Annotated in this window: 58 protein-coding genes and 1 other RNA gene (2 of these 59 only partly in view); 31 read left to right on the top strand and 28 right to left on the bottom strand. The window is 71.3% G+C overall.

Features of this window, described 5'->3' with window-relative positions; all coding sequences use genetic code 11:
- Positions 1-1741, bottom strand: partial view of an acyltransferase family protein gene (locus M1P99_RS01475; protein ID WP_304450894.1) — the 5' portion only. Its footprint begins 299 nt before the window's first position; only the first 1741 of its 2040 coding nucleotides appear in the window; the start codon lies at positions 1739-1741; its stop codon lies off the left edge, out of view.
- A gap of 123 nt (positions 1742-1864) precedes the next feature.
- On the opposite strand from M1P99_RS01475, the gene M1P99_RS01470 reads away from it, so the two are divergent.
- From M1P99_RS01470 to clpX, 6 genes are all read left to right on the top strand, one after another.
- Entirely contained in the window at positions 1865-2740 is an 876-nt protein-coding gene (locus M1P99_RS01470; protein WP_304450893.1) for an LLM class flavin-dependent oxidoreductase, read from the top strand.
- A 161-nt stretch (positions 2741-2901) separates the two neighbouring features.
- Positions 2902-3687: an alpha/beta fold hydrolase gene (locus M1P99_RS01465; RefSeq protein WP_304450892.1), complete on the top strand. Its 786-nt coding sequence runs from the start codon at positions 2902-2904 to the stop codon at positions 3685-3687.
- The gene (locus M1P99_RS01460) at positions 3684-3875 is read left to right on the top strand and encodes a hypothetical protein (protein WP_304450891.1); all 192 of its coding nucleotides are present in this window, start codon (positions 3684-3686) and stop codon (positions 3873-3875) included. Before M1P99_RS01465 ends, M1P99_RS01460 begins: the two co-directional genes overlap by 4 nt.
- Positions 3876-3906: 31 nt before the next feature.
- Complete coding sequence (locus tag M1P99_RS01455) at positions 3907-4932, top strand: zinc-binding alcohol dehydrogenase family protein (protein WP_369696484.1); 1026 nt, start codon at positions 3907-3909, stop codon at positions 4930-4932.
- A 395-nt stretch (positions 4933-5327) separates the two neighbouring features.
- Positions 5328-6434 carry a TetR/AcrR family transcriptional regulator gene (locus M1P99_RS01450; protein WP_304450890.1) on the top strand — a complete coding sequence of 369 codons (1107 nt, stop codon included), beginning with the start codon at positions 5328-5330 and terminating at the stop codon, positions 6432-6434.
- A 172-nt stretch (positions 6435-6606) separates the two neighbouring features.
- A complete protein-coding gene (gene clpX, locus M1P99_RS01445; protein WP_304450889.1) occupies positions 6607-7887 on the top strand; it encodes an ATP-dependent Clp protease ATP-binding subunit ClpX in 1281 nt (426 codons plus the stop codon).
- A gap of 64 nt (positions 7888-7951) precedes the next feature.
- On the opposite strand, the gene M1P99_RS01440 is transcribed toward clpX, so the two are convergent.
- Positions 7952-8746 carry a cyclase family protein gene (locus M1P99_RS01440; RefSeq protein ID WP_304450888.1) on the bottom strand — a complete coding sequence of 265 codons (795 nt, stop codon included), beginning with the start codon at positions 8744-8746 and terminating at the stop codon, positions 7952-7954.
- Between the two features lie 259 nt (positions 8747-9005).
- Between M1P99_RS01440 and M1P99_RS01435 the strand changes: the two genes are divergently transcribed.
- The 4 genes from M1P99_RS01435 (at position 9006) to M1P99_RS01420 (ending at position 13031) form a co-directional block, all read left to right on the top strand.
- Positions 9006-10037 (top strand): iron-siderophore ABC transporter substrate-binding protein, encoded by a 1032-nt coding sequence (locus tag M1P99_RS01435; protein ID WP_304450887.1) that lies wholly within the window; start codon positions 9006-9008, stop codon positions 10035-10037.
- Positions 10038-10108: 71 nt separating this feature from the next.
- Complete coding sequence (locus tag M1P99_RS01430) at positions 10109-11074, top strand: iron ABC transporter permease (RefSeq protein ID WP_304455525.1); 966 nt, start codon at positions 10109-10111, stop codon at positions 11072-11074.
- 77 nt (positions 11075-11151) lie between these two features.
- Positions 11152-12171, top strand: a complete 1020-nt coding sequence (locus M1P99_RS01425) for an iron chelate uptake ABC transporter family permease subunit (RefSeq protein WP_304455524.1) — start codon at positions 11152-11154, stop codon at positions 12169-12171.
- Between the two features lie 71 nt (positions 12172-12242).
- Positions 12243-13031, top strand: a complete 789-nt coding sequence (locus tag M1P99_RS01420) for an ABC transporter ATP-binding protein (protein WP_304450886.1) — start codon at positions 12243-12245, stop codon at positions 13029-13031.
- A gap of 11 nt (positions 13032-13042) precedes the next feature.
- Here the strand turns inward: M1P99_RS01420 and M1P99_RS01415 are convergent, their stop codons facing one another.
- Positions 13043-13543: a GbsR/MarR family transcriptional regulator gene (locus M1P99_RS01415; protein ID WP_304450885.1), complete on the bottom strand. Its 501-nt coding sequence runs from the start codon at positions 13541-13543 to the stop codon at positions 13043-13045.
- Positions 13544-13689: 146 nt separating this feature from the next.
- Positions 13690-14832, bottom strand: a complete 1143-nt coding sequence (locus M1P99_RS01410; protein ID WP_304450884.1) for an epoxide hydrolase family protein — start codon at positions 14830-14832, stop codon at positions 13690-13692.
- A gap of 63 nt (positions 14833-14895) precedes the next feature.
- Here M1P99_RS01410 and M1P99_RS01405 point away from each other — a divergent pair, with 63 nt between their 5' ends.
- The 4 genes from M1P99_RS01405 to M1P99_RS01390 all read left to right on the top strand — a co-directional run bounded on the left by M1P99_RS01405 (position 14896) and on the right by M1P99_RS01390 (position 17552).
- The gene (locus tag M1P99_RS01405) at positions 14896-15858 is read left to right on the top strand and encodes a YafY family protein (RefSeq protein WP_304450883.1); all 963 of its coding nucleotides are present in this window, start codon (positions 14896-14898) and stop codon (positions 15856-15858) included.
- A 118-nt stretch (positions 15859-15976) separates the two neighbouring features.
- Positions 15977-16438: an HD domain-containing protein gene (locus M1P99_RS01400; RefSeq protein ID WP_304455523.1), complete on the top strand. Its 462-nt coding sequence runs from the start codon at positions 15977-15979 to the stop codon at positions 16436-16438.
- A 73-nt stretch (positions 16439-16511) separates the two neighbouring features.
- The gene (locus tag M1P99_RS01395) at positions 16512-16730 is read left to right on the top strand and encodes a hypothetical protein (RefSeq protein WP_304450882.1); all 219 of its coding nucleotides are present in this window, start codon (positions 16512-16514) and stop codon (positions 16728-16730) included.
- Between the two features lie 207 nt (positions 16731-16937).
- On the top strand, positions 16938-17552 hold the full coding sequence (locus M1P99_RS01390; RefSeq protein ID WP_304450881.1) for a TetR/AcrR family transcriptional regulator: 615 nt from the start codon (positions 16938-16940) through the stop codon (positions 17550-17552).
- Between the two features lie 50 nt (positions 17553-17602).
- On the opposite strand, the gene M1P99_RS01385 is transcribed toward M1P99_RS01390, so the two are convergent.
- From M1P99_RS01385 to M1P99_RS01370, 4 genes are read right to left on the bottom strand one after another with little or no spacing between them, the layout of a single operon-like run.
- A complete protein-coding gene (locus tag M1P99_RS01385; protein ID WP_304450880.1) occupies positions 17603-18814 on the bottom strand; it encodes an acyl-CoA dehydrogenase family protein in 1212 nt (403 codons plus the stop codon).
- On the bottom strand, positions 18814-19833 hold the full coding sequence (locus M1P99_RS01380) for a phosphotransferase family protein (RefSeq protein ID WP_304450879.1): 1020 nt from the start codon (positions 19831-19833) through the stop codon (positions 18814-18816). The genes M1P99_RS01385 and M1P99_RS01380 overlap by 1 nt, the downstream gene beginning before the upstream one ends.
- On the bottom strand, positions 19830-20612 hold the full coding sequence (locus M1P99_RS01375; RefSeq protein WP_304450878.1) for an SDR family oxidoreductase: 783 nt from the start codon (positions 20610-20612) through the stop codon (positions 19830-19832). The genes M1P99_RS01380 and M1P99_RS01375 overlap by 4 nt, the downstream gene beginning before the upstream one ends.
- Before the next feature lies 1 nt (position 20613).
- The gene (locus M1P99_RS01370; protein ID WP_304450877.1) at positions 20614-21369 is read right to left on the bottom strand and encodes an SDR family oxidoreductase; all 756 of its coding nucleotides are present in this window, start codon (positions 21367-21369) and stop codon (positions 20614-20616) included.
- Positions 21370-21595: 226 nt separating this feature from the next.
- On the opposite strand from M1P99_RS01370, the gene M1P99_RS01365 reads away from it, so the two are divergent.
- Positions 21596-21889, top strand: coding sequence for a GNAT family N-acetyltransferase (locus M1P99_RS01365; protein ID WP_304450876.1), 294 nt, complete (start codon positions 21596-21598; stop codon positions 21887-21889).
- 12 nt (positions 21890-21901) lie between these two features.
- A complete protein-coding gene (locus M1P99_RS01360) occupies positions 21902-22801 on the top strand; it encodes an LLM class flavin-dependent oxidoreductase (RefSeq protein WP_304450875.1) in 900 nt (299 codons plus the stop codon).
- Positions 22802-22865: 64 nt separating this feature from the next.
- Here the strand turns inward: M1P99_RS01360 and M1P99_RS01355 are convergent, their stop codons facing one another.
- Positions 22866-23822, bottom strand: a complete 957-nt coding sequence (locus M1P99_RS01355) for an NADPH:quinone oxidoreductase family protein (protein ID WP_304450874.1) — start codon at positions 23820-23822, stop codon at positions 22866-22868.
- A gap of 195 nt (positions 23823-24017) precedes the next feature.
- Between M1P99_RS01355 and M1P99_RS01350 the strand changes: the two genes are divergently transcribed.
- From M1P99_RS01350 to M1P99_RS01340, 3 genes are all read left to right on the top strand, one after another.
- Complete coding sequence (locus tag M1P99_RS01350; protein WP_304455522.1) at positions 24018-25517, top strand: carboxylesterase/lipase family protein; 1500 nt, start codon at positions 24018-24020, stop codon at positions 25515-25517.
- A gap of 199 nt (positions 25518-25716) precedes the next feature.
- A complete protein-coding gene (locus tag M1P99_RS01345; protein WP_304450873.1) occupies positions 25717-27006 on the top strand; it encodes an acetyl-CoA carboxylase biotin carboxylase subunit family protein in 1290 nt (429 codons plus the stop codon).
- Positions 27007-27022: 16 nt separating this feature from the next.
- Positions 27023-29050: a CocE/NonD family hydrolase gene (locus M1P99_RS01340; RefSeq protein ID WP_304450872.1), complete on the top strand. Its 2028-nt coding sequence runs from the start codon at positions 27023-27025 to the stop codon at positions 29048-29050.
- A gap of 78 nt (positions 29051-29128) precedes the next feature.
- Here the strand turns inward: M1P99_RS01340 and M1P99_RS01335 are convergent, their stop codons facing one another.
- Both M1P99_RS01335 and M1P99_RS01330 read right to left on the bottom strand, forming a co-directional pair.
- Positions 29129-31528, bottom strand: coding sequence for a Tex family protein (locus tag M1P99_RS01335; RefSeq protein WP_304450871.1), 2400 nt, complete (start codon positions 31526-31528; stop codon positions 29129-29131).
- A gap of 592 nt (positions 31529-32120) precedes the next feature.
- Positions 32121-32480 (bottom strand): hypothetical protein, encoded by a 360-nt coding sequence (locus tag M1P99_RS01330; protein WP_304450870.1) that lies wholly within the window; start codon positions 32478-32480, stop codon positions 32121-32123.
- Between the two features lie 221 nt (positions 32481-32701).
- Between M1P99_RS01330 and M1P99_RS01325 the strand changes: the two genes are divergently transcribed.
- Positions 32702-34009 carry an MFS transporter gene (locus tag M1P99_RS01325; RefSeq protein WP_304450869.1) on the top strand — a complete coding sequence of 436 codons (1308 nt, stop codon included), beginning with the start codon at positions 32702-32704 and terminating at the stop codon, positions 34007-34009.
- Positions 34010-34034: 25 nt separating this feature from the next.
- Complete coding sequence (locus tag M1P99_RS01320) at positions 34035-34820, top strand: winged helix-turn-helix domain-containing protein (protein WP_369696483.1); 786 nt, start codon at positions 34035-34037, stop codon at positions 34818-34820.
- A gap of 111 nt (positions 34821-34931) precedes the next feature.
- Here M1P99_RS01320 and M1P99_RS01315 read toward each other — a convergent pair whose 3' ends face one another.
- Positions 34932-35795 (bottom strand): deoxyribonuclease IV, encoded by an 864-nt coding sequence (locus M1P99_RS01315; protein ID WP_304450868.1) that lies wholly within the window; start codon positions 35793-35795, stop codon positions 34932-34934.
- A gap of 143 nt (positions 35796-35938) precedes the next feature.
- Complete coding sequence (locus M1P99_RS01310) at positions 35939-37315, bottom strand: FAD-binding oxidoreductase (protein ID WP_304450867.1); 1377 nt, start codon at positions 37313-37315, stop codon at positions 35939-35941.
- 61 nt (positions 37316-37376) lie between these two features.
- Here M1P99_RS01310 and M1P99_RS01305 point away from each other — a divergent pair, with 61 nt between their 5' ends.
- The 5 genes from M1P99_RS01305 (at position 37377) to rnpB (ending at position 41281) form a co-directional block, all read left to right on the top strand.
- On the top strand, positions 37377-38501 hold the full coding sequence (locus M1P99_RS01305; RefSeq protein ID WP_304450866.1) for a YafY family protein: 1125 nt from the start codon (positions 37377-37379) through the stop codon (positions 38499-38501).
- A 10-nt stretch (positions 38502-38511) separates the two neighbouring features.
- Positions 38512-39375, top strand: coding sequence for a Nif3-like dinuclear metal center hexameric protein (locus M1P99_RS01300; RefSeq protein WP_304450865.1), 864 nt, complete (start codon positions 38512-38514; stop codon positions 39373-39375).
- Between the two features lie 90 nt (positions 39376-39465).
- Positions 39466-40227 (top strand): zinc ribbon domain-containing protein, encoded by a 762-nt coding sequence (locus M1P99_RS01295; protein ID WP_304450864.1) that lies wholly within the window; start codon positions 39466-39468, stop codon positions 40225-40227.
- Positions 40224-40862 (top strand): histidine phosphatase family protein, encoded by a 639-nt coding sequence (locus tag M1P99_RS01290; RefSeq protein WP_304450863.1) that lies wholly within the window; start codon positions 40224-40226, stop codon positions 40860-40862. The genes M1P99_RS01295 and M1P99_RS01290 overlap by 4 nt, the downstream gene beginning before the upstream one ends.
- Before the next feature lie 35 nt (positions 40863-40897).
- Positions 40898-41281: RNase P RNA component class A (rnpB, locus tag M1P99_RS01285), an RNA gene on the top strand.
- Positions 41282-41352: 71 nt separating this feature from the next.
- Here rnpB and M1P99_RS01280 read toward each other — a convergent pair.
- The 12 genes from M1P99_RS01280 to M1P99_RS01225 form a co-directional block, all read right to left on the bottom strand.
- Positions 41353-42486: a site-specific integrase gene (locus M1P99_RS01280; protein ID WP_304450862.1), complete on the bottom strand. Its 1134-nt coding sequence runs from the start codon at positions 42484-42486 to the stop codon at positions 41353-41355.
- A 9-nt stretch (positions 42487-42495) separates the two neighbouring features.
- The gene (locus tag M1P99_RS01275) at positions 42496-42672 is read right to left on the bottom strand and encodes an AlpA family transcriptional regulator (protein ID WP_304450861.1); all 177 of its coding nucleotides are present in this window, start codon (positions 42670-42672) and stop codon (positions 42496-42498) included.
- On the bottom strand, positions 42669-44075 hold the full coding sequence (locus M1P99_RS01270; protein ID WP_304450860.1) for a replication initiator: 1407 nt from the start codon (positions 44073-44075) through the stop codon (positions 42669-42671). The genes M1P99_RS01275 and M1P99_RS01270 overlap by 4 nt, the downstream gene beginning before the upstream one ends.
- Positions 44076-44277: 202 nt before the next feature.
- Positions 44278-44445, bottom strand: a complete 168-nt coding sequence (locus M1P99_RS01265; RefSeq protein WP_304450859.1) for a hypothetical protein — start codon at positions 44443-44445, stop codon at positions 44278-44280.
- Complete coding sequence (locus M1P99_RS01260) at positions 44442-44849, bottom strand: DUF3307 domain-containing protein (RefSeq protein ID WP_304450858.1); 408 nt, start codon at positions 44847-44849, stop codon at positions 44442-44444. The genes M1P99_RS01265 and M1P99_RS01260 overlap by 4 nt, the downstream gene beginning before the upstream one ends.
- Positions 44850-45521: 672 nt before the next feature.
- On the bottom strand, positions 45522-45671 hold the full coding sequence (locus M1P99_RS01255; RefSeq protein ID WP_304450857.1) for a molecular chaperone DnaJ: 150 nt from the start codon (positions 45669-45671) through the stop codon (positions 45522-45524).
- 20 nt (positions 45672-45691) lie between these two features.
- Complete coding sequence (locus M1P99_RS01250; RefSeq protein WP_304450856.1) at positions 45692-45832, bottom strand: hypothetical protein; 141 nt, start codon at positions 45830-45832, stop codon at positions 45692-45694.
- Entirely contained in the window at positions 45829-45966 is a 138-nt protein-coding gene (locus M1P99_RS01245; RefSeq protein WP_304450855.1) for a molecular chaperone DnaJ, read from the bottom strand. The genes M1P99_RS01250 and M1P99_RS01245 overlap by 4 nt, the downstream gene beginning before the upstream one ends.
- Before the next feature lie 16 nt (positions 45967-45982).
- The gene (locus M1P99_RS01240) at positions 45983-46672 is read right to left on the bottom strand and encodes a DUF2637 domain-containing protein (protein WP_304450854.1); all 690 of its coding nucleotides are present in this window, start codon (positions 46670-46672) and stop codon (positions 45983-45985) included.
- 226 nt (positions 46673-46898) lie between these two features.
- Positions 46899-47039, bottom strand: coding sequence for a hypothetical protein (locus M1P99_RS01235; protein WP_304450853.1), 141 nt, complete (start codon positions 47037-47039; stop codon positions 46899-46901).
- Positions 47039-48376: an FtsK/SpoIIIE domain-containing protein gene (locus M1P99_RS01230; protein ID WP_304450852.1), complete on the bottom strand. Its 1338-nt coding sequence runs from the start codon at positions 48374-48376 to the stop codon at positions 47039-47041. The genes M1P99_RS01235 and M1P99_RS01230 overlap by 1 nt, the downstream gene beginning before the upstream one ends.
- A gap of 117 nt (positions 48377-48493) precedes the next feature.
- The gene (locus tag M1P99_RS01225; protein WP_304450851.1) at positions 48494-48826 is read right to left on the bottom strand and encodes a hypothetical protein; all 333 of its coding nucleotides are present in this window, start codon (positions 48824-48826) and stop codon (positions 48494-48496) included.
- Between the two features lie 126 nt (positions 48827-48952).
- Here M1P99_RS01225 and M1P99_RS01220 point away from each other — a divergent pair, with 126 nt between their 5' ends.
- Together M1P99_RS01220 and M1P99_RS01215 are read left to right on the top strand one after the other, a co-directional pair.
- Entirely contained in the window at positions 48953-49711 is a 759-nt protein-coding gene (locus tag M1P99_RS01220; RefSeq protein WP_304450850.1) for a GntR family transcriptional regulator, read from the top strand.
- 44 nt (positions 49712-49755) lie between these two features.
- A complete protein-coding gene (locus M1P99_RS01215) occupies positions 49756-50151 on the top strand; it encodes an NUDIX hydrolase (RefSeq protein ID WP_369696482.1) in 396 nt (131 codons plus the stop codon).
- Between the two features lie 1001 nt (positions 50152-51152).
- On the opposite strand, the gene M1P99_RS01210 is transcribed toward M1P99_RS01215, so the two are convergent.
- The 3 genes from M1P99_RS01210 to M1P99_RS01200 form a co-directional block, all read right to left on the bottom strand.
- Positions 51153-51617, bottom strand: a complete 465-nt coding sequence (locus M1P99_RS01210) for a hypothetical protein (protein WP_304450848.1) — start codon at positions 51615-51617, stop codon at positions 51153-51155.
- Between the two features lie 346 nt (positions 51618-51963).
- Positions 51964-53049: a site-specific integrase gene (locus M1P99_RS01205; protein WP_304450847.1), complete on the bottom strand. Its 1086-nt coding sequence runs from the start codon at positions 53047-53049 to the stop codon at positions 51964-51966.
- Position 53050: 1 nt separating this feature from the next.
- Positions 53051-53611 (bottom strand): helix-turn-helix domain-containing protein, encoded by a 561-nt coding sequence (locus M1P99_RS01200; protein WP_156366060.1) that lies wholly within the window; start codon positions 53609-53611, stop codon positions 53051-53053.
- Positions 53612-53748: 137 nt separating this feature from the next.
- On the opposite strand from M1P99_RS01200, the gene M1P99_RS01195 reads away from it, so the two are divergent.
- The 3 genes from M1P99_RS01195 to M1P99_RS01185 all read left to right on the top strand — a co-directional run.
- Positions 53749-53949, top strand: coding sequence for an AlpA family transcriptional regulator (locus M1P99_RS01195; RefSeq protein ID WP_304450846.1), 201 nt, complete (start codon positions 53749-53751; stop codon positions 53947-53949).
- A gap of 263 nt (positions 53950-54212) precedes the next feature.
- Positions 54213-54473 (top strand): hypothetical protein, encoded by a 261-nt coding sequence (locus tag M1P99_RS01190; RefSeq protein ID WP_304450845.1) that lies wholly within the window; start codon positions 54213-54215, stop codon positions 54471-54473.
- Positions 54470-54854, top strand: partial view of an AAA family ATPase gene (locus M1P99_RS01185; RefSeq protein ID WP_304450844.1) — the start only. The gene runs 884 nt beyond the window's last position; only the first 385 of its 1269 coding nucleotides appear in the window; the start codon lies at positions 54470-54472; its stop codon lies off the right edge, out of view. Before M1P99_RS01190 ends, M1P99_RS01185 begins: the two co-directional genes overlap by 4 nt.

Below are 54854 nucleotides of genomic sequence, written 5' to 3'. Positions count from 1 at the left end.
CGGCGACCACGTCGATCCCGAGGTCGTCGAGCTCGCGCCACCGGTCCACGTAGCCGTCCACGACCTGCTCCTCGCCGAACCCGGCCGACCGGTCCAGGCTGGAGGTGGTCCCGGTGGTGAACACCGTGTCCGGCCGCAGCTCCCGGAGCTCGGCCATGACCCCGCGGTTCCACTCCGCGCACGCCGTGTACGGCTCGCCCAGGTAGCTCTGCGGGGCGTCGGTGAACAGGCAGGCGCCCTTGACGATGTTGACCAGCCTCCAGCCGCGGGCGTCGGCGATCTCCTCCAGGGCGGGGAACCAGTGCGCCGCGTGCGAGCCGCCGACCAGCGCCACGGTGCGCACCGGGTCGTCGGACCCGTAGACGCACGTGATCACCTCCGTGCCGGCGGTCGTCTGGTTGCAGCCGTCGTCGTAGGTCACGGGGGCGTCCTCGGCCGCCCAGGCCAGGGGCGGATACACGGGCAGCTCCGGCACCCCGGGCCCGGCTGCCGCACCCGGGTAACTCGACCCGTCGGCGAGCAGGTCCGCCCACCGGGCGCGTTCGGCGGCCTGCTGCCCCGACCAGGCCGCGGCCGCCCCCAGGACCGGCAGCAGGCAGGCCAGGGCCGCGGCGACGCCGCGCACCGCGGCCCGCCGTCCCCCGCCGCGGCCCAGCCGGGCCACGCGGTCGGCCAGCGGGGTGGTCGCCGCCGCCGACAGGACCGACACCGCGAGCACGGCGGCCCCTCCCAGAGGGGTCGCCAGGTCGCGTTCGGTGACGGCCAGGTAGACCACCAGCACCGGCCAGTGCCACAGGTACAGCGCGTAGGAGATCGACCCCAGATAGCGCAGCGGCCGCAGGACGAGCCACCGGTCGGCGCCCAGGGCCGAACCGGAGGTCCCGGCGACGACGACGGCCACGGCGGCCAGGGTCGGCCACAGCGCGGCGTACCCCGGGAAGACGGACGAGACCCGCAGCAGCGCTCCGCACAGGACCAGGGCCGCCAACCCGGCCCATCCCAGCGCCACCCGGGTCGCCCGGGCGGGCCGCAGGACCGGCAGCAGCAGGGCCACCAGCCCGCCCAGCGCGAACTCCCACAACCGGGCACCGGTGTCGAAGTAGGCCCACGGCTGGTCGGCCCGGGTCATCAGCACCGAGTAGGCCAGCGAGAGCACCAGGACGGCCGACAGGGCACCGACGAGCACGGGCCGCGGGTCGCGGCCCGCCCGCCGGGCCGCCCACACGGCGGCCGCGACCAGCGCGGGCCACACCAGGTAGAACTGCCCCTGGACCGCCAGGGACCAGAAGTGCTGGAACGGACTGACGTCGCCGTCCCGCGCCAGGTAGTCCACCGAGTCCAGCGCCAGGCGCCAGTTCGTGTGGTACAGCAGCGCCGCGGCCGCGTCCCCCGGAGCCTGGCGCCACCGCGTCTCGGGCAGCAGCAGCCAGGTCGCGGCCAGGGTCGCCAGGGCCACGACGGCGGCGGTCGGTACCAGGCGTGCCGCCAGCCGCGCCAGGAACGCGCCGTAGCGGATCCTCCCGTCGGTGGCCGCCCGCGCCAGGGAACCGGTGATGAGGAAGCCGGTCAGGACCAGGAAGACGTCGACGCCGCCGGAGACCCGGCCCAGCCAGACGTGGTAGGCGGCCACCAGGAGCACGGCCACGGCGCGCAGGCCGTCGATCTCCGGCCGGTACCCGCCGGTGCCGGCGGCGGTGCGCGGCTGCCGCGCGGTCCCGGTGCGGACGGCGGTGGGGGACACGGGGGCACTCGCTCTCGGACGGGGGAAGCACGGGGGAGGGCGCCAGTGTGCCCGCCCCGGATGACCGCGCGGCGACCTCCGAGGGAATTGTGCGCGCCCGTTCCGGGGCGGTAGGAAGAGTCCATGACTTCCCTCGGCGCCGTCTTCCGCCCCCAACTCCCTCCGGAACGACTGCGCGGTGTGGTCCGCGCCGCCGACGGAGCCGGACTCGACGAACTCTGGCTCTGGGAGGACTGCTTCCTGGAGAGCGGTGTGGCCACCGCGGCCGCGGCGCTGGCCTGGTCCGAGCACCTGCGCGTGGGCATCGGCCTGCTCCCGGTCCCGCTGCGCAACGTGGCGCTGACCGCGATGGAGGTCGCCACCCTGCACCGGCTCTTCCCGGGGCGGGCCACCATCGCCGTCGGCCACGGCGTCCAGGACTGGATGGGCCAGGTCGGCGCCCGTGCGGAGTCGCCCCTGACCCTGCTGCGCGAGCACCTGGAGGCCCTGCGCGCGCTGCTGCGCGGCGAGCGCGTCGACACCGAGGGCCGCTACGTCCGCCTGAACGGCGTCGCGCTCGACTGGCCGCCCGCGACACCCGCGCCCGTGCTGGCCGGCGGGCAGGGGCCCAAGACCCTGCGCCTGACCGGAGAGGCCGCCGACGGCACCGTCCTGGACGCGGACACGACCCTGGACGGGCTCCGCGAGGCGCGCCGGCTGGTCGACGAGGGGCGACGCGCCGCCGGCCGCGCGGACCGCGCCGACGTCGTGGTCTACCTGCACGCGGCCACCGGACCGGACGCCGGGGACCGCCTGGCCGCCGAACTCGATGCCTGGGGCGGCGCCCGGGCCGCGGACCACGGAGTGGCCGGAGACGCCGAGACCGTCGCGGCGGCCGTCCGGCGGCTGGCGGAGGCGGGCGCCGACACCGTGATCCTGCAGCCCACCGCCGACGAGCCCGACCCCGAGGGCTTCGTGCGCTTCGTCGGACAGCGGGTGCGCCCCCTCGTCCCGCGCTGACCCCGGTCGCCGTCCGGGGCCCCGCCCGGATGCGGCGGGACGCGGCCGTCTTCGTCGACCACGCCCCGTCGTCCCTGCTCGCCCCGAGGTGACCTGCACGAATGCCCGTCCTACCGGTTTCGCGGTCGGGTCCTCCGTGCGAACATGGTGATGTGAGTCACGTGAACGTCGATGGACTCAGGATCGCGTTCGACACCGCCGGGGACGGGCCGCCCCTCGTCCTCCTGCACGGGATCCTGCAGGACGCCCGTGCCTGGCGGCCCCAGATGGAGGGGCTGCGCGACCGGTTCACGGTCATCGCGTGGGACGCCCCGGGCTGCGGCCGGTCGGACGATCCCCCCGAGCACTGGCGCCTGCCCGAGTACGCCGACTGCCTCGCCGCACTGCTCGCCGAACTCGGCGTCACCGGCCCGGTCGTGTGCGGGCTCTCCTGGGGCGGGACCCTCGCCCTGGAGTTCCAGCACCGCCACCCGGACCTGCCGTCCGCACTGGTCCTCGTCGGCGCCTACGCGGGATGGGCGGGGTCCCTCTCCGAGCGGGAGTGCCAGGAGCGCCTGTCGTCCTGCCTGGCCCAGTCCGAGCTGCGCCCGGAGGAGTTCGTGCCCGCCTGGATGCCGGGGCTGCTCACCCCGCGAGCGCCGAGCGCGGTCGTCGACGAGGTCACGGGCATCATGTCGGACTTCCATCCGTCGGGCTTCCGGACCATGGCCCACGCGGTCGCCGAGGCGGACCTGCGCCCCAGGCTCGCTCCGATCGACGTTCCCGTGCTGGTGGTGCACGGTCGCGACGACCGCCGGGCCCCGCCCGGGACCGTGGGCTCGGCCCTGGCCGAAGCCATCCCCGGCGCCCGCCTGGTCGTCCTGCCCGAGTCCGGCCACCTGTGCAACCTCGAACAGCCCGGCGCCTTCGACCGGACGGTGCGGGACTTCGCCGCGGCGGCGCGGTGAACCGTGCGATCACCGTCCGGGTTCGTCCGCGCGGCCGCTCGGCCCCCGGCGGCGGTGAGCCGCGCCTGACCCTCGAGGACCCCGGACTCCCCGGCGGCGACGGGCTCCGGCCGGTCGTCCACCTGCCCGCCGATCAGGGGACCGGCCACGCCCCGGCCGCACAGGACGCGGCGGTGCCCGCTCGTTGACCTCACGGGGCGGCCGTGCTGGAGTCGGGGTATGCCGATCCCGACCGAGATGGACGCCTGGGCCGTCGAGCGCCCGGGACCGATCAGTTCCGGCCCGCTGGTGCGCGTGCGCCGCGCGGTACCGGTGCCCCGGAACCGCGAGATCCTGGTCCGCGTGCGGACGTGCGCGGTCTGCCGCACCGACCTGCACCTGGCCGAGGGCGACCTGCCGCCCCGGCGGCCGGGCACCGTGCCCGGACACGAGGTGGTCGGCCACGTCGTGGGCGCGGGACCCGCGGCGGAGCGCTTCGCGATCGGAACCCGCGTGGGCGTGGCCTGGCTGCGCTCCACCTGCGGGGAGTGCCGGTACTGCCGGCGCGGCGACGAGAACCTGTGCCCGGCCTCGACCTACACCGGATGGGACGCCGACGGCGGCTACGCCGAGTACCTCACCGTGGACGAGCGCTACGCCCATCCGCTGCCCGAGGCGCTGCCGGACCGGACGGCCGCACCCCTGCTGTGCGCCGGGATCATCGGCTACCGCGCCCTCGCCCGGGCCGAACCGCCCGAACACGGTGTGCTCGGCATCTACGGCTTCGGTGCCTCGGCCCACCTCACGGCGCAGATCGCCCTCGCCCAAGGCGCGCGCGTGCACGTGATGACCCGCTCGGAGCGGGCCCGCGCGCTGGCGCTCGACCTCGGGTGCGCCTCGGCGCGCGGCGCCGCCGAGCCCCCGCCCGAGCCCCTGGACGCGGCGATCCTGTTCGCCCCTGTCGGCGACCTCGTCCTCCCTGCGCTCGAGGCGCTGGACCGGGGCGGCACACTCTCGATCGCGGGCATCCACCTGAGCGACGTCCCGTCGCTGGACTACCAGCGGCACCTGTTCCAGGAGCGGTCACTGCGCAGCGTCACCGCCAACACCCGCGCCGACGCCCGCGCCTACCTCGACCACGTCGCCGCGCACCCGCCGAGGGTGACCACCACGCCCTACCCCTTCGCCCGCGCCGACCGGGCGCTCGCCGACCTGGCCGCCGACCGGGTCGAGGGTGCCGCCGTCCTGGTCATGGACGATTCCTGAACCGCGCCGCGCCCGGGCACCGCACCGGTGCGCCGCGCGGGCCCCGGGCCCGCGCGGCCGGGCCGGGTGCCGCGGTCGGACTCCACCGCGGCGTAGACGATGCCCATGCCGCCGGCGCCCAAGCGCGCGAGCAACCGGTAGGGGGCGATACGGCCGGGTCCGGCCGGGGCCAGGCCCCGGGGCGAACGGCGGCCGGGACGGCGCTCCGACCCCGGTAGCCGACGGACAGCACAACGTCAGGAAACGCCAGGAGAACCGCCGACCTGGACGAAGGGCGGCACGTCGGTCAGCTGCGGCGTGTGGGCCGCGATGCCCCGGACACGGGGATACCGCGATCCCCCGGATGTTCGTCGTATCCCACCCTAGGATGGGACGACGCCGAACAAGGGAGGACGATGGTCCGGCTCAACAGGGTCGAGCAGCGGGCCCGCAACCGGGCCCGGGTGCTGGCCGCCGCCGGCGAGGAGTTCGCCGAGCGCGGGTTCCGGGACGCCAAGGTCGACCGCATCGCCGCCCGGGCCGACCTCACCCGGGGCGCCGTCTACTCCAACTTCCCCGGCAAGCGCGCCCTGTACTTCGCCGTCCTGGCGGAGGCCGCCGAACAGGCCGACCGCGAGGCCCGGTCCGAGGGCCTCACCGAGGCGGACGCGGTCCACACGGTCGCCGACGCCCTCGGCGCCCTGGCGCGCGCCTGGACCGAGCGCTTCCCGCTCGCCGACTTCGGCGGGCCGCCGGGACTGGGCTCGGTGCTGACCCACGAGGTCCTGGCCGACGAGCCCACGCGGCGCTCCTACACGCAGCTCAACCGGCTCGGCGCGGTCCTGCTCGGGCTCGCGCTGGAGGCCCTCGAAGGGCCGGGGGAGCCGGGCCGGCGCCGGGTCCGCCTGGCCGAGACCGTACTGACCACCCTCGTCGGGGCTGCGCAGACCGCGGTCGTGGCGCCCGGCCTCGTGGACCCCTTCAACGTGATCCGCGCCTGTGAGCGGCTGGCCGGACTCGACCTGGCCGACTCCTGGCCGCTGCCCCACCTCGACCACGCGGTCCCGGCGGAGCCCGCCGACGAGCCGTGGTCGCCGCCTCCCGCGCTGGACGTGCTCCGGGGGGCCGAGGCCGGACTCGACGGGGACGGGGTGGTGCTGGCCCTGGGCCTGTCCCGGCTGGCGGCGGTCGAGGACGCGTTGCGCTCGGCCCCCGCGCACGCGCGCGTGGCGGCCGTGGTGGTCACCGACGACCCTGCCGAGCGGATGCCGCTGGCCCGGCTGTGCGCGGCCGACCTCGGTGCGAGCCTGCGCCGGGCCTTCCCCGTGCACGCGCGCCCGCGCCTGCGCCTGGTCCTCGACGAGACCGGGGAGATCGCCGCGGCCGTGGGCGTGCGGGAAGCGGGCGACGCCGCCGAGGCGGCGGTCCGGGTGTGCTCGGGCCGGGTCGTGGCACGCGCGAGTGGGCACGGCGCGGGACACGCGGCGGCCACTTCGGCCGCGCGGCAGGATGTGAGATCGTGAGGAGTGAAGTGGGACACGTGTACGGGTCCGACCCTGCGGGCGCGGAGTGTGGCTTTGTCACCTGCCCTGACAGGAGATACCTTGAACATTCGGATGATGTGAACATCTGGCACGGGGGTTCCTTCCCGACGCCGATCGCCCCGGGCGCCGCCCGTGTGAGGAGAACGTTCGAGTGACACGCACCGGTGACAGCGGGCCACTTCTGCAGTGCTCGTTCTGCGGCAAGGACCAGCGCCAGGTCCGCAGGCTGATCGCGGGCCCCGGCCACATCTGCATCTGCGACGAGTGCGTCGGATTGTGCAACGAGATCGTGGACGAAGAGGACACGGTCGAGACCTCCGATCTGGCGTGGGACAGTCTGCCGAAGCCGCGTGAGATCTATGAGTTCCTGGACTCGTATGTGATCGGGCAGGACCAGGCGAAGAAGGCGCTGTCGGTGGCGGTGTACAACCACTACAAGCGTGTGCGTTCGGAGGGTGACCGTCCGGGCGACGAGGGTGTGGAGATCGCCAAGTCCAACATTTTGCTGTTGGGGCCGACGGGGTCGGGGAAGACGTTGTTGGCGCAGACGCTGGCGCGGATTCTGAATGTTCCGTTCGCGATCGCGGACGCGACGGCGCTGACCGAGGCGGGGTATGTCGGTGAGGATGTGGAGAACATCCTGTTGAAGTTGATCCAGGCGGCCGATTACGACGTGAAGAAGGCCGAGACGGGGATCATCTACATCGATGAGGTCGACAAGGTCGCGCGTAAGAGTGAGAATCCCTCGATCACGCGTGATGTGTCGGGTGAGGGTGTGCAGCAGGCGCTGTTGAAGATCCTGGAGGGGACGACGGCGAGTGTGCCGCCGCAGGGTGGTCGTAAGCATCCGCACCAGGAGTTCATCCAGATCGACACGACGAATGTGTTGTTCATCTGTGGTGGTGCGTTCGCGGGTCTGGAGGCGTTGATCGAGTCGCGGGCGGGTCGTCAGGGGATGGGGTTCAACGCGGTGTTGCGGCCCAAGTCCGAGGCGGCGGAGTCGGCGTTGTTCGGTGAGGTGATGCCGGAGGACCTGTTGAAGTTCGGGATGATTCCGGAGTTCATCGGTCGGTTGCCGGTGATCACGAGTGTGCATGATCTGGATCGTCGGGCTCTGGTGGAGATTCTGACGCGTCCGCGGAATGCTCTGGTGAAGCAGTATCAGCGGTTGTTCGAGTTGGACGGCGTGGAGTTGGAGTTCACGTCGGATGCGTTGGAGGCGATCGCTGAGCAGGGGATTATTCGTGGGACGGGTGCGCGTGGTCTGCGGGCGATCATCGAGGAGGTGTTGTTGTCGGTGATGTATGAGGTGCCTTCGCGTGAGGATGTGGGTCAGGTGATCATTACGCGGGAGACGGTGATCGACAACGTGAATCCCACGATCGTGCCGCGCACCCCGCCGGACGAGGAGTCGGACCGGCGTTCCGCGTAGGTCCGGGGCGCTTCAACGGTCCGCCTCGCACCTCCTGGACAGGGCTGCGTGAGTGGCCCTCTGGTCACCAGAGGGCGAGGACGCGGCTGGGGCCGCCTGAGGCGTCCTCGCCGGGGAAGACTCCCACCATCAGGGTCGCGCCGGTCGGCGGAATCCGGTCCAGGCCCGTCAGCGCCTCCAGTCCCCAGCGGTCCGCGCGACCGATGACCTCGTGGGCGGGGAAGTCCGACGAGGCGCCCGGGTCCGTGCTGAGCGTGTCCACCCCCACGCCGGTGACCGCCCGCCGGGAGACCAGGAACTCGCAGGCCTCCGGCCCGAAGCCCGGGAAGTGCCACGAGTCGTCCGCCGCGACGCCCCGCACGGCCTCGTCGCCCCGCTCCCAGTGCCGGCTCCACCCCGAGTGCATCAGCACGGCCGCCCCCGAGGGGATGGGTCCGTGCCGCTGTTCGTGGGCGAGGAGGTCGTCCACCGTCACCACCGTGTCCGGGTCCTGCCGTGCGCGGTCCCTGATGTCGATCACCGCGACGGGGACCACCAGCTCCTCCGGCCGGATGTCCGGGACCAGCCGTCCGCCGCCGACCACGTGGCCCGGCGCGTCCAGGTGGGTGCCGGTGTGCTCCAGGAGGGTCCAGCGCTGCTGGAAGAAGCCGAACGCCCCGTCGGCGAGCGGCGGGTCGACCGCCTCCCGCCGCGGCTTCTCCGGATCGAACGTGGGCATCGACGGTGACACCACGTGGCTGAGGTCGGCCACCCGCCGGTAGCCGACGGGCCGCTGCCCGGCCGGAGGGGCGGGCGGTGCGCTCGCCTCCGTCCCACTGGTCCGCGCTCGGACGGTCTCACCGGTCCCGTTCACACACATGGATTCCCCTTCGTCGCCGGCGTTCCCCTTCCGTATCCCCCGAAGGGGAGGCCCCGTAATCCCGCCGCGCCGTCCTGGTGACCAGGGCGGTCACGGTTCAGAATTTTTGAAATGAGCTGGAAGTGAGGTTAGACTAACCTTCGTTCGCCGGGCTTCTCCCGGTTCGTCCGTGCGTCCCCCGGGGCCACCCTCCCCCGCGCGGATCCGGCCCGCCGGGTACGACGCGGCCGCTCCTCATGACGAAGAAAGCAGCTCACCCATGGACTCCACCCTCCGCCGCGTCGGCGGCCTCGGACTGACCACCCTCCTGGCCCTGGGCCTGACCGCCTGCGGCGCGGACAGCGCGGAGGACACCGGGAGCGAGGGCGGCGGCACCGCCGACGGGGCCTTCCCGGTGAGCATCGACAGCGCCCTGGGCACCGCCGAGATCCCCGAGCGGCCCGAGCGCGTGGTCACCCTCGGCCAGGGCTCGGCCGAGACCTCGATCGCCCTCGGCGTGGTGCCCGTGGGCATCGAGAGCTACGAGTGGGGCAGCGACGACACCGGCTACCTTCCCTGGATCCACGAGGCGGTCACCGAGTCGGGCGAGGAGCTGCCCACGCAGTTCGCCGGAGCCGACGACATCGACTTCGAGGCGATCATCGAGCTCGAACCCGACGTCATCCTCGCCCCCTGGTCGGGTGTCACCCAGGAGCAGTACGACGTCCTGACCGATATCGCCCCCACGGTCGCCTACCCCGACCTGCCCTGGAGCACCGACTGGGACCAGCAGATCGAGATCATCGGCGAGGCGCTCGGCAAGCCCGAGGAGGCCACCGGGCTCATCGAGGGCATCGAGGACCGGTTCGCCGAGACCGCCGAGGCCAACCCGCACTTCGCCGACCTGACCTTCTCCTACGTCTACACCGACGGCCCCGGCACGCTCGGCGTGTTCCTGCCCGACGAACAGCGCGTGGCCATGGTGCGCGGGCTCGGCCTCACCGTCGACCCCGTCGTGGAGGACCTGCCCGAGACCGAGGGCACCGACTCGGCCGTCATCGGCCTGGAGAACGCCGACACCATCGCCGACAGCGACCTGGTCTTCACCTTCTACTCCGACCCCGAGACCCGCGCCGAGATCGAGTCGCAGGACCTGTACGCCGCCATCCCCGCCATCGAGCGCGGCTCCGTGGTCGCCAGTGACGACACCTCCTTCGTCACCGCCTCCTCCATCATCAACCCGCTGACCGTCCCGTGGGTGGTCGAGCGCTACGTCCCCCTCATCGACGAGGCCGCCGAGCAGCTCGACTGACACCGACCGACCGGGTGACCGTGAAGACCATCGCGACACCGCCCCGGACCCGCCCCGCCCGCACCCTCGTCATGATCGGCGCGGGTGCGGCGGCGCTGGCCGGGGCGGTCCTCCTCAGCCTCGTCCTGGGCAGCAGACCCACCACGCCCCTGGAGGTGTGGCGGGTCCTGACCGGCGACACCGGCGGCTTCACCGCCACAGTGGTGGAGAGCCGCTACCCCCGCACCGTCCTGGGCATCGTCGCCGGGGCGGCCCTGGCGCTGTCCGGCACCCTCATGCAGGGCGTGACCCGCAACCCCCTCGCCGATCCCGGGCTCCTGGGCGTCAACGCCGGCGCCGCCGCCGCGGTGGTGACCGCCACCGCCGTGCTCGGCCCCACCTCGGTCTCGGCGACCGTGTGGTGGGCGCTGCCCGGCGCGGTCCTGGCCGGACTGGCCGCCCACGCCGTGGGCAGCCGGGGCGGCGACGGCGGCATGGTCCGGCTGGTCCTGGCCGGAGCGGTGGTCTCCGCCGTGCTCACGGCCTACGTCCAGGCCCTCGGGCTGACCTTCCCCGAGGTCTTCGACGGCTACCGCCACTGGGTGGTCGGCTCGCTCGGCGGCCGCGACTTCGACGTGGTGGTCTCCGTCCTGCCGGTCGTGGTCGTGGGAGCAGCCCTGGGCCTGGCCGTCTCCGGCGGGCTCAACGCCCTGGCCCTGGGCGAGGAGGCGGCCGTGGCCACCGGTGCCAATCCCGCGTGGGTGCGTTCGGGCGGACTCATCGCCGCCACCGTGCTGGCCGCCGCCGCCACGGCCGCCGCCGGCCCCATCGCCTTCGTCGGCCTGGCCGTCCCGCACGTGGTGCGCGCCCTGGTGGGCGTGGACTTCCGCGTCCAGGTGCCCTTCGCGCTCCTGGCCGGCCCGACCCTGCTCCTGGCGGCCGACGTCGTGGCGCGCACGATCGTGCGCCCCACCGAGCTCATGGTCGGGGTCGTCACCGCCTTCGTGGGCGCCCCCGTCCTGTTGTACGCCGTCCGCCGCATGCGGGAGACCACATGAGACCGGCCCTGTCCACCCGCCGCGCGTCGGCGGCCGAAGCGGGCACCGCCCCGGAGCGCGCGGGCTCCGGGCAGCGCGTGCTGCGGCTGGGCCGCACGGTGGCGCTGCCCGTCCATCCGCGCTCCCTGCTGGTCACCGCGGTCCTGCTCGTGCTCCTGGTCGCCGCGGCGGCCGCCACGCTGAGCCTGGGCCGCCTGGGCATCCCGCTGACCCGGCTGCCCGTCGTGGCCGCGGGGGCCGGCGAGGCCACCGAGACCTTCGTCCTGGACCGGCTGCGCGGTCCACGCCTGACCGTGGCCGCCGGGACCGGCGCGGCCCTCGGCCTGGCCGGGGCGCTCTTCCAGTCCGTCACCCGCAACCCGCTGGGCAGTCCCGACGTGATCGGCCTGGGCGCCGGTGCCGGGGCGGGCGCGGCCGTCGCCGCGCTGGCGCTGCCCGGCATCGTGCCCGTACCCCTGGGCGCTCTGGGCGGGGCGGCTCTGGCGATGGTCATCGTGGCCACCGCCACCGGTACGGGACTGCGCCACCCCGGACGACTGATCGTCGCCGGGATCGGCGTCGCGGCGATGGCGCACGCGGTCAGTGAGTACGTGGTCGCGGTGATGGCACGTGACCAGGCCAGCGTCCTGCACGCCTACCTGTACGGGAGCCTGGGGGCCCGCTCGTGGGAGCACACCGCGGTCGTCTGGGGCGTGTTGGCCCTGGCGGTGCCGCTGGTCGTGGTGATCGCCGGCGCGGTCGCGGTGAACGAGATGGGCGACGAGCTCGCCGACGCCCTGGGCGGTCGCGCCAGGTCCACCCGCACGGTCGCGATCAGCCTGTCGGTGGTGCTCACGGCCGCTGCGGTCAGTGTCGCCGGACCGATCGCGTTCGTCGCCCTGACCGCGCCGCAGATCGCCCGCAGGACGACCGGCGCGCCCGGACCCAACCTGGCGGTGGCGGCCGTGGTCGGTGCCCTGCTGCTGGTCCTGGCCGACCTGGCCGTCCAGCAGTCACCGATCGGGGACGGGCTGCCGGTGGGTCTGTTCACCATGGCCCTCGGCGGCGTCTACCTCGGCTACCTGCTGATCAGGGAATGGCGAAGGGGAAACCTGTGACCGCGGCGGTGCCGTCATGACCGCACACCCAGAAGGAAGGTACGACACGTGAGAGTCCTCGGAGGAAGCCTGTGAGTGAGGGACCGGTCCTGGCCGCGGAGGGCCTCACACTCGGGTACGGAGGCGAGCCGGTCGTGCGCGACCTGGACCTGGCGGTGGCCGACGGCGAGTTCACGGTCATCGTCGGCCCCAACGGCTGCGGCAAGTCCACCCTGCTCAAGGCGCTCGGGCGGGTCACGGCGCCGACGGCGGGCCGGGTGCTGCTGCACGGCGCCGACATCCGCGCCCAACGCGCGAAGGCGGTCGCGCGCGGGCTCGCGCTGCTGCCGCAGAGCCCGATCGCCCCCGAGGGCATCACGGTGCGCGCGCTGGCGGCCCGCGGCCGCTTCCCGCACCGCACCCTGCTGCGGCAGTGGAGCCCCGAGGACGAGGAGGCGATCAGCCGGGCCCTGGAGCTCACCGGGCTGGCCGCGCTGGCGGACGTGCAGGTGGGCGCGCTCTCGGGCGGGCAGCGCCAGCGGGCGTGGGTGGCGATGGTCCTGGCCCAGGACACCGGTGTCCTGCTGCTCGACGAGCCCACCACCTTCCTGGACATCGCCCACCAGTACGACCTGCTGGAGCTCTTCGGCGCCCTGCACCGGGGCGGGCGGACCGTCGTCGCGGTCCTGCACGACCTGGCGCAGGCCGCCCGGTTCGCGACCCGGCTGGTGATGATGAGCGGCGGCCGCGTGGTCGCCGACGGTCCGCCCGGCACCGTGGTCACGGCGGAGCTGGTGGAGGAGGTGTTCGGGCTGCCCTGTGACGTCGTGCCCGACCCGCGCACGAGGACGCCGCTGGTCATCCCGCACGAGCGGACCTGAGGCCCGCCGGTTCAGCCGCGTCGCGCCTTGTACTCCTCCCAGTGGGCGAGGAGCGTGTCATGGTAGTCGTCGAGCCAGGCCATGTAGTCGTGCATGTTGCGCAGCCGGGTGCGGGCGGACGCGCCCAGGTCCGGTAGGCGCTCCAGCGCCGACCGGGCCAGGTCGCGCTGGTCGCGCAGGTACCCGCGCTCGTTGCGCAGGAAGCCGCCCCACACGTCCTCGTCCATGGTGATCAGCCGGGAGCGGCGGTCGGGCGCCTCCACCAGGGTCACGAATCCCAGGTCCCGCAGTCGGCGCACGGACTCCGAGACCGAACCCCGGCTGACCCCCGCGCCCTCGGCGGCCTCCTCGGCGCTGACCGCCTCCCGGTCGGCGACCAGGAGGAAGCCCACGATGCGGCCCTCGGCCCGGGGGCGGCCCTGGGACTGCCAGAACTCGGAGAAGCGGCGGATGAAGTCGGCCCGGAACTCCTGATCCGACTGCGGGGTCTCCGGCTGCGAGGTCTCCGACATGCCCGTCACGATAGCGTTCGGCGGGCGCGGACCGGTACTTCACGCGGCGCGCAGCGACTCCAGCATGGGCGAGAGCGCCGCCGGACGTCCTCCGGGTCGGGTGGGGGCGGAGGACCCGGCCGGCGCCGTGTGCTCCGGTTCGGCGGTCACCAGATGCCGTGGAAGAAGGCGCGGATGTCGTTCGCGAGCAGCTCCGCCTCCTCCATCGCGGGGAAGTGGCCGCCCTCGGTGAACTCGCTCCAGTGGCCGATCGCCTTCCACGGGTCCATCGCGCGGCGCATGAGCGGGTGGGTGTCGAACACGGCCCATCCGGACGGCACGTCGGAGGCCATGACCAAGCCGATCCCGGAGTGCTCGGACTCGTAGTAGAACTGTGCGCTCGACGCGCCGCTACGGGTGAACCAGTACAGGCTGACGTTCGTGAGGAGCTGGTCGCGGTCGACTGACTCGTCCGGCGTCCGGTAGGCGCCGTCGGTCCCGGTCCTGAACTTCTCGGCGATCCACGCGAGCTGACCGACCGGCGAGTCGGCGAGCGCCGCGCCGATCGTGTCGGGACGGTGGTCCTGCATCAGGAGATACCCGCGCTCGGCCTCGTACTCGGCGCGCACGGCCTCGATCTGTGCGTTCTCGTCATCGGACAGACCGTCGGGGTAGGGGAACTTGTCGCCGAGCAACCCGAGCAAGCGGCGGTCGCTGCCGATGTGCGTGCCGATGACGCGCTCGGGGTGGATCGCGGCGAGGCGGCCGGTGGTGCCCGAACCGATGTCGGTGCCGTGGGCCGCGAACCTCTCATAGCCCAGACGCGTCATGATCTCGGCGTAGGCATCCGTCGTCCGCGCCAGCTCCCAGCCGGTCCCCGACAGCGGGGTCGAGAACCCGAAGCCGGGCAGCGACGGGACGACCACGTGGAACTCGTCGGTCAGCAGCGGGATGAGCCGCTGGTACTCGACGAACGAGCCCGGCCAGCCGTGGTTCAGCATCAGCGGGACGGTCTCCGGGTTCGTCGACCGCGCGTGGACGACGTGGAAGGTCTGGCCGTCGACGACCGTCGTGCACTGTTCGTACTCGTTGAGCTTCTCCTCCTGCGCACGCCAGTCGAAGCCGTCGCGCCAGTACTCGGCGAGCTCCTTCAGATACACCAGCGGGATGCCGCGGCTGAAGTCGGTGCGGTCGTCCCGGCCCGGCACGGGGGTCGGCCAGCGCGTGTGCGCCAGCCGGTCGCGCAGGTCGTCGATGTCGGTCTGCGGGATGTCGACGCGGAAGGGTGTGAGTGCCTTGTTCTCGTTCATGGCACCGACGTTTCCAGGCAATGCGGCAGGTTGGCTTCCGCAATCGCTGACATGATGGAGAACATGTTGGAGACCTCGGCCCGCCTGCTCGAACTGCTGTCATTGCTCCAGCTCAAGCGCGACTGGACGAGTTCCGAGCTCGCCGGCCGGCTCGGCGTGAGCACCAGGACCGTGCGCGCCGACATCGGCAGGCTGCGGTCGCTCGGCTATCCCGTGGACGCGCGCCCCGGCGTCGCGGGCGGGTACCGGCTGGCCGCCGGGACGGCCATGCCCCCACTGCTGCTCGACGACGACGAGGCCGTCGCCGTGGCGGTCGGACTGGGTGCGGTCGCCACCCGGAGGCTCGGCGTCGAGGAGACATCGCTCACCGCGCTCGCGAAGTTGGAGCAGGTGCTGCCCTCGCGCCTGCGGCGGCGCGTCGAGGCGGTACGCGAGGCGACGAGCGTCGTTCCAGGGGCCGAACCGCCGCTCGATCTCTCGGTGCTCGGCGCGGTCGCCGCCGCGATCCGCGGCCACGAACGGCTCCGGTTCGGATACACGAAGCCCGGAGGCGGCGAAGGGGCCCGCCACACCGAACCGCAACGGCTGGTGGGCTGGGGGCCGCTCTGGTACCTGCTCGCGTGGGATCTCGACCGTGATGACTGGCGGGTCTTCCGTGTCGACCGCATGGTCCCGCACCCGGCGACGGGTGTGCGGTTCCGGCCGCGCGTGGTCCCGGGGGGCGATGCCGTCGAGTACGTCGTCGCACGCGTCAGCAAGGGGGCCTGGACGTACCGCGCCCGCGTCCTCGTCCGTGCTCCCGCCGCCAAGGTCGCCGCGAAGATCCCCATCCCGGTCGATATCGAGGTGGTCGACGAGTCCACGTGCCGTGTCGAGCTGGGTTCCGACGCCCCGGACCGGCTCGCGCTGTGGTTGACACAGCTCGACGTCGACGTCGAGGTGATCGACGGAGACGAGCTCGCGGCGGCGTTCGACCGCCTCGCGACGAGGCTGCGCCGCGCGGCGGGCGGCGCGTCCACGACGTGAGTCCCGACCGCCCGTGCTCCGCGGGTTCGGGGCGTTCGGCCTCTTACGCGACAGGCCCGGGCACCCGTCACCGGTACCCATCGCCGAGAAGCACTGACAGGAAGGAGCACCCGTGTCGATGACACTGGACGAGGCCACCGCGCTGGCCGAGCGTGCGCACGAGGGGCAGAGGGACAAAGCGGGCCGCCCCTACGTCGAACACGTCCTGGCCGTGCGCGACCGGTTGGCCGGACACGGCGAGCTCGCCCAGATGGCCGGGGTCCTGCACGACGTCCTGGAGGACACTCCGCTCACGGCCGAGGACCTGCGGGTGCGCGGCTGCCCTGCCGCGGTGGTCATCGCGGTGGAGGCGGTCACCCGCCGCTCGGGGGAGTCCTACGACGACCTGGTCCGCCGGGCCGCCGCCGACCCCCTGGGCCGGCTCGTCAAGCTCGCCGACAACGCGCACAACGCCGAGGAGGAACGCTTGGCGGTCCTGCCCCACTACCAGGCCGCGCGGCTGCGGGCCAAGTACGCCCGTGCACGCGCGACCCTGCTGGCAGCCGGCGGCCGGAGTTCGGACATCCTTCCGCCCCCATGACCCGGGGGAGGGATTGTGTTGGCCCCTCGGAGGGGAGGCGACTCCATGTCACTGCACCGAAACGAGGAGTTCTATGATCGCCAAGCTGTCCAACGCCGGAGTCACCTCCGAGATGGCCTACGCCGCGGGGGTCGCTTCCATCGGGCTCAGTGCCGTGGCCTGGCTAGTCTCCAAGAAGAAGGAGGACGCGGGCACCGACCGCGCCGACAGGTGGGGGCTGTTCATCGGGGAGTGGGCGCCCACGTTCTTCGCCCTGGGGGTGGCGCTCCGGCTGGAGGAGAACGCCAAGTAGCAGCGCCGCCGCGGGCCCCGCCGCCGCACACGCGGAGAGGGCGGGGCCCGCCCGTGTGCGGCAGGACCCGAGTCGAGGCCGCGTAGTCCCGGGGGTGAGGGGCTCGAGGCGAAGGACTTCCCGCGCCCTCGGGTACCAGCCGGTCGGTATGCTGTCCCGGTGACGAAGCCCACCAGGGGGCGCGACGGGGTACGAAGTGAGGGCGGCATGGCGCGAGGACAGAGAACGGCGGGCAACGGGGGCGACGGGGGATCGGTTCCCGAACGCCTGCTCGGAGCGGCCACCCGGCTGTTCGCCGAGCGCGGCTTCGAGAGCACGTCGGTCCAGGAGATCGTGGTCGCGGCCGGGGTGACCAAGGGTGCGATGTACCACTACTTCGGCTCCAAGGACGACCTGCTCTACGAGGTCTACGCCCGGGTCCTGCGCATGCAGACCGAACACCTGCTGCAGATCGCCGGCCGCGACGAGCCCGTCGCCGATCGCGTGCGGGCCGCGGCCGCCGACGTCATCGTCACCAGCCTCGCCAACCTGGACGACACCGTCATCTTCTTCCGCTCCATGCACCAGTTGGGCGAGGCCAAGCAGAAGACGGTGCGCGCCGAGCGGCGCCGGTACCACGAGCACTTCCGCGACCTCGTCCAGCAGGGCCAGAGCGAGGGCGTCTTCCGTGACGACGTGCCCGCCGACCTGGTCGTGGACTACTTCTTCGGGTCGGTGCACCACCTGGGCACCTGGTACCGCAAGGACGGCCCGCTCTCGGGGGAGGACGTCGCCCGCCACTTCTCCGACCTGCTCATGACGAGCCTGCGCCCCCGAGCCTGACACGGGAGGAGGCCGGGGTGGCGCCCCCGGCCTCCTCCCGTGCGTCCGGGTCAGGCGTACTTGCGCAGCTCGGCGCGGGCCAGCGAGCGCAGGTGCACCTCGTCGGGCCCGTCCGCCAGCCGCAGCGTCCGCACGGCCGCGCTCCAGGCGGCCAGCGGCACGTCCTGGCTCACCCCGGCCGCCCCGTGCGCCTGGATCGCCTTGTCCAGGATCCACTCCACGGTCCGCGGGGTGGCGATCTTGATCGCCTGGATCTCGGTGTGCGCCCCCTTGTTGCCCACCGTGTCCATCAGATAGGCCGTCTTGAGGACCAGCAGGCGCACCTGCTCGATGCGCACGCGCGCCTCGGCGATCCACTCGCGGACCACGCCCTGGTCGGCCAGCGGACGGCCGAAGGCCACCCGGTCCAGGACCCTGCGGCACGTGAGCTCCAGGGCCCGCTCGGCCATCCCGATCGCGCGCATGCAGTGGTGGATGCGCCCCGGCCCCAGCCGCGCCTGGGCGATCGCGAAGCCCTCGCCCTCGCCGCCGATGAGGTTCTCCGCCGGCACCCGCACGTCCTCGAACACGACCTCGGCGTGCCCGCCGTGGTCGCCGTCGTCGTAGCCGTACACGGTCATGCCGCGCTCGACCCGCACACCGGGGGTGTCGCGCGGGACCAGCACCATGCTCTGCTGCCGGTGGCGTTCGGCGTCCGGGTCGGTCTTGCCCATGACGATGAGGATCTCGCACGCGGGGTTGAGCGCGCCGGTGATGAACCACTTGCTCCCGTTGACGACGTAGGAGTCGCCGTCGCGGGTGATGGTGGTGCCGATGTTGGTGGCGTCGGAGGAGGCCACCGCCGGCTCGGTCATCGCGAACGCCGAGCGGATGCTCGCGTCCAGCAGCGGGTCCAGCCAGCGCTTCTTCTGCTCGGGGGTGCCGAACATCGTCAGCACCTCCATGTTCCCGGTGTCGGGCGCGGCGCAGTTGAGCGCGATCGGGCCCAGGCGCGGGCTGCGCCCGGTGATCTCGGCCAGGGGGGCGTAGCGGAGGTTGGGGATGCCCCCGTGCTCGGGGTGGCCGGCCAGGAACAGGTTCCACAGGCCCAGCTCGCGCGCCTTGGCCTGCAGTTCGAAGACGATCGGCGCCGTGGCCCAGGGGTCGGCGAGTTCGGCCCGCTGCTCCTCCAGGACCGGTTCGGCCGGGTAGACGTGGTCGTCCATGAAACCGAGGAGCTTCTCGCGCAGCTCCTCGGTCTCCTTGTCGAAGGCGAAGTCCATCAGTCCTCCTTGAGAGTGGCGTGGGCGCGTCGGACCAAGGGGGCGACCATGTCGCCGATGCGGTCGAAACCGGCCCCGACCGTCAGCCCCTTGCTGTGGCGCAGGTGGATGCCCTCGGCGATCACGGCCAGCTTGAAGCAGCCGAAGGCCACGTACCAGCCGAGCCGGGACACGTCGCGCCGCGTCGCGGCGGCGTAGAGGTCCACCAGTTCGGCGGAGGTGGGGAAACCCTCCGCCGATGTGGCGGGCGCCGAGGCCCCGCCGACGTTCGTGGGCTGGTCGCGGTAGACCAGCATCAGGCCGAGGTCGACCAGGGGGTCGCCCAGCGTGGCCATCTCCCAGTCCAGGACCGCGCTCAGCTTCCCGTCCGGGGTCACCAGCACGTTGTCCAGCCGGTAGTCGCCGTGCACGATGCCGGGGGCCGACTGCTCCGGCACCGTGGCCGCGAGCCGCTCGTGCAGGTCGTCGATCCCCGGGATGTCACGGCTGCGCGAGGCATCCAACTGCTTGCCCCACCGCCGCACCTGGCGTTCGAGGAAGCCCGCGGGGCGGCCGAAGTCGCCCAGTCCGACCTCCTCCGGCACCACTGCGTGCAGGGCGCCCAGGGTGGAGACCAGCTCCTCGGCCACCGACCGGACGCCGGCGGGGCCCATCGGCGCGATCTCCGCGCTCGTGCGGAAGGGGGTGCCCGCCACGTGCTCCATCACGTAGAAGGGCGCGCCGAGCACCTCGGTGTCCTCGCACAGGGTGTAGGTCCGCGGCACGGGGACGGCGGTGTCGCGCAGCGCGGTCATCACGCGGTACTCGCGCGGCATGTCGTGCGCGGTCGCCAGGACGTGGCCCAGCGGCGGGCGGCGCACCACCCACCGCCCGGTCCCGTCGGTGACGGTGTAGGTGAGGTTGGACTTGCCGCCCGCCATCACCTCGCCCGTCAGCGGCCCCGACACCAGGCCCGGGACGGCCCGTTCCAGGTGGGCGCGCAGCCGTTCCAGGTCCAGGCCGGGCAGGTCCTCGCTCATTCGTTGCCCTCCTCGGCGAACACCTTGGACCGCAGGTGCCGCATGCCCGACAGCCAGCGGTCGGTGTCGGTGGCCCGGGCCGTGTAGTAGTCGGCGACCTCGGGGTGCGGCAGGATGAGGAAGCGCCCGTCGGCCAGGCCCGCCATGACCGCGTCCGCGACCTCCTCGGGGGTGATGGCGGTCGCGTCCATCATCGCCTTGCCCACCTCGCCGGAGGCGTCCAGCATGTTCGTGCGCACGCCCAGCGGGCAGACGCACTGCACCGTGATCCCGCGGTCGCCGTAGGTGGCCGAGAGCCACTCGCCGAAGGCCAGGGCGGCGTGCTTGGTCACCGAGTAGGGCGCGCTGGCGAGCATGGTGAGCAGGCCCGCGGCCGAGACGGTCGAGACGAACCGCCCGTGACCGCGCTCCAGCCAGCCGGGCACCAGCGCCCGTGCGGCTCGCACGTGGCCCATGACGTTGACCTGCCATGACAGGTCCCAGTCGCTCTCGGGGGCGTCCTGGAAGCCGCCGGTGCCGACGCCGGCGTTGGCGACGTACAGGTCGATCGCGCCCAGATGGGCGCCGGCCTCGGCGATCAGCGCGGTGACGCCGTCCTCGCTCGCGGCGTCGCCGGGGACGGCGATCCCGCCGATCTCGGCGGCCACGGCCTCGGCCGCGCCCGCGTCCAGGTCGTTGACGACGACGCGGGCGCCCTCGCCGGCCAGCCGACGGGCGAGGGCGGCGCCGATGCCGTTGCCGGCCCCGGTGACGACGGCTCCGGTGTTGTTCAGGTCCATGTCACACGCCTCCGGTGAGAGTGGTCCCGCCGTCCAGGACGAGGGTGCGGCCGGTGACCCAGGCGGCGTCCTCGGAGAGCAGGAAGGCGACGGCGCCGGCGACGTCCTCGGGGACGCCTAGGCGGCCCATGGGGTAGCCGGCCGCGACCTGCTCCTCGCGGCCCTCGTAGAGCGCGGAGGCGAACTTGGTCTTGACCACGGCCGGGGCGACGCCGTTGACGCGCACGTCGGGTGCGAGCTCGAGGGCGAGCTCCGTGGTGATGTGGCTCAGCATCGCCTTGGTGGCGCCGTAGAAGCCGATGCCGGGGGCCGGCTTGGTCCCGGCGACCGACGACACGTTGACGATGGCGCCGCCGTGCTCGGCCATCCAGGCCTTGTGCGCCCGCTGGACCCATCCGATCGCGGACAGCGCGTTGACTTCGACCATCTTGCGGGCGGCGGACAGATCGAGGTCGACCATGCGCCCGTAGACGGGGTTGATGCCCGTGTTGTTCACCAGCAGGTCGACGCTGCCGAAGGCCTCCAGGGTCGCGGCGATCGCCTCGTCCTGGTGCTCGGGCTGGTCGGCGCCGCCCGCCACGCCGATCGCGTGCTCGGGCCCGCCGAGGGCCGCCACGGCCTCCGCCAGGGGCTCGGGCTTGCGTGCGGTGATGCAGACGCGGGCGCCCTCGTCGACGAGTCGCCGGGCGATGGCCAGGCCGATGCCCCGGCTCGCTCCGGTGACGATGGCGGTGCGGCCGCCGAACCGGGAAGTCATACGTTCTCCTTAGACCGACTGGTCGGTATGCAAGGGAGACTCTATGTCTCGGCGGGTGCGCGCCGCAAGGGGTGGGCCATGGGTAGGGAGGGTGGTGGCGGTGGCGTCCGGTCGGGGGTGGTGCCCCGGCTCCGCGCGCAGTGCCCTGCCGGGAGGTGGCGTGTGACGGGTAGGGATGGTGGTGCGGGCCGACCGGCCGCGACCGGGACCGAGAACGGGGGAACCTATGGCCAACGACGTCGTCGACGCACGCGACCGGCGCCGGTACGAGATCACGGCGGACGGGGAGGTGGCCGGTTTCGCCGAGTACATCGTCACCGACGCGCTGGTCACGTTCACCCACACCGAGATCGATCCGGCCTTCGAGGGCCGGGGGCTGGGCGGCACCCTGGTACGCGCGGCCCTGGACGACGTCCGCTCGCGCGGACTGAAGGTGCTGCCGCTGTGCCCCTTCGTCAAGGGCTGGATCCAGAGGCACAGCGACTACGCCGACCTCGTGTACGGGGCGGCGGACCAGTAGGAGGGAGCCGCAATGAGCGACTACGGGCGCGAGGTGGCGTTCGGGGTGTTCCCGTCCCCGAACGCCGACGCCGAGTCCCTGCGCGAGCTGTGGGGCGTGATCGCCGCCGCCGAGCACGGCGGACTGGAGTTCGCCGGAATCCAGGACCATCCCTACCAGCGCCGGCATCTGGACACGTGGAGCCTCATGGCCACCGTGCTGGCGCGCACGGAGCGGCTGCGGGTCTTCCCCGACGTGGCCAACCTGCCGCTGCGCTCGCCCGCGGTCATCGCCAAGTCCGCGGCCAGCCTGGACGTGCTCTCGGGAGGCCGCTTCGAGCTGGGCCTCGGCGCCGGGGCGTTCTGGGAGGCGGTGGTGGCCATGGGGGGCGACGAGCGCAGCCCGAAGGAGGCCGCCGACGCCCTGATCGAGGCGGTCGAGGTCGTCCGCCTCCTGTGGTCGGACGCGCGCTCGGTGCGCTACGAGGGCCGCCACTACCGGCTGGCCGGTGTCAAGCCGGGACCCCTGCCGGTGCACGACATGGGCGTCTGGCTGGGCGTGCTCGGACCACGGCTGCTCGGCGCGTTGGGGAGGATGGCCGACGGGTGGCTGCCCTCCAGCGGCTACGCCGCCCCGGACCGGCTGCCCGGCATGCAGGCGCGCATCGACGAGGGAGCGGCCCAGGTCGGCCGCGACCCCGCGGAGATCCGGCGCGCCTACAACGTGTGGGGCACCATCACCGGAGGGGCCTCCCGGGGGTTCCTGGCGGGTCCCGCCGAGCAGTGGGTGGAGCAGCTCACCGAACTGGTGCTGGTCCATGGCATGGACACCTTCGTCTTCGGGCCCGCCGAGGATCCCGTCCGGCAGGTGGAGCTCTTCGCGGCCGAGGTCGCTCCCGCCGTGCGTGCGGCGGTGGCGGCCGAGCGGTCCTGACGGGCGGCCCGGCCGCCACCGGCGCCGGAGGTCGAGGACGCGGGAGCGCCGGCCTGCGCCCGCCCTACGCCGAGGGGTCGAGCGTGAGCTTGCCGATGGTGCCGCGGGCGCGCAGGGCCTCGTGCGCCCGGTGCGCCTCGGACAGCGGGTAGCACTCGCCGAGCACGGGGCGCAGCCGCCCGTCGCTCACCATCGCCAGCAGCTCGCCCATCGCCTGGTCGACCACTTCGCCGGGCAGCAGCCAGGCGTGCGGGAGCCACATGCCCCCCACGGTCGTGGAGAAGCGCATGAGGTTGGGCAGCTGGACGGGCTTGGGAGCCTCGCGCGAGGCCATCCCGTAGAAGGCCAGCCGGCCGAACGGGGCCAGCGCGCGCACGCTCTCGTCGGTCACCCGGCCGCCGACCATGTCCAGGACGATGTCGACGCGCCGTCCCGCGTTGGCCTCGATGAGCGCGGCGGTCATGTCCGGGGCGGCGGAGTCGACGGCGGCGTCGGCGCCCAGGTCCAGCGCGTACTTGCGCTTGGCCTCGCTGCTGGCCACGGCGATGACCCGTCCGGCGCCGAAGGCCTTCGCGAGCTGGACGGCGAGCGTGCCCACACCGCCGGCCGCGGCGTGCACGACCACCGACTCGCCCGGGTCCATGCGGGCGGTGCGCCGGAGCAGGACCCACGCCGTGGCGCCCTGGACGATCAGCGCCAGCGCGGCCTCGTCGGAGACGTCGTCGGGGATGTCGAAGCACATGGCCGGATCGGCCACGGTCCGCTCGGCGTAGCCGCCCCCGGAGGTCAGGGCGACGACGCGGCGGCCGTCGGGGGCGCGGCCGGCGACCTCGGCGCCGGGCACCATGGGCAGGGACGAGGGGGCCAGGTAGCTGTTCTCCGCCTGGTGGGTGTCCGCGTAGTTGATGCCCGCGCGCGTGACGTCGACCAGGATCTGGCCGGGGCCCGGTTCGGGGTCGGGGAGTTCGGTGGGGACGAGGACCTCGGGTCCGCCGAACTCGGTGATCTGGATGGCGCGCATGGGGGAGCCCCTTCGTTGTTCGTCTGGTCATACCGACCGGGTGGTATGTTACCGGATGGTACGGCACGGAGGCCGGGGTCACCAGGGGTGGAAGCACAAGGTCCGGGCACCCCGGCGCGGGAGGTTCGCCTCCGGGTCTTGCGCAGGGTTACCTAACGTTGTTAGGTGGGTGCACGGATCTCCTGGGAGGAACTCGTGGACGCAGAACAGACCGTGACGACGACCGGCGGGAGCATTCGGGGGGTGGCCTCGTCTCGCTCGGACAGCGGAGCCGTCACCGCCTTCCGGGGCATCCCCTACGCCGCCGCGCCCTTCGGCCCCCACCGCTTCGCCGCGCCGGCCCCCGCACAGGCCTGGACGGGCGTGCGCGAGTGCGTGGACTTCGGGCCGCCCGCGCCCCAGGGCGACCAGATGGTCGGCGCCGCCGCGTGGAGCCCCGAGACCTCGCTGGACTGCCTGGTGCTCAACGTGTGGACCGCCGCCCGTGAGGGCGACCGCGCGCCCGTGCTCGTGTGGATCCACGGCGGCGCCTACATCGTGGGGGCCGCCTCCGAGGCCACCTACGACGGCACCCGGCTCGCCGAGAGCGGCCTGGTGGTGGTCAGTGTCAACTACCGCCTGGGTTTCGAGGGGTTCGGCCACGTGCCCGGACGGCCCGACAACCGGGGCCTGCTCGACCAGGCGGCCGCGCTGCGCTGGGTCCAGGACAACATCGCCGCCTTCGGGGGCGACCCCGGCAACGTGACCGTGGCCGGGGAATCGGCCGGGGCGGGATCGGTGGTGTGCCTGATGGCCTCCCCGGGTGCCGAGGGGCTCTTCCGCCGCGCCATCGCCCACAGCGTGCCCGGCGACCACCTGACCCCGGAGACCGCGCGCCGCGTGTCGGAGCGCGTCGCCGAGGCCGCGGGCGTCCCCCTGGACGCGGACGCGCTGGCGGCGCTGCCGCCCGAACGCCTGCTGGAGGCCACCGCCGCCGTCCTGGCCGGTCCCTCGCACGGGCCGGGCGTGAAGGTCAGACCGTTCACCTGCTACGCCCCGGTGGTCGGCGGCCCGGAGCTGCCCGAACCGCCGCTGGAGGCGGTGGCCAAGGGCCGTGTCCACGCCGTCGACGTGCTGCTCGGGCACAACGCCGACGAGTACCGGCTGTTCACCGAGCTCGGCCAGAGCGTGGAGATCGACGGCGACGCCGCGCTTGAGGCCACGGCCGCGCGGGTGGGCCTGCCGGAAGGCGCGTTGGCCCGGTACCGCCGGGTCCGGCCCGGCGCCGATCTCCGTGACCTCTACTGCGCCATCATGGGAGACGCGCTGTTCGCGCAGTACACGGTGGTCCTGGCCGAGGCGCACGCGGCGGCGGGCGGCCGGGCGCACTTCTTCCGGCTCGGGTTCCGCAGTCCGGCGATGGGCGGGCGCCTGGGCGCCTGCCACGGCCTGGACCTGCCGTTCGCGTTCGGGAACCTGGACACCGACTTCGGCCGGTTCCTGCTCGACGGCCCGCCCCGGCCCGAACACCGGGGGCTCTCGGACCGGATGGTCGCCGCCTGGCGGGACTTCGCCGCCTCGGGCGACCCGGGCTGGCCCGCGGTCACACCCGAGGCCACCGCCGTCAAGGTCTGGGACACCGTGGACGAACTGCACGCCACCGACGAGTCCCCGCTGCGGGACCTGTGGGCGAAGGTGCCCTTCTCACCTCGGTGACCGGTCGCCGTGACGGCCCCGGGCGGCGCGGTCCGGGGCGGGTCACCGCGCGGTAAAACCTGCGGAAGTCCCCGCGGGAGTGAGGTGCGGGCCGACTCACCGGGCACCGTCTGAGGTAGGGGCCGGTTCGGTCGGTGCCCGATGGCCGACGCGGAGTCCGGGCACGGCCACCGACGACGGTCCTCGTCGGAGGTGCGCGATGACCGTGAACGTGTTCGTCCTGGGACTGGACGAACAGAATCGCCGAGTGCTGGAGGACCTGCCCGGAGCCGACCGCCACCGCATCCTCCCGCTGCTCCGCTGGGAGGAGATCGGCCAGGCCCACGAGGTGGACATGCCCGCCCTGCTCGCGCTGGCGGAGCGGCGCCTGGACACCTTCGAGGGGACCGTCGACGCCGTCATCGGCTACTGGGACTTCCCGGTGAGCTCACTGGTCCCGCTGCTGTGCGAGCCCCGCGGCCTGCCCTGTACGCCCCTGGAATCGGTCGTGCGGTGCGAGCACAAGTACTGGAGCCGCCTCGAACAGCGCGCGGTCGTCCCCGAGGCCGTGCCCCGGTTCGGTGAGGTCGATCTGGATGACGACGTCAAACCGGAGGGCCTGTCCTACCCGCTGTGGGTGAAGCCGGTGAAGTCCTTCTCCTCCGAGCTGGCCTTCCGCGTCACCGACGACGACGGCTTCCGCGAGGCGATGGAGGAGATCCGGGCGGGCGCCGGCCGGATCGGCGATGCCTTCCAGTGGGTGATGGAGCGCGTCACCCTGCCGCCGGAGGTCGAGAAGGCGGGCGGCACCGCCGGTCTGGCGGAGGAGGAGGCCGTCGGCGAGCAGCTCACCGTGGAGGGCTACGTCCGCGACGGGGTCCCCCGGGTGTACGGGATCATCGACTCCCCGCACTACCCGGGCACGTCGAGCTTCCTGCGCTACGAATACCCCTCACGCGTGCCGGAGGAGGCCCAGGAGCGGCTGACCGACCTGACCGAGCGCGTCATCTCCCGGATGGGGCTCAACGACACGACCTTCAACGTCGAGTACTTCCACGAGCCGGACAGCGGCGCCATCACCCTGGTGGAGATCAATCCGCGGCACTCCCAGTCGCACGCGCGGATGCTCGAACTCGTGCGGGGGGTGTCCAACCACGAGATCTGCCTGCGCCTCGCCCTGGGGCAGGAACCACCTCTGGATCGCGACGGGCGGTACGCGGTGGCCGCCAAGTGGTTCGTGCGCCGATTCGGCGACGGGTTCGTGGCGCGTGCGCCCACTCCGGAGGACGTGGCCCGCGCCTGCGGACGGGTGCCCGACGCGTGGGCGGAGGTGGTGGCGCACGAGGGGGAGTGGCTCTCCGACCTGCCCATCCAGGACAGCTACAGCTACGAGCTGGCCCACGTGATCGTGGGCGCCCGGGACACCGACGAGTGCGAGCGCAGGTACCGGGAGTGCGCGGGGGAGCTGCCCTTCACGATCCTGGACACCGACGACCGGTCGCGAGAGTGAGGAGGGACCGGACGCGATGCGAACCGTCAGCGACCTGCCCAACGAGGTCCGTGAGGACGAGTACGTCCAGGTCCCGGTCAGCGACGGGGTCCGGCTCGCCGCGCGGATCTGGCGGCCCGTGGACAGCGGGGACCGGCCCGTGCCCGCCGTCCTGGAGTTCATTCCCTACCGCAGGCGGGACCTGACCGCCCAGCGCGACTCGATTCACCACCCCTACATGGCCGGGCACGGGTACGCGTGCGCGCGCGTGGACCTGCGGGGCAGCGGCGACTCCGAAGGGGTGCTCACCGACGAGTACCTGGAGCGCGAGCTGCTGGACGCCGAGGAGGTGCTGGCCTGGCTGGCGGACCGGCCCTGGTGCGACGGGCGCACCGGGATGATGGGGATCTCCTGGGGCGGGTTCAACGCCCTGCAGGTGGCCGCGCGGCGGCCCGCGAGCCTGCGCGCCATCGTCACGGCCTGCTCGACGGACGACCGCTACAGCGACGACGTCCACTACATGGGCGGATGCCTGCTCGGGGACAACCTGTCCTGGGCCTCGACGATGTTCGCCTACAACTCGTGCCCGCCCGACCCCGAGCTCGTCGGCGACACATGGCGCGAGATGTGGCACGAGCGGTTGGAGAACAGCGGTCTGTGGCTCGACACCTGGCTGCGCCACCAGTACCGGGACGAGTACTGGAAGCACGGGTCGGTCGCTGAGGACCTGGACGCGATCGAGGTGCCGGTGATGGCGGTCAGCGGCTGGGCCGACGGCTACTCCAACAGTGTCTTCCGCCTCCTGGCCGGTCTGCGCTCGCCGTGCCTGGGGCTGCTGGGGCCGTGGTCGCACAAGTACCCCCACCTGGGGCAGCCCGGGCCCGCCATCGGCTTCCTGCAGGAGGTCGTGCGCTGGTGGGACCGCTGGCTCAAGGGAGTGGACAACGACGTGATGGACGCGCCGGCGCTGCGGGCGTGGATGCAGGAGAGCGTGCCGCCGTCCACGGCCTACGAGGAACGGCCGGGGCGCTGGGTCGGTGAGCCGCGGTGGCCCTCGCCGAACGTCGTCGTCGACTCCCGCGCGATGGGGGCCGGACGCGTACTGGGGGAGGGGGAGGCCCCGGACCCGGAGGCGGTCTCGACGCTGTCGTCCCCGCTGTCGACGGGGCAGCACGCGGGCAAGTGGTGTTCGTACAACGCGCCGCCCGACCTGCCCTACGACCAGCGTGAGGACGACGGCGGGTCGATGGTGTTCGACAGCCGGCCGCTGACCGAGCGGGTGGAGATCCTGGGTTCGGTGGTGGTCGAGCTGGACCTGGCGGTGGACCGCCCGGACGCGATGGTCGCGGTGCGCCTGTGCGACGTGACACCCAAGGGGGAGACCACGCGGGTCACCTACGGGCTGCTCAACCTGACGCACGCGGGTGGTCACGAGGTACCGGAGCGGCTGGAGCCGGGGCGCCGGTACCGGGTCTCGGTACCACTGAACGGTGTGGCGCAGGCGTTCCCGCCCGGGCACCGGATCCGGGTCGCGGTGTCGACCTCGTACTGGCCGCTGGCCTGGCCGCCGCCCGAACCGGTGACACTGTCGGTGTTCCCGGGGGAGCACACCCGCGTCCTGCTGCCGGTGCGCCCGGCCGGGGCCGGCGGCGGGCCCGTGGCGCCCTTCGGCGAGCCGGAGGGCACGGCCCCGGTTCCGACCAGCGTGGTGGAGCTGGGGGAGCAGCGGTGGGACCTGTCCCATGACCTGGTCCACTATCGGAAGTCGCTGAACGTGGTCAAGGACCTGGGGACGGTGTCCTTCGACGACATCGACCTGCGCGTGCGGCGGCGGGCGGAAGAGCGCTACAGCTGGGTCGGCAACGACTACGACACGGTCCGGGGGGAGACGGTGTGGACGATGGGCTTCGCCCGGGGGGACTGGTCGGTGCGGACCACGACCCGTACGGTGCTGACGTCGACCAGGACCGACTTCCACCTGCACGCCACGCTGGACGCCTATGAGGGGACGCGCCGGGTGGCCACGCGGATCTTCACGTCGGTGATCCCGCGCGACCGGGTGTGAGCCGCGCGGTGCGCCCGCGTGAGCAGCCGGGGCTCGGCCCGGCGGCCGGGACGCGGTGGTCCCGGCCGCCGGCGCGGCCTAACGGCCCAGACCCGCGCGGCGCAGTGCGTCGGCCATCGCTCCCGAGGGCGCGGCGTCGCGGCCCCCGGTCTGGCCGCCGCGTCCGCCGCCACGGCCGCCGCGGTTGTTCCCCTGGCCCTGACCGCCCTTGCCCTTGCCCTGAGGGCGGCCCCTGCCGCCACCGCCGCCACCGCCGCGCCGCTCCTCGCCGGAGGGGGCCTCGTCGTCCAGCCGCATGGTCAGTGAGATGCGCTTGCGCGCGGTGTCGACCTCCCGCACCTTGACCTTGACGATGTCGCCGGACTTGACCACGTCGCGCGGGTCCTTGACGAAGTCGTGGGACAGCGCCGAGACGTGGACGAGCCCGTCCTGGTGCACCCCCACGTCCACGAACGCCCCGAAGGCGGCGACGTTGGTGACCACGCCCTCCAGGATCATGCCTGGCTCCAGGTCGTCCAGCTTCTCCACGCCCTCCTTGAAGGTGGCGGTGGTGAAGGCCGGGCGCGGGTCGCGGCCGGGCTTGTCCAGCTCGGCGAGGATGTCGGTGACCGTCGGCAGGCCGAAGGTGTCGTCGACGAAGTCCTGCGGGCGGATCGCGGACAGGGCCGCCTTGTCGCCGATCAGCGACGGCAGGTCGGTACCGACGCGCGCCAGGATCCGGCGGACGACCGGGTAGGCCTCGGGGTGGACCGCGGACGCGTCCAGGGGGTCGTCACCGCCGTTGACGCGCAGGAATCCCGCGCACTGCTCGAACGCCTTGGGGCCCAGACGCGGTACTGATCGCAGCGCCTCGCGGGTGCGGAAGGGCCCGTTGGCGTCGCGGTGCGCGACGATGTTGCGGGCCAGGGTGGAGGTCACGCCCGACACCCGGGTCAGCAGCGGCACGGACGCGGTGTTGACGTCCACGCCCACGCCGTTCACGCAGTCCTCGACCACCGCGTCCAGGGAGCGCGACAGCTTGGCCTCGGCGAGGTCGTGCTGGTACTGGCCCACGCCGATGGACTTGGGGTCGATCTTGACCAGTTCGGCGAGCGGGTCCTGCAGACGGCGGGCGATGGAGGCCGCGCCGCGCAGGGACACGTCCAGGTCGGGCAGTTCCTCGGAGGCGTAGGCGGAGGCGGAGTACACCGACGCGCCGGCCTCGGAGACCATCACCTTGGTGAGTCCGAGCTCGGGGTGGCGCTGGAGGAGGTCGGCGGCCAGGCGGTCGGTCTCGCGGGAGGCGGTGCCGTTGCCGATGGCGACGAGTTCGACCTCGTGGGCGGCGCACAGCTTGGCGAGCCGGTCCAGCGAGCCGTCCCAGTCCCGGCGCGGCGCGTGCGGGTAGATCGTGTCGGTGGACACGACCTTTCCGGTGCGGTCGGTGACGGCGACCTTCACCCCGGTGCGCAGCCCCGGGTCCAGGCCCAGGGTCGCGCGGCTGCCCGCGGGCGCGGCCAGGAGCAGGTCGCGCAGGTTGGCGGCGAAGACGTTGACGCCGTCGTCCTCCGCCTGCTGCCACAGGCGCATGCGCACGTCGATGTCCAGTCGCACGAGGATGCGGGTGCGCCAGGCCCAGCGCACGGTGTCCTGGAGCCAGCGGTCGGCGGGGCGGCCGCGGTCGACGATGTCGAAGTGCGCGGCGATGGCGTTCTCGTAGGAGCTGCGGGGCGTGGTGCCGTCGGGGTTGTCGGCGGGCGGCTCCTCGGGCTCCAGGTTGAGCGTGAGGACCTCCTCCTTCTCGCCCCGGTACATGGCCAGCACGCGGTGGGAGGGAAGCGCGGTGAGGGGCTCGGAGAAGGAGAAGTAGTCGGCGAACTTGGCGCCGGCCTCCTCCTTGCCCTCGCGGACGGTCGAGCCCAGGCGTCCCCTCTCCCAGAGGCGTTCGCGCAGGTGACCGGAGAGGTCGGCGTCCTCGGCGAAGCGCTCGACCAGGATGGAGCGGGCGCCCTCCAGCGCGGCCTTGGCGTCGGCCACGCCCTTGTCGTCGTCGACGTAGGCGGCGGCCGTCTCCTGCGGATCCAGGGACGGGTCGGTGAAGAGTGCCTCGGCCAGGGGCTCCAGGCCCGCCTCGCGCGCGATCTGGGCCTTGGTGCGCCGCTTGGGCTTGTAGGGGAGGTAGATGTCCTCCAGGCGGGCCTTGGAGTCGGCGGCGTTGATGCGCGCTTCCAGTTCGGCGTCCAGCTTGCCCTGGGAACTGATCGACTCCAGGATCGCGGTCCGCCGCTCGTTCAGTTCGCGCAGGTAGCGAAGGCGTTCCTCCAGCCGGCGCAACTGGGCGTCGTCGAGTGTCCCGGTCGCCTCCTTGCGGTACCGGGCGATGAAGGGCACGGTCGACCCGCCGTCGAGGAGGTCGACGGCGGCGCGGACCTGGTGCGCGCCCACACCGAGTTCCTCGGCGATGCGCTGGTCGATCGTGGGTGTCGCAGGGATCGTCACTGGTTAACGTCCACTCTCTGGATGTTCGGTGCGGGGACATTCTCGTGCCGGTCGGGGACAATGTCATCCCGGACGCCCTCGTGTCCCCGGTCCCGCGGAGTCGCAGGTCCGGCGGGACGACCCGGGCGCCCCGGTGTCCCCGTGTCCCAGGGTCCCGCACCGCGGGCGTGAACGCGTACCGGGCGCGCGGGTGGCCGGTTCGCGCGGTCGGAGCGCAGAGAACGGCGGCCGCGGGCGGTCCCGGCGGGGCGCGTCTTTGCGGTCGAGGGCCCGGGCGTGGCGAACGCCGTCACGGGGAGTGAGGGCGGGCCGGATGACGGGCCGCACGGCGCCCGGATGCAGCCTGTGGCGGCGAGGAACCCGAGGGCTTGCGTTCCGGGAGGAATCGCCACCTGTCCCACGGCGACGTTGTGGTGGTGTCGTTGCGCACGCGGACCGGAATGCTTCCCGCAGCTGTACCGCCTGGGTGTGGGTGTGTGGACAGCGGGGCGTGAGTCACGCGTCCCTGCCGCCCCGTAGGGGTGTCTGGAGGAGGGGCTCACCCGGCAGCCAGCAGGGTGAGCCCCTCCAAGCCAGGCAGCTCACGGCCGGGTCACAGTGAGGGGTTGTTGCCCTCGGCCAGGTCGGGTGCGTAGTACTCGTCCAGCGGGATGGGTCCGCGGTAACCCTGGCACATGCACTGGCGGTAGGTGGAGCCGGACTGCCCCGTCCAGCGACCGGGGATGACCACCTGGGTCTGGCACTTCTTGGTCTCCTTGTCGTGGAAGACCAAATGGTGTCCGCAGCCGCACAGGGGCTGGGGCGGCTGCTGCCCGTTGTTCAGGGCGCGGGCCTGCTCCTGGCGGCGCTGCCGTTCGAGGGACTCGCGTGCCTGACGCCTGGTCGCGAGGCGGCCGAAGGCGAATCCGCTGAGTGCGATGGCCGCGCCGAGCACCAATGACACCGGATCCATCGGGTGGCTCCCTTCCTAGTCCCCACACGTGCCCAGCCGAGGGCTCGTTCCATTGTCGCGCATGGGCCGGTGAACGGGAATCGGGTGCGGCCTCCGGTGTCGGGCGGCGTGTGTGACGGAACGTGTCCGCGAGAGATTTCCAAAGAACCATTTGCATCAGAAACTTTGCAAAGAGATCTTTGGAATACGGTGGCGGTAACCACACCACGCAGGGAGCCGAGATGGACCCGACCCCCGTACCCGCCAACGCCCACCGGGCCCCGACCACCCGCCTGGGCACCGACTTCCACCGGTTCTGGGCCGCCGGAACCCTGACCAACCTGGGCGACGGCATCCTGAGCACCGCGTTGCCGCTGATCGCCGCCACTCTCACCCACGACCCGCTGGCGGTCTCCGGCCTGGCGGTCGTCCGCTTCCTGCCGTGGCTGCTCTTCGCCCCGTTCGCCGGTGTGCTGATCGACCGGGTCGACCGGATGCGCGCGATGGCGGTGGCCAACGCCCTGGCCGCGGTCGTCGTCGCTGCTCTCACCATCACCGTGGCCACCTCGACGGCGACACTGGGAGTGATGTACGCGGCGCTGTTCGCGGTCACGTGCTGTGAGACGGTGACCGACCCCGCGAGCCGGATCGCCGTCACCCGGCTGGTGCCGGGTCGGCTGCTGGACCGGGCCAACAGCCGGCTGGAGGGCGGGCGCCTGGTCGCCCAGGACTGCGTGGCCCGCCCCCTGGGCGGCGCGCTCTTCGCCGTGGCGGCGGTGCTGCCGGTGGCGGGTACGGCGCTGTCCTACGCCCTGTGCGCAGTGCTCACGATCCTGATCGTGGTGTCTCGGCGTCGGTCCGGTCGGGTCGGCACCGGGCGGACCGAGCCGGTGCGCGGCGCCGCGGTGAGTGCCAGCCGACAGTTGCGCGAGGGCTTCGGCCACGTCTTCGGGAACCCGCTGATGCGTGCGCTCGCGCTCAACAACGCGGCGATGATGATCGGCCTGCAGATGGGCACGGCCGTTCTGGTCCTCCACGTGCGGCACGAGTGGGGGGTGGGCGCCGCCTATTTCGGGCTCTTCACGTCGTCGCTGGCCGTGGGCGGTGTCCTGGGCGCGGTGTGCGCGGCACCGCTCATCGCCCGGCTCGGTCGGCGAGCGGTCCTGCTGGGCGGCTACACGGTCGGCGGGCTGGGCCTGGCTCTGATGGCACTGCTGCCCGACGCCTACCTGGGTGCGGTGGTGTTGGCGGTCGTGGGGCTGTGCCTGGCGCTCACCAACATCGCGGGCTCGCTGCTGTTCCAGACCATGGTCCCCGACCATCTGCGGGGCCGCGCATCCGCCGCCTTCCGTGCGCTTGGTTGGGGCCTGGCCCCGGTCGGTGCGCTTGCCGGCGGTCTGCTCGGCCGGGTGGACCTGTCCCTGCCCTACCTCGTCGGCGGCCTGACCATGGTCGTGGCGGTGGTCGTCTTCCGCCGTGTCCTCACGGAGTTCGCGCGCCGGTCGGATGAGTCCGCCGCCAACCTGGCCGCCGATGCGGTCCCACGGTGACCGGCCCGGCACATGAAGGAAGGACGTGCGTGAGCGCGGTGCCGGGGGTCCGTACGCGCACACACCGGGCCCCATCGACAAGGACTACGGTTTGACCATGCAGCACGACCCGCGGGATACCGCCCCCGAGACCGAGCGGCCGCAGCCCATGGAGGTCGACGCGCTGGCCCTGCGCGGCCTGGCTCACCCACTGCGCGGCCGCCTCCTGGAAGAGCTCGGCCGCAACGGTCCCGCCACCGCGACGCTCCTGGGCCGGCGGCTGGGGGAGAGCAGCGGTTCGACCAGTTATCACCTGCGCCAACTCTCGCGTTACGGGTTCATCGACGAGGACCCCGGCCACACCGGCGGCCGGGAGCGCTGGTGGCGGTTGCGCCCCGGCGGCTGGTCGGTGGCCGGTACCGAGTTCCTGCGCGACCCGGAGACGCGTCAGGCCGCGGCGGCGGTCCTGCACCGCCACTTTCACGAGCGGAAGGAACGCTTCGACGTGTGGAACGCCTACGCTCAGGCCCGGCCCAACGCTCCCGCCGTCCGGCGGTGGGACCCGGCCGCGGGCGACTCCGTCGGCCATCTGCGGATGACACCACGGGAGGCCGAGGAGTTCCGCCTGGAGCTCATGGAGGTGATCCGGGCCATGTCGGACCAGTACACGGGGCGCACGCTTGAGACCCACCCCGGCACCGAGAGCGTGGAGCTGCAGACCGCCCTGTTCCCGAACCTGGACGAGGCACGGGCCTGGGCGCGCGACACCACCGAGGACGGGGAGGCCGTCGACATCGCCGCGGACGGTCCTGGCGGCGAGCCGGAGCGGTAGGGGCCCGTGCCCGGAGGTGTCCGTCAGGGGGTCCCGCCCCGACCGTGCAGTGGCCCCGCGCGGTGGCGGCTGGTGCGGGGCCGGCGGCGGGACGCGCGCGGGCCGGAGGGGTCAGCTCTCGCGCAGCTCCTTGAGGGTGGCCACGTCCTCCCCGTGCGGACCCTCCGGACCCGGCGTCTCCACGACGATCGGCACGCCGGCGGAGACCGGGTGGCGGAACAGCTCCCCGAACGGTTCGGCGCCGATGTGGCCCTTGCCGATGTTCTCGTGCCGGTCCTTCTTGCTGTCGCACGGGAACTTGGAGTCGTTGGCGTGGATCAGCCGCAGCCGGTCGGCGCCCACCTTCTCGCCGAACCGGTCCAGTGTCTCGCGCATCCCTTCGACGGTGGAGATGTCGTGCCCTGCCGCGAACAGGTGCGCGGTGTCCAGGCACACGCCCACGTTCGGGTGCCAGTCCAGGGCCTCCAGGTAGGGCACCAGGTCGTCGACGGTCGCGCACAGCACCTGGCCCTGGCCCGCCATCGGCTCCAGCAGCACGGGCGGCACGTCCTCGCCCAGCCGCTGCACCAGGGGCAGCAGCCGGTCGCGCATGCGCTCCAGCCCGGCGTCGCGGCCGCCGGAGACCGCCGACCCGGTGTGCACGACCACGCCTCGCGCGTTGATCTCGCCGCCGCGCACCAGGGCGTGCTCCAGCGACTTCAGCGACTTCTCGGCGGTCTCCTCGTTGGGCGCGCCCAGGTTGATGAGGTAGGCCGAGTGCACGAACAGCGGCAGGTCCGTGCGTTCGCGCATCCGGGCGTCCTGGTCGGGGTCGCCTTCCTTGGTGGCCCACCCGCGCGGGTTGGACACGAAGACCTGGACCGTCTCGGCGCCGATCTCCTCGGTGTAGGCCAGACCCTTGGTGGCCATGCCGCCGGCGACCGGGACGTGTGCTCCGACCGGGGACCGGGGGCGTTCGTTCTTCTTCTTGTTCATAGCGCGCACCAGCCTAGAGGGCGCGACGCGCGGCGCGCGTCCGACCGGCCGCACGCCGCGCGCCGCGCGTCCGGTCCGGCCGCGGAGCAGAGCAGGACGCCCAGGCCGCCCAGGCCGCCCAGGCCGCTCGGGGCGCCCGGGGCTCAGGCCAGGGGCGGGATCGGGTGGTTGGCGCGGACGAGGTCGCCGGGGTCGACGGCGGCCTTGACGCGGGCCAGGCGGGCGAAGTCGTCGGGTGCGAATGCCTCGCGGACCTCCTCGGGGGCCAGCGGGCCGAAACTGAAGTTGAGTGAGCGCCCGAGCACGTGGTCGGCGAACAGGGCCGCCGCACCGGCGCGCAGGGCGGCCCTGTCGGGGGTGTCGGAGTCCTCGGCCGCCGTGAGGACGGCGATCAGGTACGCGGCGTCGCGGTGGCCGACCGCGTTGGCGGTCTCGGGTTCGCGGGCCAGGGCGCCGCCGAGGTGGCGCAGCCCGACCACGGACATGAACGGCAGGAACGGCCCGGTGCGGTCGACGAGTTCGGCCACGGACGCCGGGTCGAGGTCGGACAGCAGCATGGTGCGCGAACGGTAGCCGTGCGGGTGGTCGGGTTCGGCGTAGATCGAGCCCGACTCCGCGTAGGGCAGGTCGCGCATGGTGTCCATCAGTACGGGGGCGGCCTCGCGCAATGGGGCGACGACGTTCGGACCCTGGTCGAGCGGTCCGGTCCAGACCGCCGCGACCTGGGCGATGTGCCGCCCGCGCAGGGCCTCGGGCACCCCGGGCACGTCCGGCAGGACCAGGACGGTCATACCGCAGGTGAGGTCCTCGGGTGCGTTCCGGGTCCACTCGTGCCAGGCGTCCAGGATGTCGGGGCCGGCGTCGAAGAACAGGCTCCCCCCGTGGACCCGGCTCACGGGGACGAGGCCGACCTCCATCCCGGTGACCACGCCGAAGGACCCGCCGCCGCCCCGCAGCGCCCAGAACAGCTCGGGGTCGTGCTCGGCGTCGACACGGCGCACACGGCCGTCGACGGTCACCAGTTCGAGGCTTCGGACATGGTCGGCGGCGAATCCGTACCGCCTGGCCATCAGGCCCACACCGCCGCCCAGGGTGTAGGGCACCGCGCCCACGCCGGGAGCGCTGCCCGACAGGGGCGCGAGCCCGTGCTCGGCGGCGGCCCGGACCACCTCTCCCCAAGGGGCTCCGGCCTCGACCCACGCGGTGCGCCGGGCGGGGTTGACCCGCACGCCCGACAGCCGGCCGGTAGTGACCAGGACGCCCCCGTCCAGGGCCAGTCCCGTGCCGTGGCCGCTGGCCTGGACCGCGACCGGCAGATGGTGGTCGGCGGCCGCGCTGACGGCGGCGCGCACGTCCTCGGTGCGGGTGGCCCCGACCACGACGGCGGGGCGGTGGCGGCCGAGCAGCTGGAGTCCGGTGCGCTCGGTGTCGTAGTGGTCGGACGAGGGTGTGGTCACGGGTCCGCTCACCCGGTCGGACAGTGCGCGGACCAGGGCTGAGGGTGTCGAAGTGGTCGTCATGCGGTCACCGTAGGGACCCTTGCGGCCACATCCTGGCCGCATTGTCCGGCAGTCTGGGGTCATGGACGCGAACCCGGTCCGCAAGGACATGCCGCAGCGGCTCCTGAGGCTGCTGTCACTGCTGCAGGGCGGCCGCGCGTGGTCCGGTGCCGAGCTCGCCGACCGCCTGGGCGTGAGCGCCCGCACCCTGCGCCGCGATGTCGATCGGCTGCGGTCGCTGCATTACGAGGTGGAGGGCACCACCGGCGTCGCGGGCGGGTACCGGCTCGCTCCGGGCCGCGACGTCCCGCCGCTGCTGCTCGACGACGAGGAGGCGGTCGCGATCGGGCTGGGACTGGTGACCGTGGCCGGGGTGGAGGAGAGCGCGCTGCGGGCGCTGGCCAAACTCCGCCGGGCGCTGCCCGCGCGTCTGCGGCCCCGCCTGGCCGCGGTGGAGGGGACGACCACGGCGGTGCGCGGGCCGGAGGCCTCGACGGTGAACCCGCGCAACGTGGCCGCATTGGGGGACGCCTGCCGGGGCCGTGTGGTGGTGGACTTCGACTACCGGGACCGGCGGGGCGGAGCCGCGGAGCGCCGGGTGGAGCCGCACCACCTGGTCGCCCACGGCGGCCACTGGTACCTGATCGCGTACGACACCGCACGTGACGACTGGCGGAGCTTCCGCGCGGACCGGATCAGCGGTCTGCGCGCCACCCTGCGCCGTTTCGTGCCCCGGGAGATGCCCGCGCCCGACCCCGCGACGTTCCTCACCCGCCGCTTCGCCGCGGCGACGTACCTGCACACGGTGTCGTTGGAGGTGGACCTGTCGGCGGAGGAGGTGCGCAAGCGCGTGTACGGGCCGTTCCCGGGTGTGGTCGAGGCCGTGGAGGAGGGGGTGTGCCGCGTCCGGCTGAGTGCCGACTCTCTGGACCTGGTCTGCCAGTACACGGCGGTCGTGGCCGCGCTGGGGGCGCGGTTCACCCTGGACGCGCCGCCCGAGGTCCGCGAGCGCCTGCGCACCGCGGCCGGGTTCCTGGCCGAGGACACGGCGGGCCCGCCGCACGCGGTGGGGCGGTCGGGGACGGGGAGCGATCCCGAAGCCGTGGGGCCTTCGGGGGCGGCGGGTGCCCGCGGGTCCGCGCGGCCCCGCGGGTCGGCCTCGGGCGGCGGGAACGTCAGCGGCGGGACTACGCGGAGCATGCCCTAGTCTCAGGGCCGTGAGCACCGCGAACCCGCACCCCAGCCTGTCCGACGTCACCGCCGCCTTCGAAGAGGTCTACCCGCCGCGGTGGGCCGCCTCCTGGGACGCGGTAGGCCTGGTGTGCGGTGACCCCGCCCAGGCGGTGGGGCGCGTGCTGTTCGCCGTCGACCCGGTCGAAGCGGTGGTCGACGAGGCGCTCGACTGGGGCGCCGACCTCATCATCACGCACCACCCGCTCATGCTGCGCGGGGTGACGAGCGTGGCCGCCCACACGCCGAAGGGCCGTGTGGTGCACCGCCTCATCCGGGCGGGTGTGGCCCTGTACACCGCGCACACCAACGCCGACACCGCCGCACCGGGGGTGTCCGACGCGCTGGCCCGCGCGGTCGGTCTCACCGGTCCGCTGCGGCCCCTGGACCCGGACACCACCGACCCCGAGGGCCGCCGCGGCATCGGGCGGGTGGGCACGCTGGACGGGCCCATGGCGCTCGGGGACTTCGCCGCACAGGTCTCCCGCGGCCTGCCCGCCACCCCGGCCGGGATCCGCGCGGCCGGGGACCTGGACCGCCAGGTGAGCACCGTGGCGGTCTCGGGTGGAGCCGGCGACTCCCTGCTCGACGCGGCGCGGGCCGCCGGAGCCGACGTCTTCGTCACCTCCGACCTGCGCCACCACCCGGCGACGGAGTTCGTGGCGGTTCCCGGTTCCCCGGCCCTCATCGACACCCCCCACTTCGCCAGTGAGTGGCCCTGGCTCCAGGACGGGGCGGACCACCTGGTGGGGGCTCTCGGGCGCACGGGCGGCCCAAATGGGGCTAACGTGGAGACCCGCGTGTCGACGACGGTGACGGATGCCTGGTCACGGGCGTTCACGCACGTCTGACCACCACGCCCCGACCAGGGCGGCCCCCAACTGCACAGCGACCGGCGCGGGCGGCGTCACCGCCTTCCCCAGCCACTTCAGGAGCCATACGTGAAAGCCGAACCCGACGCACAGGCCAGACTGCTCGACCTCCAGGAGCTGGACACCGGGCTCGAGCGCGTGGACCACCGTGCCCGCACGCTGCCCGAGACGGCCAAGGCGGCCGCGCTCAAGGAGCGCGTGGACCAGATCGACAACGAACTGGTGGCCACGCAGACGAAGCTCTCCGACACCGAACGTGAGCAGCGCAAGGCCGAGCGCGACGTCGACCAGGTCCGCACGCGTGCCGACCGCGACGCCAAGCGACTGGAGTCGGGCCAGATCACCAACGCCAAGGAGCTGCAGAACCTGCAGTCGGAGATCGCCTCGCTGGCCCGCCGCCAGGCGGAGCTGGAAGAGGTGGTGCTGGAGGTCATGGAGCGCGCCGAGGAGCTGAACGCGCAGGTCGGCCGGCTGACCGCCGAACGCGACGAGACGGTCGCGAAGTTCACCGAGGTGACCGCTCGCCGCGACACCGCCGCGGCGGGCATCGCGATGGACCGGGACACCATCATCCGGGACCGCGAGCGCGTGGCCGCGGAGATCCCCGCCGACCTTCTGGCGCTCTACGACAAACTGCGCGCCCAGTACGACGGTGTGGCGGCCGCGCCGCTGCGCTACGGGCGGTGCGGCGGCTGCAAGCTCGCCATCAGCACCGTGGAACTGAACGAGATCCGGGCCACCCCCGCCGACGAGGTCGTGCGGTGCGAGGACTGCCGACGCATCCTCGTGCGCACAGCGGAGTCGGGGCTGGGCGGCCAGGCCGACCAGTGAGTTCGGGGTGGGGCGCCCCGGACGAGGCGCCGACCCGACTCGTCCTGCTCAGACACGGTCAGACCCCGATGTCGGTGGAACGGCGGTTCGCCGGCCGGGGCGACATCCCGCTCACCGACGCCGGACACGCACAGGCGGCCGCGGTGGCGCACCGCCTGGCGTCGTGGCCGATCGACGTGGTGGTGTCCTCGCCGCTGGCACGCGCCAGGGACACCGCCGCGCACGCCGCCGAGGTGCTCGGGCTGCCGGTGGAGGTCGACGAGGGGTTCGTGGAGACCGACTTCGGCGACTGGGAGGGCATGACCTTCGCCGAGGCGCGGGACCTCGCCCCGGACGACGTCGACCGGTGGCTGGCCGACACCGCTACGGGCCCGCCTGGGGGCGAGAGCTTCGCCGCGGTCGCCGCCCGGGTGGGGGCCGCGCGTGCGGCCCTGGTCGAACGCCATCGGGGGCGCACCGTGCTGGTCGTCAGCCACGTGACCCCCATCAAGGTCGTGCTGCAGCAGGCGATGCTCGCGCCGCTGTCGGCGTTGTACCGGATGCACCTCGACACGGCGTGCCTGAACGAGGTGGACTGCTTCGCCGACGGGCCCATGGTGGTGCGTTCCCTCAACGACACCGCGCACCTGGCCTGAGCCCGCGTCAACGGGCATAGAATGCGGGGCGAGGGGGAGTCGGCCAGACGGTCGCGGATCCGTGCGAGCGGATTCGAGGAAAGTCCGGACTCCACAGGGCAGGGTGGTCGGTAACACCGACCCGGGGCGACCCGCGGGACAGTGCCACAGAAAACAGACCGCCACCGCTCGCGGTGGTAAGGGTGAAACGGTGGTGTAAGAGACCACCAGCGGCCGGAGTGATCCGGTCGGCTAGGTAAACCCCACCCGGAGCAAGGTCAAAAAGGGAGCCTCCGGGCTCCCGCGCGGATGTTCGAGGGCGGCCCGCCCGAGTCCGCGGGTAGACCGCACCGAGGTCGTCGGCAACGGCGGCCCCAGATGGATGGCCGTCCGGTCCCGCAAGGGACCGACAGAATCCGGCTTACCGGCCGACTCCCTCCCTCACACCCCTGTGACCTGCGGTGCGGCGAGCGAGAGTCGGCCGTGTTCCGGTTCTGTTCCGGATGACGGATCAGCTGGGAGCGCGAAGCAGCAGGTCGATCGCTCCGCGTCCGAGTTCCTCGTGATCTGGGAACAGGTGTCCGTAGGTGTCGAACGTCTCCGTGATCGAGGCGTGCCCCATCCGGCGCTGAATGGCCTTCGGGTTCACTCCGGCCGCGATGAGTGCCGAGGCGTAGAAGTGCCTCAGGTCGTGGAAGCGCGTTCCTTCTGGCAAGCCGACCTTGCCCGCAGCTCGGGACCATGCCGAGTTGAACGCGGACGGTTTGGCCACGGCTTTCCACGTGTTGCTGATCAGCACGTTCCCTGGGGCAGGTGCGTAGAGCTCCATGTGCCGTCGCACCTCTTCGAGGACCACGTCATCCACGGGCACGATGCGCCGTGAGTACTTGGTCTTGAGCTCTACCAGCCTCCCCTTCTGGGCTTGGACCCGGATGTCCACGTGGCGCCTGTCGAAGGCGATGCGCGGAATGGTCAGCCCCAGGGCCTCACCCCGACGAAGGCCCGCGCCCGCACCGAGGAAGACCGCGACACGGTAGCGAGGCGTGATCGCGTCGGCCAGGTCCCGCACGGCTTCGACCGGAAGAGGGTCGATGACCCTGTCACCGAGTCTGGGCAGCTTGACCCGCGAGCACGGGTTGGCGTTGATGATCTCGTCGTCCACGGCGGCCTGCATGACAATGCGCAAGGTGGCGAACGCCGTGTGGACGGTAGTGTTCGCCAACCCTGGATCGGCGTTCAGTCGGGCTACGAAGGACTTGGCGTCTGCCCGGGTGATGCTGCCGATCTCGCGTTTGCCGAACGCGGGGTAGACGCGGTGGCGTAGGTGCCGTTCATAGGTCTCTTTGGTTCCCTCCGCCACGTGGACGAGTTGGGGAAGCCAGCGGGTCTCCGCGTACTCCTGGAGGCCCACCTTCCCGGCACGAGGGTCCACGTAGGCTCCGCGTAGCCGGTCCGCTTCCATGACGGACGCATGGTTCTCAGCGTCGATCTTGCGCTGGAACGCTTGGGTGGCCTCATCCCCACTCGGATCGAGCCACACTGCCAAGTAGCGCTTGCCCTTGCCGTAGCGGGTGGTCTTTTCCTTGGTCACCGACCCGTCGGGGTGCTTGACCTTACGCATCCAGAGGTCTCGGACACGAGCCATCAGTGCACCTCAGTCCTGTTCCAGGACCCAGGCGCGGACCTCGGTCGGTTCGTAGCGGACATGGCGGCCAACCCGGTGCGAGGGAGGGCCGGTGCGCAGGTAGCGCCACTGGTAGAGGGTCTTGACCGGCACACCGAGATAGACGGACGTCTCTTCGAGGGTCCACAGGCGATCGAGGGTCTTCACCGGGCCACCTCCGCGTCTTCGGTTGAGCGACCTATATCGGTGACCAGGGAGGCCAACGCCAGCTCTCCGGGAGTGAGCCCCTGCCCGAGGTAGCGCCAGTTCGTCAGCACGAGCGTGGAGGAGTCGTCTTCGACCACGGGCGGGGTGAACGTCTCGGAGTCCCAGGGGCGACCGGCCGCGTAGTCCGCGCGGACCTGACGGAGCGCCCCGAGCGTGGTGGAGTAGCGGCGTGACTTGGTGGAGAAGTGCCCCCGGAACCCGAGCATGTGCGCCCAGGTGCGGAGCTTGAGGTCTTCCAACTGGGGGTAGAGGCGGGGGTTGCCCAGCCGCCAGCACGTGTAGATCAGACGGGCCGCGTGCGGACGCACACCGGTCATGTCCACGTGGTCGATGTCGTGGATACGCCGATCCAGGGTGCCGGTGTCCTCAGCGGCCTTGGTCGCGTACTTGGCGATGTACCCGGCTACGGCCGTGTCGGTGAGGGCCTGGTCGGGGCCGAAGCTTTCGATCGGGCGCACGTCCACCTGCTCACCCCAGACCAGGGGCCAGGTCCGTCCGTTGACCTCGGGGGAGGTGACCGAGACCGCGCGGGCGGCCGAGTCCACAGCCGCGGTGAGCATGTCGAGGCTGGCCCACACTGGAGGCGGCGGCCAGGCGTTGGGGTCCTTGGTGTAGCCGTCGAGGCGGATCACGGCGTGGAAGTGGACCGCGCCCCGGGCCTGGAACTCCGCGACCTTGGCGTAGGAGATCCGGACGCGCTTGGAGAACTCCGTCCGGGAAAGGCCGGCGGCGGAGGCCAGGTGGTTGCGCAGGTAGAGGGTGAAGCGGCGCCACAGCTCACCGGTGTGTGCGTGCCACAGGACGTGGCCGACGTAGTCGTAGGCGGTGTGGTCGATCGGCTGCCCGATGGCCGGGTCGTCGGCGCGGTGGCGCTTGAAGCAGGCCGGGCCCTTCCTGCGGGGGTGGCACACGCGGGAGCGGCCGTCCTTGCCGGGGCCTTGGTGGACAGGGCCGAAGGAGGGAGCCGTCAGGGTGATGAACGCCCGGGGGTGGAGTCCAACCGAGGCGGGCACGCCCTTGTCTCCGCCCACGACACCGGCCTTGACCAGGTGGTAGGTGTCGCCCCGGTATTCCTCCGAGCAGGAGGGGCAGCGGGAGGCGCGCCGGTTCTTGCAGCGCATGAGGAGTTCGTTGGCCGGTTCGTTGGCGGTGGAGTAGTGGGACAGCAGCTCACCAGTGGCGGCGTTCACGCGCGTGGTCTCACCGGTCAGGCGGACGGGGCAGGCACAGCCGCGCAGGGAGCGGGCGCGGTCGATCCACCGATCGAGGTGGTTCTCATCCATCGCGGTGATGCGTGCCAGAGCGGGGCCGATGAGGCCGCCGAGGTGTTCGGGTTCGGGCATGACGAAGCAGGGCCTTTCAGGGGTAGGTGAGGCCCCGGTGCGGCGGCATGGAGCGGTGGAAGCAGCGCCGTCACCGGGGCCGGGATCAGTTCAGGTCAGGGGGACCAGGTGGTCTCGCAGTCGCGGCACTCATATCCCATGACGGTCGTGCCGCCGTCGTAGCTGTACTCGGTGATCTGGTCGCCGTGGCAGCTCGGGCACATCAGGACCACCACCCCGACTGTTTGAGGGTGCGGCGCTCATCGAGGTAGGCCTGGTAGCTGGTGTCCTCATCCCAGGAGTTGGAGCAGTCCCGACACTCCGAGCCCAGCGAGGTGCCGTTGCGGCTGTACTCCGTGACGTTGCTGCTGTTGCAGCTCGGGCACTTCACGACTGGTCACCGCCGGAGGAGGCCACGAGCGCGGCCATGAACAGGGCGGCGTGGTGCATGGCCTGGTCGACGTGCGCAGCGCCACCGGCCCGGTAGAAGTCGGAGGAGCCGGTGTGGTTCATCCACCAGCGCACGGGCCACCGCCGGTCGATGATGCTGTGCGTCACCCAGGACACGGCCACACCAGCGGCCAGCCGGGCAGGGGAGAGCCGCAGCCCGAGCGTGCGGGAAGCCAGCGTCAGGGCGGTGATCTGGGCGAGGTGGTAACTGGCCACGTGCGCCTGGTTGGCCGACCACGAGGTGGGTTTGTGCTGTGCCTGGTGATCGTTCTGCAGGAGGTAGTCACCGACGTGGTGTGCGGCCGTCATCGCGGCGAGCACCGTGGGGAAAGCGGAGGATGTCATAGGCTGGTCGGGCCCCTTTCGTTCCTTGCATTCGCGTGTTGGGTTCGTTGGGTAGGTGAACCGGGGTGCGGTGGCATGTGTGGAAGCAGCGCCGCACCCCGGGATTTCGATCGAGTGGACCGGTTGGTCCCCACACCGCCCCGTGGGGCGGCATGGCCATCAACCGGATGGCCCGGGATCTAGCGGTAGTGGTCCGTGTAGCAGGTCAGGCAGGTACGGCCCTCACGGCCGTTCTCGAAGAAGAGCGCGAACCGCACGCCTCCGCATTCGGTGCATGCCATGGCGGAGCCTCCTACCGGTTGGGGCACTTGAAGCAGCGCGCCGGGTGGGAATCGAGGGGTCCGCTGTAGCTGACCAGCTCACCGCAGTGGCCGCAGGTCTCCAGTCGCCAGCTCATCGGGTAGGCCTCCCCACGGTCACCTTGGTGGCGTCCTCGGTCTTCTTGGTCGGGTTCTCCCAGCAGCCCATCAGGGACTCTCCTTCTCGTTCGGTGTTCGCGTGTTGGGTTGGTTGGTCAGGTGATCCGTCGCGGGTGGCAGCAGGTGTGTGGAAGCAGTGCCAGCCCACGGGGTCAGACAGACGTGAGGCCGCAGCCGGAGCAGTCGGCACAGGTGACGCCCTCGCTGAGGACCCCGAGGCCGTAGCAGGTGGCGCACAGGTGGCTGTCCGGCATCAGAGGTCAACCGTGATGGTCTTCTTGCCGGTGCCGGTGCCGGAGCACTCGGGGCACGTCTGGCGGCGGGTGAGCAGCAGGCCGCGCTTCTCGCTGATGATGGTTCCGGCGCCGTTGCACCGAACGCAGTTGATGATGTAGGTCTCCATGGTCTTCGTTTCTCCTCGTGTCAGTTCTCGTCAGCGGGGGTCTTGCCGGTGCCCAGGCAGTTCAGGCACCAGCTCTGCTGTCCGCGCAGGACGCGGCGCATGGGCACCTCTTCGGTGACGTATCCGGTCCCCTGGCAGTTGGGGCAGTCCTTGGTGGTCATCGCTTCTTCTCCGTTCCGGTCCCCTCGCAGGTGCCGCAGGCGGTGTACTTACGGACCAGCAGGCTCCACCCGCCCCACTCCCGGTCCCGGACCCGGCCGGTGCCAGCACAGTCCAGGCACATCCAGTCCTTCATCTCTCCACCTTTCTCCTCAGGCGGTGACCTGGTCTCGCAGGGTCGCCGCGATCTGTTCGGACACCCCGAGCCGGGAGCGCAGAGCGGTCACGGTGATCTCGCGTCCGTGGGTGACGCGGTAGTCCTGGGCGACCTGGGCGGCGTAGGACGCCAGCGGGTGACCCTGTTCCACGGCGGCCGGGGCCACGTCGTGCGTAGGTGCCACGGGGGCGGGCGCCGGTTGCGGGACGGAATCGGCCGCAGGCTGCGTCTCCTGCCGGTGCCAGTGCACCTCCGTGACCCGCACTTCCTCCCGGTCCTGGACTCCGGACGCGGGATCAGCCTCAGCCGGTTCGGGTGGGGGCCGGTGGCCGGCGCGGCGCTCCAGCATCGACATCGCGACCAGGAACGCAGCAGCCGGAACGGCCGCCATGATCCAGCCCCACACCGTGGGCTGAGCCGTGGCCAGGTTCGCCGCCAGGGTCAATACCACCGCCCCGACCAGGACCACGGTCGGCCACATGCGGTCCGTTGTGTCTCGCTGGCGCTCCCGAGCGGCCATCACACATGTCAGGTCGATGGAGACCGCAATGGCCCACGCCATCCATCCGTGCTGTCCCGACTGTTCGGCCAGGTCCCGGATGTGGGTGAAGGAGCCAGCAGCGGCGATTGCGGCCAGGATGAGGATTGGACCCCAGTCCACAGCGACCGCCAGGACGCGTCTCATGGTTCAGCTCCACTCGTAGTCGAAGTACTGCCACTCACAGGCAGGGCAGGCGAGGTAGGCCCCTCCGGTGCGGTTGTGCACCCACCGGGCGCCGCCCTTGCCGCACAGCTCGCAGATCACGGCGTCCACCCCAGCTCGGCGTAGTGGTCCTCACACACCCACTCGTTGGTGGTCAGGGTCTTGGTGTAGGCGTCCTTGCAGCAGCGCGAGCACCAGTACACGGTGATCACTTCCAGCGCCGCAGGCCGCGCAGGTCCCCGGCGAAGTTGGCTTCCATGTCGGAGTAGTGCTCGTTGCACACCCAGGACGACTCCTTGCCGGAGAAAGCGTTGATGGTCGCCTTCTTGGAGCAGAACTCGCAGGTCATCAGGACAACTCCTCTTCCAGTCGGTCCCAGTCGACGGCGTCGGCCGGAACGGTTTCCTTCTCTGTGGTGCGGCCCGAGACCAGGGCGTCCCAGTCCGGGGCCAGGTAAGCGAACTCGGCCGAAGCCTCTTCGGCCATCTCTTCGGTGGTCAGGTCCGAGCGAACCCGGTACCAGCGTCCGTCAGCACCCACGGTCACGGCGACCCCGGGCATCTCGGCGGGGATCTTCATCGCGGCCGACAGCGAGTCCGGAGCCAGGTCACCCAGCGCCATCTTGGCCGTCTCGCCGTCGTTGACCCGGTGGCAGATTCGCCCGGTGATCTGCGAGCGCAGAGCCGTTACGCCCGGTCCGAGGTCCGAGCCGACCCGCTGTCCGGCGACCACCAGGTGCAGGCCGAACGCCCGCCCGAGCTGGGCGTTGCGCAGCAGCAGCGTCGAGGTGCGCGCGATCTCGTCCTTCTCGGACTTGTCCGTCATCAGGTACAGCTCAGCGACCTCATCGACCACGACCACCACCGGCATTGGCCGGACGTCGTCCGGGAGCTGCCAGATGTTGCGCACCCCCGCCTCACGGCACTGGGTCATCCGGTCGTTGAGAATCGTCATCAGGTCATCGAGCAGCACCGTGCACTCGGCCCGCGTGGTCGCCAGCTTCGACATGCGCTTGGCATATGGGGTGAGCTCCACCCCGCCCTTGAGATCGAGCCCGGCCAGCGCCACCGGTTGGGGCGCGAGCTGGTACACGAGGGCGTTGATGTCGGTGGACTTGCCCGACTGGGTCGCGCCCATGATCAGCCAGTGCGGCACCGCGCGGAAGTCGATCACCCAAGGGTCACCGGTCTCCAAGGTGCCCATGCGGACCTTGAGGAGTTCCCAGTCACGCGCCACGGGGGCGGCGTTGGTGACGGTGCCCAGCGGGTCACGACGGGAGGCCACCAGCTCCACCCACCCGGGGCCGGAGGTGCGGATGCGCACCGAGTCCACGCGCCAGGCGTGCGCGAGGCGGGTCAACGCCTCCTGGTAGTCATCGGGGGTCTGGCCGTCGTGCAACCGGGCGCGGACCCGGAACCCGTACGGGGTCGGCCGGAAGCGACGAAGCTTGGGCTTCTTCTCCACGCTCACCCGCCTGACACCGCCCTTGACCTGGGTCTTGCGGCGGGTCACCGACAACCCGCACCCCTGGGACACGTGATCCCACGTCAGGTGCACTCGCAGCGCGGAGCCGACCAGGCCGGGCCCGTAGGACCAGGTGTTGGGTGACCAGTGGTGCCAGGCAGCGGCCGAGACGGGCAGTGTGAGACCAGCGGCGGGAACGGCCCACAGGATCTCGGGGAACATGGACACTCTCCTTTCAGGGGGTTTCGCCCTTGCCGTTGCAGGTCGGGCACAAGGTGAGCTGGTATCCGGGCATGTGCCGGACCTCTCCGATGCCGACGCAGACGGAGCAGCGGGGCATTACTCGGCGGTCCGGCGCATGTCCAGGGGCGCGACCGTGGCGGCGGCGAAGGCCACGCCGTGGCGACCGTTGGTCTCCCACGGGATGGCCGTCAGGCTCTCCACCGTCAGCGGGGTGCCCAGACGGGCGGTGATGGCGTGCGTCGCGGGGAAGCTGACCAGCAGCGTCTCGGCGTCGTTGTCCTCCACCTGCGCCAGCACCTTGAGCTGCCACATCGGGGAGCCGTCCGCGTTGTACTTGATCTCGCCCGTCTGGCGGTCTTTGACCTTCGGGCGGGGGGAACCGGCAGCGATGAACGTCATCTGGGCGGTGTCAACGGGGATGTTGCGCACTGGAATCACCTCTCGTGGTTGCTTGTTATACCTATTACAACAGGTTCGAGCGGCGAAGGCAACCCGCCTGGGCAAGAACCTGTCCCGTCTGGTGAACTAGGTACAACAAGTCGAGGAGGTGATCGCGTGACCAAGTGGAGCGGCACCCCCATGTACCTCACGATCGCGCAGGAGTACCGGAAGCGGATCGTTCAAGGTGAGCTGGAGCCGGAAGACAAGCTGCCGTCCGAGGCCGAGCTCATGAGCGAGTTCGAGGTTTCAAGGGTGGTGGCACGGAGGGCCGTCGATGTCCTGCGCAACGAGGGGCTCGTGGTCAGCCACCCGGGCAAGGGCAGCTTCGTCAAGAAGATTGAGAAGATCACCCGGGATAGCAGCAACAGGTACTCGCGTCGGAAGGCCGGTAGCACATCACCGTTCAAGCGAGATGCCGCGAAGACAGGGAAGACGGCCGACTGGGAACATGTCAGCTCTCGTGAGCGTGCTAGCCAGACGATCGCCAAGCGACTCGGTATCGCTGCGAATGACCCGGTTATGCGTACGGCCTACCGGTTCTTCTCCGAGTCCCAGCCGATCCAGGTCTCTGATTCCTGGGAACCGCTTGCGCTGACCGGGGGGACGTCTGTCGAGCTTCCCGAAGACGGAGCCGCCACGGGAGTTGTGGCACGCATGGACCTCATCGGTCAGCATGTCGACTCGGTCACGGAGAAGGTGACAGCGAGGGCGGCCCTCCCCGAGGAGGCGCAGAGGTTGGAACTTCCCGCGCACAGTGCCTATGTCCTGGTCATCGAACGGACCCACTACGTGGGAGATCAACCCGTTGAGACCTGCGACATCATCTTCCCGGGGGACCGATACGAGTTGACCTACCGGCTTCCCGTCACCTGATGGAGAAAGAGGGCCAGGCCATCTCAAGCCGTCACTCTGTCAGCGTGACCGGAATCGTCTTCAACGAAGACGGCCACGTTCTGGCGATCCAGCGCCAGGATGACGACCGTTGGGTTCCACCCGGCGGAGTGCTGGAGCTCCATGAGGACCCGAGGGATGGTGTCGTTCGTGAGGTCTTCGAGGAGACCGGGGTACAAGTGAAGCCGGGGCGCCTCATCGGGGTCTACAAGAACATGCCACTCGGTGTGGTGAGCATGGCGATCCTGTGCGAGGTCGAGAGCGGAGAACCCACGGCCTCGGAAGAGGCCAAGGTTGCGCGCTGGATCAGCGTTGAAGAAGCCCAGCATCGAATGCCGCAAGCGAGGCTGATTCGTGTCTTGGACGCTCTGCGGGATGACGGACCATTCATCCGATGCCATGACGGTACGAACCTGGTGTGAGCCAAGGGAAGCCCGGAGGACCTGCAAGTCTTCCGGGTTTCTTCATGCCCGGAGTCGGGGTGATGAGAAGTTTCCTTACGTCTTCAAGCCCGCACCTGCGGTGCGGGGAGGCCCTGGTGGGGTCGGTGGTGCTCAGACTTTAGGCACCTCTCCGGGGCGGGTCCCTCCTGAACCACCACCAGGGGGCCGGAGGGGTGAAGACGCGGTGAGGGGGCAAGCCCCCTCCCCATTGGCGGAGCAAGCGTAATGGCCCCCTGGCGGTGGTTCAGCCCGCCCCGGACAGGACACCGCCCAAAGTCTGCCCACCACCTTCGGACCCAGGGGAAGCCGTGGGAAGGGGCGGGGATGGGGGAAGGGGGCGTATGGGGGTGGGGCCTGGTTCCTTTGCTGATTCGACCCGCCCGGGTCGAAGCGCGAAGTAGATGAGGCAGGCCGGGCCGGGTGTGCGGGAGCGAAGCGCTCGAATTGGATGCGGGGTCGGCTGGGGTGTTCGGGGATCGAGGGCACGGCAGGGGCGAGCGGGTGCGGATGTCGCGGGCACAGTTCACCGGGGAGCGTTCTCCACGGGCAAATCAGTGCGAGCGTGTTGATGTACCGAGCAACCAGAGTGCGCAGAGCGCGGTTGCTGGACACCCTGACGGATGTCCGGCGGTCGGCGCGCCGCGTCCGCGCTCGCCAGCGTCCCGCGCGGCGCGTCCTCGCGCGCCCCGCCGTGCCCAAGGAGTTCGGGCACGGCGTTCGTCGCAGGTGAGCGAACCAAGGGCAGCACCAGTCCAGGGATACCAAGGGGTGTGGTGAACCGACAGAGCACACAGGCCAGGCAGGCGGCGGATTCCAGACAACCAGGTTGGGGACAGCCATCGGAGAGCCAGGCTGCACGCGGAAGGCGGGGCCTCAAGAAGGCAGAGAAGGGAATCGGATTGAGCATAAACTTTGGAGATAAAATACTTAATTTACTACACTGAGCGTCGCCAGGAGTAGTGTCAACTTATCTGAGATTATTATTCTTTTCTGATTTCTGCTGAAAACTTCATGCCGTTCGCTTTGTTCAAGAGATCGCGACCGTACCGCCAGGTGACCTCACCTTTTTCGGCATCCATCTGACGTGCAAACTCTTCTGCTTTCGGCAAGATTCGCTGAAATGAAGCCCCCCAAAGGGTCAGTACCTCGGACTCTTCTATGTAGCCTTTTCTGCAATAGTATCCCATTATATCGATAAGCGAGAGTGATTTATTAACCATTTCACGATCTTTTTCTTCGAGCCTCCTTGTGTGCTTATTTTCCTCTAGCAACTTAATTAAGATCCTTCGACCCCTCTGATTTTCGATCTCGGTCATTTCTTCATGAATTTTTAGAAGTAGATTCCTTCTATCTGAGTGTTTTCTGATGAGTATGTCGGCCACGAAAACAGATATCGCAGCAATCGCACCGATTAAGGCTGCTATAATCGCTCCAATTAGTGTCATTTGGACCACACTCCTTTCGCAGGTGCGAGATATGGCAACCTTAGACCATTTTGGTTTTTTTGTTGCCTTGGGTTTGGCAAAAAATATTTGTATGTCCGGGTGCCTGCTTCGATACTGTCTGGCTGATCATCTGTTCCGGCTGTGTTCCGGAGCGGGTCGGGGAGCACCGAGGAGCAGCGAGAAGCCGCGAGACCTGTCATCACAGGTGACGCGGCTTCTGTGGGTGTCGCCCCAGGTCGATCGAGGGGACATGATTGAATCCGGCTTACCGGCCGACTCCCTCCCCTCACCTGCGCATATGCAGCTGTGAGAGGCCCATATCCCGGATCTATCCCGGATGGGTTTTCTATGCGGCGAAGTTCAGGGCCTTGTCCATCGCGCCGCGACCGAGGTCCTCATGGTCCGGCAACAGGTGCCCGTAGGTGTCGAACGTCTCTGTGATCGAGGCGTGCCCCATCCGGACCTGAATCGCCTTCGGGTTCACCTGCGCCGCGATCTGGGCTGACGCGTAGAAGTGCCTCAAATCGTGGAAGCGAGTGCCCTTCGGCATGCCGGCCTTCTTCACTGCTGCCCGCCACACGTCCCCGAACCGGTTTCGTCGAACCGCTGACCGGTCAGCGTTGGTGATGAGCACGCCGTCGGTCCGCGGCGGGTAGTCCCGGACGTGCCCCGTGAGGGCCGCGAGGATCCCGTCATCCAGCGGTACCACCCGGCGGCCGGCCTTCGTCTTCACGTCCACGAGTTCGCCGTTCTGCATCTGCTGACGCACGACCAGGCGCCGCTTCAAGAACTCGACCCGCTTCTCGACCAGCCCCAGACACTCGCCCTGTCGCAGCCCCGCACCGGCCGCCAACACCACGGCGATCCGGTAGCGGGGCTGAATCGCGTCCGCGAGCGCGAGCACCTGGTCGGCCGAGAACATGACCAGTTCGCGGTCCTCGATCTGCGGGAGCTTCACCCGCGTGCACGGGTTCGCCACGATGATCTCGTCGTCTACCGCGGCCTGCATGATGATGCGTAGCGTCGCGAACGCGGTGTGCAGGGTCGACGCGCTCACAGTGCCCTTGACCTCCGAGACGAACGTCTTCATGTCGCCGCGGGTGAGGCTCCCAACCGGCCGGTCGCCGAACCGGGGCTGAATCCGGTTGCGCCAGTGCCGGTCATAGGTCTCGACCGTGTTGTCGACCAGGTGGTGTTGGGCCGTTTTCCACTTCGTGTCGACGTACTCGGTGAGCGTCATCTTGCCGCGCGACGGGTCCACGTAGGCCCCGCGCATCATGTCAGCCTCGACCTTGGCGGCCCACTGCTCAGCAGGAGGCTTGCGGTCGAAGGACTGGTTCTTCTCGTTGCCGGACGGGTCGTACCAGATCACACACCAGCGCTTACCGGTGCCGTGCCTGCTGGACTTCGACCCGTCCTTGTTCTTCCACATGTCACGTACTCGGGCCATCAGGGGGCATCTCCTCATCGGCGAACTCGTCGAACTGTCCGCGGTCCTTGTAATGCTTCTCGATTGCGCGGCGAAGACGGTCCTCGTGACGGCGCTCTGGCAGCCACCAGGGCCGCCCGTAGGCCTGGTACAGGGTGTGCCTGGTGTGCTGCTCGCCAGGCGCTTCCTGCGGGTCGCGTGGGAGCGCCGGGGCGTCTCCGGTCGCCCATGCCCATGCCTGGTCAGCCGTGGTCTCGCCGACGCCGGTGATCTCAACGGTGTCGTTCGCGCGGTCCGAGGTTCCCAGCAGTAGAGCGACTGGTGTGGTGTTCAAGGCGAGGGCCAGGACTACAAGTTCGTCTGCGTTGATGTGCCGAGCTCCGGGGCGGCCATCGGCCGCAGCCTCGATCTTCTGAACCCCTTCCCGGGGGATCTCGTAGCCCAGCTCAGCCGTGCGAGCCGAGAGCTTGGCGGCCGAAAGCCCCTGAGCTTCCCTGAATCGGCGGACGTTCCGCGCCACGGTCTTAGTGCTTCCGCCATGGAATTTAGTCTTTCGAGTCGCCATGGGAGCCACTGTAACGAGCAATCCGGTGACCTCCTTTGCTGTCTGGCAGCGTCTGTGGATATGTGCTAGCTTCGTTCATACGTGCACTCATGTCAAGTAGAACTGCACTTAAACAGTGCAATCTTGGAGGGTGGGAGATGAACGCCAGGTATCTGACTCCGACGCAGGTAGCCGAGATGACGGGCTACACGGTCAAGACCCTCAGCATGTGGCGGTACGAGGGGCGCGGACCGAAGTACATCAAGACTTCCCCCGGTCGTTCCGGCCGCATCCGCTACGAGCTGGCAACCGTCCTCGCGTGGATGAAGGAGCGCGAGCAGAGCGGAGCTGCCGCATGACTCGCACACACAACAGCGGCCCGGTTGGTGCGCCAACACCAAACCGGGCCGGAAGTCCACGGCTGGCAGGCCGGGACCAGAAAGCCGCCACTTGGGATCAGGGAGACTTCATGCCCATCGTACCGAGTCAGCGCCAGGCGCCCACGGCACCCCGCCGACCCGCCACGCGCACGGTTGTTGAGCTCCACTGCCCCAGCTACGGCAGGCAGCCGTTCACGGCCGCAGGCGTGCCCACCATCCCAGGGGCCCACACCAGCGGGTCCATGCCGCGCGTCACCGGCCACGTCGTCCTCCTCGTCGGCGACGCCGTGCGCATGGACTCCTTCGACGCCCACATCACCGCTCAGGCCCTCGTCCACGCGGACGCAGTCACGATCCACGGCCGCGACCCCGAAGGCGTGCGCCGCATCCAGGCGGCCCTCGACACTGCCCTCGAAGAGGCTGCAGAAGAGGCATACCGCGATGCGCTGTGGCGGGCGGACCTGCCCACCGAAACTGCCCGAGACGAGGATGCCGCAGCGTGACCGAACTCAACCCGGGCGCGTTCTGTGAGCAGTGCGGAAACATGGAACGCGCCCACCAAGACGGGTCCCAGGGGCACGCGTTCACGCCCCGGGCAGGCGGCGGTGCGCTCGTACCCTTCCCCGGCGCGGAGACGGCCAGGGGAGGCGCCGCTGCGCAAGAAGATGAGCGGCGCCTGATCCTCACTCCCGCATCCGAGATCCGGATGCGCAAAGTCCGTTGGCTCTGGGACACCACGCCCGAGGACGCTCCGCCCACCTCACACGGGCGCGTTCCCATGCACTCCCTGTGCATCGCCGCGGGCGGCCCGGGGGTTGGAAAGTCGCAGTTCGCGGTCTGGATGGCCGCTCGAATCACGACCGGCACGATGCCCGGGGAGCTGT

It is taken from the genome of Nocardiopsis sp. YSL2 (genome assembly GCF_030555055.1).
GTDB lineage: Bacteria > Actinomycetota > Actinomycetes > Streptosporangiales > Streptosporangiaceae > Nocardiopsis.
Note: the sequence above shows the minus strand (reverse complement) of the source record. Positions and strands in the feature narration are given on the sequence as shown.

Bases quoted from the DNA above. Each gene is read 5' to 3' on its own strand.
- M1P99_RS01210 (WP_304450848.1), bottom strand. From the start codon at position 51,617: ATGACACTAATTGGAGCGATTATAGCAGCCTTAATCGGTGCGATTGCT.
- M1P99_RS01190 (WP_304450845.1), top strand. From the start codon at position 54,213: ATGCCGCGCGTCACCGGCCACGTCGTCCTCCTCGTCGGCGACGCCGTG.
- M1P99_RS01330 (WP_304450870.1), bottom strand. From the start codon at position 32,480: ATGGATCCGGTGTCATTGGTGCTCGGCGCGGCCATCGCACTCAGCGGA.
- M1P99_RS01380 (WP_304450879.1), bottom strand. From the start codon at position 19,833: ATGAGCGAGGACCTGCCCGGCCTGGACCTGGAACGGCTGCGCGCCCAC.
- M1P99_RS01250 (WP_304450856.1), bottom strand. From the start codon at position 45,832: ATGACCACCAAGGACTGCCCCAACTGCCAGGGGACCGGATACGTCACC.
- M1P99_RS01255 (WP_304450857.1), bottom strand. From the start codon at position 45,671: ATGGAGACCTACATCATCAACTGCGTTCGGTGCAACGGCGCCGGAACC.
- M1P99_RS01310 (WP_304450867.1), bottom strand. From the start codon at position 37,315: ATGACGACCACTTCGACACCCTCAGCCCTGGTCCGCGCACTGTCCGAC.
- M1P99_RS01385 (WP_304450880.1), bottom strand. From the start codon at position 18,814: ATGGACTTCGCCTTCGACAAGGAGACCGAGGAGCTGCGCGAGAAGCTC.
- M1P99_RS01440 (WP_304450888.1), bottom strand. From the start codon at position 8,746: ATGTGTGTGAACGGGACCGGTGAGACCGTCCGAGCGCGGACCAGTGGG.
- M1P99_RS01240 (WP_304450854.1), bottom strand. From the start codon at position 46,672: ATGAGACGCGTCCTGGCGGTCGCTGTGGACTGGGGTCCAATCCTCATC.
- M1P99_RS01305 (WP_304450866.1), top strand. From the start codon at position 37,377: ATGGACGCGAACCCGGTCCGCAAGGACATGCCGCAGCGGCTCCTGAGG.
- M1P99_RS01245 (WP_304450855.1), bottom strand. From the start codon at position 45,966: ATGAAGGACTGGATGTGCCTGGACTGTGCTGGCACCGGCCGGGTCCGG.
- M1P99_RS01345 (WP_304450873.1), top strand. From the start codon at position 25,717: ATGACCGTGAACGTGTTCGTCCTGGGACTGGACGAACAGAATCGCCGA.
- M1P99_RS01270 (WP_304450860.1), bottom strand. From the start codon at position 44,075: ATGCCCGAACCCGAACACCTCGGCGGCCTCATCGGCCCCGCTCTGGCA.
- M1P99_RS01230 (WP_304450852.1), bottom strand. From the start codon at position 48,376: ATGTTCCCCGAGATCCTGTGGGCCGTTCCCGCCGCTGGTCTCACACTG.
- M1P99_RS01430 (WP_304455525.1), top strand. From the start codon at position 10,109: ATGATCGGCGCGGGTGCGGCGGCGCTGGCCGGGGCGGTCCTCCTCAGC.
- M1P99_RS01360 (WP_304450875.1), top strand. From the start codon at position 21,902: ATGAGCGACTACGGGCGCGAGGTGGCGTTCGGGGTGTTCCCGTCCCCG.
- M1P99_RS01365 (WP_304450876.1), top strand. From the start codon at position 21,596: ATGGCCAACGACGTCGTCGACGCACGCGACCGGCGCCGGTACGAGATC.
- M1P99_RS01450 (WP_304450890.1), top strand. From the start codon at position 5,328: ATGGTCCGGCTCAACAGGGTCGAGCAGCGGGCCCGCAACCGGGCCCGG.
- M1P99_RS01405 (WP_304450883.1), top strand. From the start codon at position 14,896: ATGTTGGAGACCTCGGCCCGCCTGCTCGAACTGCTGTCATTGCTCCAG.
- M1P99_RS01455 (WP_369696484.1), top strand. From the start codon at position 3,907: ATGCCGATCCCGACCGAGATGGACGCCTGGGCCGTCGAGCGCCCGGGA.
- M1P99_RS01355 (WP_304450874.1), bottom strand. From the start codon at position 23,822: ATGCGCGCCATCCAGATCACCGAGTTCGGCGGACCCGAGGTCCTCGTC.
- M1P99_RS01400 (WP_304455523.1), top strand. From the start codon at position 15,977: ATGACACTGGACGAGGCCACCGCGCTGGCCGAGCGTGCGCACGAGGGG.
- M1P99_RS01340 (WP_304450872.1), top strand. From the start codon at position 27,023: ATGCGAACCGTCAGCGACCTGCCCAACGAGGTCCGTGAGGACGAGTAC.
- M1P99_RS01235 (WP_304450853.1), bottom strand. From the start codon at position 47,039: ATGACCTGCGAGTTCTGCTCCAAGAAGGCGACCATCAACGCTTTCTCC.
- M1P99_RS01205 (WP_304450847.1), bottom strand. From the start codon at position 53,049: ATGTGGAAGAACAAGGACGGGTCGAAGTCCAGCAGGCACGGCACCGGT.
- M1P99_RS01470 (WP_304450893.1), top strand. From the start codon at position 1,865: ATGACTTCCCTCGGCGCCGTCTTCCGCCCCCAACTCCCTCCGGAACGA.
- M1P99_RS01410 (WP_304450884.1), bottom strand. From the start codon at position 14,832: ATGAACGAGAACAAGGCACTCACACCCTTCCGCGTCGACATCCCGCAG.
- M1P99_RS01415 (WP_304450885.1), bottom strand. From the start codon at position 13,543: ATGTCGGAGACCTCGCAGCCGGAGACCCCGCAGTCGGATCAGGAGTTC.
- M1P99_RS01325 (WP_304450869.1), top strand. From the start codon at position 32,702: ATGGACCCGACCCCCGTACCCGCCAACGCCCACCGGGCCCCGACCACC.
- M1P99_RS01280 (WP_304450862.1), bottom strand. From the start codon at position 42,486: ATGGCTCGTGTCCGAGACCTCTGGATGCGTAAGGTCAAGCACCCCGAC.
- M1P99_RS01200 (WP_156366060.1), bottom strand. From the start codon at position 53,611: ATGGCGACTCGAAAGACTAAATTCCATGGCGGAAGCACTAAGACCGTG.
- M1P99_RS01195 (WP_304450846.1), top strand. From the start codon at position 53,749: ATGAACGCCAGGTATCTGACTCCGACGCAGGTAGCCGAGATGACGGGC.
- M1P99_RS01370 (WP_304450877.1), bottom strand. From the start codon at position 21,369: ATGACTTCCCGGTTCGGCGGCCGCACCGCCATCGTCACCGGAGCGAGC.
- M1P99_RS01395 (WP_304450882.1), top strand. From the start codon at position 16,512: ATGATCGCCAAGCTGTCCAACGCCGGAGTCACCTCCGAGATGGCCTAC.
- M1P99_RS01390 (WP_304450881.1), top strand. From the start codon at position 16,938: ATGGCGCGAGGACAGAGAACGGCGGGCAACGGGGGCGACGGGGGATCG.
- M1P99_RS01315 (WP_304450868.1), bottom strand. From the start codon at position 35,795: ATGAACAAGAAGAAGAACGAACGCCCCCGGTCCCCGGTCGGAGCACAC.
- M1P99_RS01375 (WP_304450878.1), bottom strand. From the start codon at position 20,612: ATGGACCTGAACAACACCGGAGCCGTCGTCACCGGGGCCGGCAACGGC.
- M1P99_RS01435 (WP_304450887.1), top strand. From the start codon at position 9,006: ATGGACTCCACCCTCCGCCGCGTCGGCGGCCTCGGACTGACCACCCTC.
- M1P99_RS01260 (WP_304450858.1), bottom strand. From the start codon at position 44,849: ATGACATCCTCCGCTTTCCCCACGGTGCTCGCCGCGATGACGGCCGCA.